The 56,805-nt window shown below is 60.1% G+C and carries 52 protein-coding genes; 19 read left to right on the plus strand and 33 right to left on the minus strand.

Annotated elements, in window-relative coordinates; all coding sequences use genetic code 11:
• Positions 1–125 precede the first annotated feature (125 nt).
• Positions 126–755, plus strand: a complete 630-nt coding sequence (locus AC1D2G_RS16625; protein WP_095091562.1) for an invasion associated locus B family protein — start codon at positions 126–128, stop codon at positions 753–755.
• Between the two features lie 73 nt (positions 756–828).
• Here AC1D2G_RS16625 and hspQ read toward each other — a convergent pair whose 3' ends face one another.
• Complete coding sequence (gene hspQ, locus AC1D2G_RS16630) at positions 829–1,152, minus strand: heat shock protein HspQ (RefSeq protein ID WP_167392389.1); 324 nt, start codon at positions 1,150–1,152, stop codon at positions 829–831.
• Between the two features lie 178 nt (positions 1,153–1,330).
• Positions 1,331–2,539 carry a UbiH/UbiF family hydroxylase gene (locus AC1D2G_RS16635; protein WP_477415367.1) on the minus strand — a complete coding sequence of 403 codons (1,209 nt, stop codon included), beginning with the start codon at positions 2,537–2,539 and terminating at the stop codon, positions 1,331–1,333.
• A 113-nt stretch (positions 2,540–2,652) separates the two neighbouring features.
• Here AC1D2G_RS16635 and AC1D2G_RS16640 point away from each other — a divergent pair, with 113 nt between their 5' ends.
• From AC1D2G_RS16640 to AC1D2G_RS16675, 8 genes are all read left to right on the plus strand, one after another.
• Complete coding sequence (locus AC1D2G_RS16640) at positions 2,653–3,549, plus strand: DUF2182 domain-containing protein (protein ID WP_477415369.1); 897 nt, start codon at positions 2,653–2,655, stop codon at positions 3,547–3,549.
• A gap of 14 nt (positions 3,550–3,563) precedes the next feature.
• Positions 3,564–4,178: a DUF1326 domain-containing protein gene (locus AC1D2G_RS16645; RefSeq protein WP_095091806.1), complete on the plus strand. Its 615-nt coding sequence runs from the start codon at positions 3,564–3,566 to the stop codon at positions 4,176–4,178.
• Positions 4,175–4,981: a phosphatidylcholine synthase gene (pcsA, locus tag AC1D2G_RS16650; RefSeq protein WP_477415371.1), complete on the plus strand. Its 807-nt coding sequence runs from the start codon at positions 4,175–4,177 to the stop codon at positions 4,979–4,981. The genes AC1D2G_RS16645 and pcsA overlap by 4 nt, the downstream gene beginning before the upstream one ends.
• A gap of 22 nt (positions 4,982–5,003) precedes the next feature.
• Complete coding sequence (locus tag AC1D2G_RS16655; RefSeq protein ID WP_477415373.1) at positions 5,004–5,984, plus strand: quinone oxidoreductase family protein; 981 nt, start codon at positions 5,004–5,006, stop codon at positions 5,982–5,984.
• 133 nt (positions 5,985–6,117) lie between these two features.
• The gene (locus AC1D2G_RS16660) at positions 6,118–7,695 is read left to right on the plus strand and encodes an ABC transporter ATP-binding protein (protein ID WP_477415374.1); all 1,578 of its coding nucleotides are present in this window, start codon (positions 6,118–6,120) and stop codon (positions 7,693–7,695) included.
• Entirely contained in the window at positions 7,692–8,822 is a 1,131-nt protein-coding gene (locus AC1D2G_RS16665; RefSeq protein WP_477415376.1) for an ABC transporter permease, read from the plus strand. Before AC1D2G_RS16660 ends, AC1D2G_RS16665 begins: the two co-directional genes overlap by 4 nt.
• Positions 8,822–9,742, plus strand: a complete 921-nt coding sequence (locus tag AC1D2G_RS16670; protein WP_477415378.1) for an ABC transporter permease — start codon at positions 8,822–8,824, stop codon at positions 9,740–9,742. Before AC1D2G_RS16665 ends, AC1D2G_RS16670 begins: the two co-directional genes overlap by 1 nt.
• A gap of 50 nt (positions 9,743–9,792) precedes the next feature.
• Positions 9,793–10,860, plus strand: coding sequence for a BMP family ABC transporter substrate-binding protein (locus AC1D2G_RS16675; RefSeq protein WP_457153392.1), 1,068 nt, complete (start codon positions 9,793–9,795; stop codon positions 10,858–10,860).
• 48 nt (positions 10,861–10,908) lie between these two features.
• Here the strand turns inward: AC1D2G_RS16675 and AC1D2G_RS16680 are convergent, their stop codons facing one another.
• From AC1D2G_RS16680 to AC1D2G_RS16710, 7 genes are all read right to left on the minus strand, one after another.
• Positions 10,909–12,015 (minus strand): acyltransferase family protein, encoded by a 1,107-nt coding sequence (locus tag AC1D2G_RS16680; protein WP_477415380.1) that lies wholly within the window; start codon positions 12,013–12,015, stop codon positions 10,909–10,911.
• Between the two features lie 99 nt (positions 12,016–12,114).
• Positions 12,115–13,428: a 30S ribosomal protein S12 methylthiotransferase RimO gene (gene rimO, locus AC1D2G_RS16685; RefSeq protein ID WP_477396660.1), complete on the minus strand. Its 1,314-nt coding sequence runs from the start codon at positions 13,426–13,428 to the stop codon at positions 12,115–12,117.
• 147 nt (positions 13,429–13,575) lie between these two features.
• Positions 13,576–14,235, minus strand: a complete 660-nt coding sequence (locus tag AC1D2G_RS16690) for a TerC family protein (RefSeq protein ID WP_095091573.1) — start codon at positions 14,233–14,235, stop codon at positions 13,576–13,578.
• A gap of 188 nt (positions 14,236–14,423) precedes the next feature.
• Complete coding sequence (locus AC1D2G_RS16695) at positions 14,424–14,831, minus strand: DUF930 domain-containing protein (RefSeq protein WP_477415382.1); 408 nt, start codon at positions 14,829–14,831, stop codon at positions 14,424–14,426.
• Between the two features lie 56 nt (positions 14,832–14,887).
• On the minus strand, positions 14,888–15,586 hold the full coding sequence (locus AC1D2G_RS16700; RefSeq protein ID WP_477415383.1) for a DUF2161 domain-containing phosphodiesterase: 699 nt from the start codon (positions 15,584–15,586) through the stop codon (positions 14,888–14,890).
• 361 nt (positions 15,587–15,947) lie between these two features.
• On the minus strand, positions 15,948–16,751 hold the full coding sequence (locus AC1D2G_RS16705) for a sterol desaturase family protein (RefSeq protein ID WP_477227201.1): 804 nt from the start codon (positions 16,749–16,751) through the stop codon (positions 15,948–15,950).
• A gap of 59 nt (positions 16,752–16,810) precedes the next feature.
• On the minus strand, positions 16,811–17,734 hold the full coding sequence (locus AC1D2G_RS16710; protein ID WP_477304016.1) for a class I SAM-dependent methyltransferase: 924 nt from the start codon (positions 17,732–17,734) through the stop codon (positions 16,811–16,813).
• 32 nt (positions 17,735–17,766) lie between these two features.
• Here AC1D2G_RS16710 and AC1D2G_RS16715 point away from each other — a divergent pair, with 32 nt between their 5' ends.
• Genes AC1D2G_RS16715 through AC1D2G_RS16725 form a run of 3 tightly spaced genes read left to right on the plus strand, consistent with a single transcriptional unit; the run spans position 17,767 to position 21,346 of the window.
• On the plus strand, positions 17,767–18,636 hold the full coding sequence (locus AC1D2G_RS16715; protein ID WP_477415385.1) for a TylF/MycF/NovP-related O-methyltransferase: 870 nt from the start codon (positions 17,767–17,769) through the stop codon (positions 18,634–18,636).
• A 14-nt stretch (positions 18,637–18,650) separates the two neighbouring features.
• Entirely contained in the window at positions 18,651–20,696 is a 2,046-nt protein-coding gene (locus AC1D2G_RS16720) for a glycosyltransferase (protein ID WP_477396668.1), read from the plus strand.
• Positions 20,696–21,346, plus strand: a complete 651-nt coding sequence (locus AC1D2G_RS16725; RefSeq protein WP_206073843.1) for a class I SAM-dependent methyltransferase — start codon at positions 20,696–20,698, stop codon at positions 21,344–21,346. Before AC1D2G_RS16720 ends, AC1D2G_RS16725 begins: the two co-directional genes overlap by 1 nt.
• A 99-nt stretch (positions 21,347–21,445) precedes the next feature.
• Here the strand turns inward: AC1D2G_RS16725 and AC1D2G_RS16730 are convergent, their stop codons facing one another.
• From AC1D2G_RS16730 to AC1D2G_RS16770, 9 genes are all read right to left on the minus strand, one after another.
• Complete coding sequence (locus AC1D2G_RS16730; protein WP_477415387.1) at positions 21,446–22,780, minus strand: HlyD family type I secretion periplasmic adaptor subunit; 1,335 nt, start codon at positions 22,778–22,780, stop codon at positions 21,446–21,448.
• Positions 22,781–22,809: 29 nt separating this feature from the next.
• Entirely contained in the window at positions 22,810–24,603 is a 1,794-nt protein-coding gene (locus AC1D2G_RS16735; RefSeq protein ID WP_477415389.1) for a type I secretion system permease/ATPase, read from the minus strand.
• Positions 24,604–24,620: 17 nt separating this feature from the next.
• Complete coding sequence (locus tag AC1D2G_RS16740) at positions 24,621–26,111, minus strand: beta strand repeat-containing protein (protein ID WP_477415391.1); 1,491 nt, start codon at positions 26,109–26,111, stop codon at positions 24,621–24,623.
• A 173-nt stretch (positions 26,112–26,284) separates the two neighbouring features.
• Positions 26,285–28,366 carry a CAP domain-containing protein gene (locus tag AC1D2G_RS16745; RefSeq protein WP_477415393.1) on the minus strand — a complete coding sequence of 694 codons (2,082 nt, stop codon included), beginning with the start codon at positions 28,364–28,366 and terminating at the stop codon, positions 26,285–26,287.
• A gap of 196 nt (positions 28,367–28,562) precedes the next feature.
• Positions 28,563–31,196, minus strand: coding sequence for a hypothetical protein (locus AC1D2G_RS16750; RefSeq protein ID WP_477415395.1), 2,634 nt, complete (start codon positions 31,194–31,196; stop codon positions 28,563–28,565).
• 181 nt (positions 31,197–31,377) lie between these two features.
• On the minus strand, positions 31,378–33,825 hold the full coding sequence (locus AC1D2G_RS16755; RefSeq protein ID WP_477415397.1) for a M10 family metallopeptidase C-terminal domain-containing protein: 2,448 nt from the start codon (positions 33,823–33,825) through the stop codon (positions 31,378–31,380).
• 85 nt (positions 33,826–33,910) lie between these two features.
• On the minus strand, positions 33,911–34,129 hold the full coding sequence (locus tag AC1D2G_RS16760) for a hypothetical protein (RefSeq protein WP_477415399.1): 219 nt from the start codon (positions 34,127–34,129) through the stop codon (positions 33,911–33,913).
• A 368-nt stretch (positions 34,130–34,497) separates the two neighbouring features.
• Positions 34,498–34,635 (minus strand): hypothetical protein, encoded by a 138-nt coding sequence (locus tag AC1D2G_RS16765; RefSeq protein ID WP_477415401.1) that lies wholly within the window; start codon positions 34,633–34,635, stop codon positions 34,498–34,500.
• 24 nt (positions 34,636–34,659) lie between these two features.
• The gene (locus AC1D2G_RS16770; RefSeq protein WP_477304004.1) at positions 34,660–35,229 is read right to left on the minus strand and encodes a hypothetical protein; all 570 of its coding nucleotides are present in this window, start codon (positions 35,227–35,229) and stop codon (positions 34,660–34,662) included.
• Between the two features lie 122 nt (positions 35,230–35,351).
• Here AC1D2G_RS16770 and AC1D2G_RS16775 point away from each other — a divergent pair, with 122 nt between their 5' ends.
• Positions 35,352–35,483 carry a hypothetical protein gene (locus tag AC1D2G_RS16775; RefSeq protein ID WP_477415403.1) on the plus strand — a complete coding sequence of 44 codons (132 nt, stop codon included), beginning with the start codon at positions 35,352–35,354 and terminating at the stop codon, positions 35,481–35,483.
• A gap of 509 nt (positions 35,484–35,992) precedes the next feature.
• Here the strand turns inward: AC1D2G_RS16775 and AC1D2G_RS16780 are convergent.
• The gene (locus AC1D2G_RS16780) at positions 35,993–36,283 is read right to left on the minus strand and encodes a DUF982 domain-containing protein (RefSeq protein ID WP_477415404.1); all 291 of its coding nucleotides are present in this window, start codon (positions 36,281–36,283) and stop codon (positions 35,993–35,995) included.
• Positions 36,284–36,892: 609 nt separating this feature from the next.
• Positions 36,893–37,330, minus strand: coding sequence for a response regulator (locus tag AC1D2G_RS16785; RefSeq protein WP_477415406.1), 438 nt, complete (start codon positions 37,328–37,330; stop codon positions 36,893–36,895).
• 391 nt (positions 37,331–37,721) lie between these two features.
• Between AC1D2G_RS16785 and AC1D2G_RS16790 the strand changes: the two genes are divergently transcribed.
• Positions 37,722–37,958: a hypothetical protein gene (locus tag AC1D2G_RS16790; RefSeq protein ID WP_477415408.1), complete on the plus strand. Its 237-nt coding sequence runs from the start codon at positions 37,722–37,724 to the stop codon at positions 37,956–37,958.
• 269 nt (positions 37,959–38,227) lie between these two features.
• On the opposite strand, the gene AC1D2G_RS16795 is transcribed toward AC1D2G_RS16790, so the two are convergent.
• The 5 genes from AC1D2G_RS16795 to AC1D2G_RS16815 all read right to left on the minus strand — a co-directional run bounded on the left by AC1D2G_RS16795 (position 38,228) and on the right by AC1D2G_RS16815 (position 49,470).
• Complete coding sequence (locus tag AC1D2G_RS16795) at positions 38,228–40,303, minus strand: response regulator (protein ID WP_477415410.1); 2,076 nt, start codon at positions 40,301–40,303, stop codon at positions 38,228–38,230.
• Positions 40,304–40,313: 10 nt separating this feature from the next.
• Positions 40,314–46,019, minus strand: coding sequence for a HAMP domain-containing protein (locus AC1D2G_RS16800; RefSeq protein ID WP_477415595.1), 5,706 nt, complete (start codon positions 46,017–46,019; stop codon positions 40,314–40,316).
• A 201-nt stretch (positions 46,020–46,220) separates the two neighbouring features.
• Positions 46,221–47,366: a YihY/virulence factor BrkB family protein gene (locus AC1D2G_RS16805; RefSeq protein WP_477415412.1), complete on the minus strand. Its 1,146-nt coding sequence runs from the start codon at positions 47,364–47,366 to the stop codon at positions 46,221–46,223.
• The gene (locus tag AC1D2G_RS16810) at positions 47,347–48,351 is read right to left on the minus strand and encodes a L,D-transpeptidase family protein (protein ID WP_477415414.1); all 1,005 of its coding nucleotides are present in this window, start codon (positions 48,349–48,351) and stop codon (positions 47,347–47,349) included. The genes AC1D2G_RS16805 and AC1D2G_RS16810 overlap by 20 nt, the downstream gene beginning before the upstream one ends.
• Positions 48,352–48,936: 585 nt before the next feature.
• Positions 48,937–49,470: an inorganic diphosphatase gene (locus AC1D2G_RS16815; protein ID WP_477415416.1), complete on the minus strand. Its 534-nt coding sequence runs from the start codon at positions 49,468–49,470 to the stop codon at positions 48,937–48,939.
• Positions 49,471–49,582: 112 nt separating this feature from the next.
• Between AC1D2G_RS16815 and AC1D2G_RS16820 the strand changes: the two genes are divergently transcribed.
• The gene (locus tag AC1D2G_RS16820) at positions 49,583–49,792 is read left to right on the plus strand and encodes a hypothetical protein (RefSeq protein WP_477415418.1); all 210 of its coding nucleotides are present in this window, start codon (positions 49,583–49,585) and stop codon (positions 49,790–49,792) included.
• A gap of 104 nt (positions 49,793–49,896) precedes the next feature.
• On the opposite strand, the gene AC1D2G_RS16825 is transcribed toward AC1D2G_RS16820, so the two are convergent.
• On the minus strand, positions 49,897–50,175 hold the full coding sequence (locus tag AC1D2G_RS16825; RefSeq protein WP_477308399.1) for a hypothetical protein: 279 nt from the start codon (positions 50,173–50,175) through the stop codon (positions 49,897–49,899).
• A gap of 352 nt (positions 50,176–50,527) precedes the next feature.
• Here AC1D2G_RS16825 and AC1D2G_RS16830 point away from each other — a divergent pair, with 352 nt between their 5' ends.
• Positions 50,528–50,719 carry a hypothetical protein gene (locus tag AC1D2G_RS16830; RefSeq protein ID WP_477415420.1) on the plus strand — a complete coding sequence of 64 codons (192 nt, stop codon included), beginning with the start codon at positions 50,528–50,530 and terminating at the stop codon, positions 50,717–50,719.
• 160 nt (positions 50,720–50,879) lie between these two features.
• Here AC1D2G_RS16830 and AC1D2G_RS16835 read toward each other — a convergent pair whose 3' ends face one another.
• Both AC1D2G_RS16835 and AC1D2G_RS16840 read right to left on the minus strand, forming a co-directional pair.
• Positions 50,880–51,131 carry a DUF1236 domain-containing protein gene (locus tag AC1D2G_RS16835; RefSeq protein WP_477415422.1) on the minus strand — a complete coding sequence of 84 codons (252 nt, stop codon included), beginning with the start codon at positions 51,129–51,131 and terminating at the stop codon, positions 50,880–50,882.
• A 24-nt stretch (positions 51,132–51,155) separates the two neighbouring features.
• The gene (locus tag AC1D2G_RS16840; protein WP_477415423.1) at positions 51,156–51,635 is read right to left on the minus strand and encodes a hypothetical protein; all 480 of its coding nucleotides are present in this window, start codon (positions 51,633–51,635) and stop codon (positions 51,156–51,158) included.
• A gap of 1,099 nt (positions 51,636–52,734) precedes the next feature.
• Between AC1D2G_RS16840 and AC1D2G_RS16845 the strand changes: the two genes are divergently transcribed.
• Positions 52,735–52,941: a hypothetical protein gene (locus AC1D2G_RS16845; protein WP_477226475.1), complete on the plus strand. Its 207-nt coding sequence runs from the start codon at positions 52,735–52,737 to the stop codon at positions 52,939–52,941.
• A 159-nt stretch (positions 52,942–53,100) separates the two neighbouring features.
• Here AC1D2G_RS16845 and AC1D2G_RS16850 read toward each other — a convergent pair whose 3' ends face one another.
• Positions 53,101–53,706: a cysteine hydrolase family protein gene (locus AC1D2G_RS16850; RefSeq protein WP_477415425.1), complete on the minus strand. Its 606-nt coding sequence runs from the start codon at positions 53,704–53,706 to the stop codon at positions 53,101–53,103.
• Between the two features lie 216 nt (positions 53,707–53,922).
• On the opposite strand from AC1D2G_RS16850, the gene AC1D2G_RS16855 reads away from it, so the two are divergent.
• Entirely contained in the window at positions 53,923–54,222 is a 300-nt protein-coding gene (locus AC1D2G_RS16855) for a DUF1236 domain-containing protein (RefSeq protein ID WP_477226474.1), read from the plus strand.
• 70 nt (positions 54,223–54,292) lie between these two features.
• Here AC1D2G_RS16855 and AC1D2G_RS16860 read toward each other — a convergent pair whose 3' ends face one another.
• The 4 genes from AC1D2G_RS16860 to AC1D2G_RS16875 all read right to left on the minus strand — a co-directional run bounded on the left by AC1D2G_RS16860 (position 54,293) and on the right by AC1D2G_RS16875 (position 56,142).
• Entirely contained in the window at positions 54,293–54,562 is a 270-nt protein-coding gene (locus tag AC1D2G_RS16860) for a hypothetical protein (RefSeq protein WP_477226473.1), read from the minus strand.
• 9 nt (positions 54,563–54,571) lie between these two features.
• Positions 54,572–54,814, minus strand: coding sequence for a hypothetical protein (locus AC1D2G_RS16865; protein ID WP_477415427.1), 243 nt, complete (start codon positions 54,812–54,814; stop codon positions 54,572–54,574).
• Between the two features lie 71 nt (positions 54,815–54,885).
• Entirely contained in the window at positions 54,886–55,107 is a 222-nt protein-coding gene (locus AC1D2G_RS16870) for a DUF768 domain-containing protein (RefSeq protein WP_477226471.1), read from the minus strand.
• Positions 55,108–55,281: 174 nt separating this feature from the next.
• Positions 55,282–56,142 carry an ATP-dependent DNA ligase gene (locus AC1D2G_RS16875; RefSeq protein ID WP_477308395.1) on the minus strand — a complete coding sequence of 287 codons (861 nt, stop codon included), beginning with the start codon at positions 56,140–56,142 and terminating at the stop codon, positions 55,282–55,284.
• Positions 56,143–56,590: 448 nt separating this feature from the next.
• On the opposite strand from AC1D2G_RS16875, the gene AC1D2G_RS16880 reads away from it, so the two are divergent.
• Positions 56,591–56,791, plus strand: coding sequence for a helix-turn-helix domain-containing protein (locus AC1D2G_RS16880; protein WP_477415596.1), 201 nt, complete (start codon positions 56,591–56,593; stop codon positions 56,789–56,791).
• Positions 56,792–56,805 lie beyond the last annotated feature (14 nt).

Consider the following 56,805-nt stretch of genomic DNA (forward strand, 5'->3'; position numbering starts at 1 on the left):
TCGACATCGCTTGCAGTGTAACACGCCCCCCGAAGTCATTCTGTTGCCTCATTTTGGCAACAGGTAGCTGGACCACACGGCACGAAGAAGCCGGTCCCGGGATCATTTGAGAGGAAGTGCACGACATGACGAGCCTGAACAGCAACGCGTACCGCCTGTCGGTCATGGCCGCTGGCGTGGTCGGCTTTCTGGGCGCAGGGCTTCCCGCTGCTTCCGCACAGCAGCAACAGCAGATTCCGCAAGGCTGGTTCAAGGCTTGCACCAAGCAGGAAGACGTCGACATCTGCAACGTCCAGAACATCACCACGGCCGGCAACGGCCAGCTGATCACCGGCGTCAGCCTGATCGAGCTGAAGGGCAAGGTGAACCGCAAGGTGTTCCAGGTGACGGTCCCGACCGGCCGCCTGGTGCCCCCCGGCATCGGCCTGCAGATCGACACCGGCAAGGCCGTGAAGCTTGATTACGTCATTTGCTTCCCGGATCGTTGCGTGGCCGAAGTTCCGCTCACCGACCAGCTCGTCGGTGCCTTCAAGAAGGGCCAGGCGATCACGCTGACCTCGGTAAATTTCCAGAACCAGCAGAACCCGATCAAGATCGCCCTGCAGGGTTTCAGCGGCGCCTATGACGGCCCGCCGCTGCAGCAGTCCGATATCGAAGACCGGCAGAAGAAGCTCCAGGACTTCGTCGCCAAGAACAACCAGGATTTCGCCAAGAAGCTCAAGGAAGAGCAGGACAAGGCGAAGACCGCCAACTGATCATCCGGTTTTTGCCGGCCTAACAAAGAAGCGGGGTCATGCCCCGCTTTTTTTGCGCCTGTCGTCTGGTCGGTTAATGCCTCGATTGCCGTTTCGGCTCGTAGCGCCCGTCCGGCCTCTTGTCGAACATCTCCTTGATCTGCGGATGCCGGACCGGCTCGCCCGACTGATCCTCGAGCAGGTTCTGCTCGGAGACATAGGCGATGTATTCGGTTTCCGAATTCTCGGCGAGCAGGTGATAGAAGGGTTGATCCTTGCGCGGCCGCACGTCGGCCGGGATGGCTTCGTACCATTCGTCGGTGTTGGCGAACTGCGGATCGACGTCGAAAATGATGCCCCTGAAGGGAAACAGCCGGTGGCGAACCACCTGTCCGATTGCGAATTTGGCTGTTTTCATCGTACTCACCACTGAATTCCTTGAACTTATTTGGCGCAGACTGGGCATCAATTCAATCCCGACGCGTTTTGGTCGCGCCTTGAAGCTACGCAGGACGCGGCGAAAAGGTTTTGCCGCAGGCCGCCGATGCCGACATTCGCCGAGAGCGCGGATTGACGGAATCTTGGGAAGATCGCTATCAGCGTGCCGGCTTTCGCAGGCCGCCGGCCAGCGCCGCAAAGCCGCTGCCTGGACGAAGCCCCTCGCGCATGAAAAAGGCGCGAAGCGGCGCGAAACCTCCGAGAACGCCGAGCCCGGCAACACGGGCCATCTGCGCCGGCAGCATGTCGGAAAGCAGCGACATGTTGAGCAGATTGACCGCACTGCTGCGCGCAAGAATATCCGGGCGGCGTTTGAAATCGTAGGCCGCAAGGGCCTTCGCAGCGCCGGGGTCGGCGCGATTTTCACCAGCAATACCAACGAGATCGTCGATATCCCTGATACCTAGATTGAGGCCTTGCGCGCCGATCGGCGGAAACACGTGGGCGGCTTCGCCGACAAGCGCCACACGCTCCCGCGCAAAACGCAGCGGCGTCACCGCCGAAAGCGGATAAATCTGCCGGCCCGGTTCGACCGTCACCCGGCCCAGCATCGACTGCATCTGCTGTTCGACCCGCACGGAAAGCGTCGCATCGTCCAACGCGGCGAGTTCCGTTGCTGTCTCGGGCTTCACCACCCAGACCAGGCTCGAGCGATTGCCGGGCAGCGGAACCTGCGTGAACGGACCGGTCTCGGTGTGGAATTCGGTCGAGGTGAAGGCATGATCGCCGCTGTGACGGAAATTGAGGACAAAAGCTGCCTGCGGGTAGGAGCGGGCCGAGGTCGAGATGCCGGCCGCCTGGCGGGCCGGTGACAGCCGTCCGTCGGCGGCGACCGCCAGGGATGCATCCAGCGTGCTGCCGTCGGTCAGCACGGCACGGGCATGTTCGGCGTCGAGATGCCAACTTGCCACCATCGACCTCCGCCAGTCGACGCCGGTATGCTTAGCAACCGTGCTGGCGAGTGCGGGATTGAGGACGCTGTTGGGCAGGTTCAACCCGAACTGGTCCTCGCCGATCTCGCTGGCGCGGAAGGTGACGACGGGGCTACGGATCAGCCGGCGGGTCGCATCGACGATGCGCATCACCTTCAAGGGCGCCGCCTTGGGCTTGATGTCTTCGAGCACACCAAGCCGCGCAAGCACCTGCAGAGCGGGGTTCATCAGGGCCGTCGTGCGGCCATCGGGGGCAGAAGTTTCGGGCCCGACAAGCGTCACCGGGAAACCGGCCTCGGCGAAAGCGAGCGCCGCGATCAACCCTGCCGGCCCCGTGCCAGCAACCAGTATCCGCGCAGTGTCTCGATGCTCCAAGATCGGCTTCCGGCTTGCAATGCGAGGCAGCCCACCCGACCTGCCAGTCGATCCAGCATATAGGTCAATTCATGCCGCTTGATCAACGCGGCGATTCGGCTCATTCGGATGTCATGACCGGCCAGCAAGACGACTTCAGCCATCTCGACCGCGCCGGCCGCGCCATGGCGAACATCGCGCGCAGTCCCCGTGTGACGGCAAACGTCGTTGTCGGCGCCTGCATCCTGCTTGCCTGGCTGTTGCTTGCCGCGATGGCAATCCGCAGCGCCGAAGGGCGGATTGCGGGCGTCAACGCCCCTGGCGACGCGCTTCTGCGCAACCTGCCGCGACTGCCGCTACCGGATTTCCTGGAACGGTTCTTTGCGCTCTGCCTGTCGCCGACGCCGCTCGACGGAAGCCTCGGCCTCAAGGCCAGCGCGCTCGTCTTGATGTGGTTCCTGATGGCGATCGCCACCATGCTGCCTTCGGCCGCACCGATGATCCGCACCTATTGCGAGATTGCCGACACGGCTCGCATCAAGGGCGAGCCGGTCGTCCATCCGCTGGTGCTGGTTGCTGGTTACCTCAGCGTCTGGCTCGCTGCCTCGATGATGTTCGCGGCGCTGACCTTGGCCATTCATGCATCCGCCTCGTCCAACGGGTTGCTCGACCCCGTCATCGGTATTGCCGGCGCGCTCGCTCTGCTGATTGCGGGCCTCTACCAATTCAGCGGTCTGAAGGAAGCCTGTCTGAAGAAATGCAGGAACCCGTTCTCGATCCTGTTTGCGAACTGGAGCGCGAGGCCCGTCCGCGTCTTCCGGCTTGGCGTCGCGCAAGGCCTGTGGTGCCTCGGCTGCTGCTGGGCGTTGATGCTGGTGATGTTCGCCGTCGGGGTGATGAACGTCTTCTGGATGGCGTTGATCGGGCTGTTCACCCTGATCGAAAAACAGACGGCGAGCAGGGTTCCAACCAGGCTGGCCGGTGCGATACTGCTTGTCTGGGCAGCAGCGCTGCTAGTAGTCTCGCGATGAGTGGGGGAAAGTCGATGTCAGACCAGAGCTGGGCGATGAAAGGAGAGCTCGTACTCTCCTGCAATTGCACGGTTTTTTGCCCCTGCGTGCTGTCGCTCGGCAGTCATCCGCCGACCGAAGGCTATTGCCAGACCTGGGCCGGCTTCCGTATCGACGCCGGCCATTTCGGCGAGGTCGACCTGTCGGGGCTCAATCTCGGATTGATCATGGAAATCCCCGGCTATATGAGCCGCGGGAACTGGACCGCCGGCCTGTTCATCGACAAGCGCGCATCGGTCTATGCGGTCAAGGCGCTGACCAAGATTTTCACCGGCAAGGCGGGCGGGACCACCTCGTTGCTTTCCATCCTTGTCGGCAAATTCCTCGGTGTCGAACAAGTGCCGATCACCTATGAGACGCGTGACAGGACACGCATCTTCCAGATACCGAAGATCATCGACGGGGCGGTAACGCCGATCCCCGGCAAGGACCGAGACAAGGATACGGTGATCAGCAATTCGGAATACTGGATCGCGCCTGAGATCATCGTTGCCAGGTCCGACAAGAGCAAGATGCGGGCTTTCGGCCGAAACTGGAATTTCGCCGGCCGGTCGGCCGAAATCTGCAAGCTGGATTGGCGGGGCCCGTGAGCAAGAACACAACGGCCAAGAAGATCAGGGACCGGATTCCGCGACCGAAGAAGAAAGTCACCTGGCCGCAGGCGAGGGCGTTCTCCGTCCATCTGCTGACCGCCTCGGGCTCGTTCCTGGCCTTCCTGTCGCTGGTGGCCGCGAGCGAACAGCGCTGGACCGCGATGTTCTGGTGGCTGGGGCTGGCCTTGTTTGTCGACGGCATCGACGGGCCGATCGCCAGAAAGCTCGAGGTCAAGGAGATCCTGCCGACCTGGTCGGGCGAAATGCTCGACAACATCATCGACTACGTGACCTATGTCCTGATCCCGGCCTTCGCGCTTTACCAGCGCGGCTTCATGGGCGAGGGATTGTCATTCCTGTCGGCGGCGATCATCGTCGTCTCCAGCGCCATCTACTATGCCGACACCGGCATGAAGACGAAGGAGAATTTCTTCAAGGGATTCCCCGTGGTCTGGAACATGGTGGTGTTCACGCTGTTCGTCATCGAGCCAGGACAATGGGTTTCGTTCGCGGTGGTGGTGGTGGCCGGCATTCTGACTTTCGTGCCGATCAATTTTATCCATCCGGTGCGGGTGGTGCGGCTGCGGCGCATCAACCTCGCGATGACGCTTTTGTGGTGCGCTTTCGGTGCACTGGCGCTGGCGCAGGCGGCACTCGCTGCCTTCTACGATCAGATCGGCGTGCTGGGCGAGCAGGTCAGCACCTTCACCAAGATCGGCATCTCAATTACCGGACTCTACCTTGCCTGCATCGGCGGCGTCATGCAGTTCTTTCCAAGTCTCGGTGCCAAAAAAGCCTGATCAGCCCAAGGAAGTTCAGCCCATGTCCAAAGCGATCCGCATCCACGCCAATGGTGGCCCGGAAGTCCTGACCTATGAGGACATCGATCCTGGCCGCCCGGGATCGGGGCAGATCCTGATCCGGCATACAGCGATCGGCCTCAATTTCATCGATGTCTATCATCGCACCGGCCTTTATCCGCCGCCTGGCGGATTTCCACTGGTTCCGGGCAGCGAGGCTGCGGGCGTGGTGCTGGAAGTCGGCCAGAACGTCGACTGGCTGAAGCCGGGCGACCGCATTGCCTATGCGACGAATGTCGGCGGCGCCTACGCCGAGCAACGCGTCATCGCGGCCGGCCAAGTGGTCAAGGTGCCGGACGGCATCAGCGACGAACAGGCGGCGGCGATGATGCTCAAAGGCATGACCGCCGAGTATCTGCTGCGGCGCACCTTCAAGGTGAAGGCAGGCGACACGATCCTGTTTCATGCCGCGGCCGGCGGCGTTGGGCTGATCCTCGGGCAGTGGGCCAGATATCTCGGCGCGACCGTCATCGGCACCGCCAGCTCTGCCGACAAGATCGAGCTCGCCAAGGCGCACGGCTTCGATCACGTCATCAACTACAAGGAGCAGGATTTCGTTGCCGGCGTCGCCGCCATCACCGGTGGCGGGAAATGCGACGTCGTCTACGATTCGGTCGGCAACGACACGTTTCCGGCGTCGCTCGATTGCCTCAAGCCGCTCGGCATGTTCGTCAGCTTCGGCCAGTCCTCGGGGTCGATCCCGCCGTTCAGCATGTCATTGCTGGCCCAGAAGGGCTCGCTGTTCGCCACAAGGCCGACCTTGTTCGTCTACAACGCAAAACGCGAGGACCTCGAGGCCTCCGCCGCCGCCCTGTTCGAGGTCGTGCTCAGTGGCGCCGTCGAGATCAAGATCAACCAGCGCTACGCGCTCAAGGACGCCGGCAAGGCGCATTCCGACCTCGAGGGCCGCAGGACAACAGGGACCACCATTCTCATCCCTTAGTCCCTTCTGCCTTGCTATCCCTTGAATTTCCGCTGAAATTCTTGAAGCTCTTTCAAGACGCGTGCCGCTTTCCGATGAGAGCCGGCCGCGCCTACCATGCTTGCGGGAACACAGAACATATCTGGCTAACCAGATGGGAGGCACTGTGAGTGCAAATCAGGACGGCACGAACCTGCTCGAGGTCCGTGGTCTTACCAAGATATTCGGCACCCTGACGGCGTGCGATCATATCGATCTCGACATCGCCAAGGGTGAAATCCACGCTTTGCTCGGCGAAAACGGCGCCGGAAAGTCGACGCTGGTCAAGATGCTGTTCGGTTCGCTGGAGCCCAATTCCGGCGAGATTTTCTGGAACGGCCAGGCGGTCGGGATTTCGAGCCCGGGCGCGGCAAAAAAGCTCGGCATCGGCATGGTGTTCCAGCACTTCTCGCTGTTCGAGGCGCTGACCGCCGCCGAGAACATCGCGCTGTCGCTCGATGACGGTTCGCCGATCAGCAGCATCGCGGCGAAGGCGAGGGCGCTTTCCTACAGCTACGGCCTGCCGCTCGATCCGGAATCGCTGGTCGGCGACCTGTCGGTCGGCGAACGCCAGCGCATCGAGATCATCCGCTGCCTTTTGCAGACGCCGCAGCTCATCATCCTGGACGAGCCGACCTCGGTGCTGACGCCGCAGGAGGCCGACAAGCTGTTCGAGACGCTGGAGCGTCTGCGCTCGGAAGGCAAATCCATCCTCTACATCTCGCACCGGCTTGAAGAGGTCAAACGCATCTGCGACCGCGCCACCGTGTTGCGGCATGGCAAGGTGGTCGGCCACTGCAATCCGCGCGAGGAAACTGCCTCGTCGCTGGCCCGCATGATGGTCGGCAACGAAGTGCAGGCCGTGGTGCGTGCGCCGGTCGAAGGGATCGACAAGGCGCAGCCGCTGCTCGAGATCCGCAACCTCACCCGCAAGCCGGCAACGCCGTTCTCGATACCGCTCAAGGGCATCAGCCTGAATGTCCGCGCCGGCGAGGTGATCGGCATTGCCGGTGTCGCCGGCAACGGCCAGGGCGAATTCTTCGAATCCGTCTCCGGCGAGGTGTTGCAGCAGGACGCCGCTTCCGTGCGCATCCGTGGCAAGGACGCGGGTGGCCTCACCATCACCGGACGTCGGTTGCTGGGCGCTGCCTTCGTGCCGGAAGAGCGCCTCGGCCACGGGGCCGCGCCGCGCATGAAGCTTTCCGAGAACCTGCTGCTGTCGCGCCACGCCACCGACGGCAAGGCGTTTGTCGGCGCCGGCGGAATGGTCAAGAGCGCTGCCATCTACACCGCCGCCCAACGCATCATCGTGGCGATGGACGTGCGCAAGAGCGCGCCGGATCCGGAAGCCGCGGCACTTTCGGGCGGCAATTTGCAGAAATTCATCGTCGGCCGTGAACTCGACCGCCGGCCGAGCGTCATGGTGGTCAACCAGCCGACTTGGGGTGTCGACGCGGGTGCCGCTGCCCACATCCGCCAGGCGTTGATCGAACTGTCGCGCAGCGGGTCGGCGGTGCTGGTGATCAGCCAGGATCTCGATGAGCTGTTCGAGATATCGGATGCGATCGCGGTCATGCACAATGGCGAACTGTCCAAACCGTTGCCGATCGCCGAGGCGACCTTCGAAAAGGTTGGCCTGCTGATGGGCGGCGCGGAGCCCGGCCACGCCGAACATACGCTGGAGACGGCATGATGCGCCTCGAACTCGTCAAACGCCCGCAGCGCTCCGCGCTGTTCTCGGCCCTGTCGCCATTCATCGCCTTTGCGCTGACGATCGTCGCCGGCGCCATCATGTTCGCATTGCTTGGCGTCAACCCGTTGATCGCTTTCCGGATCTATTTCATCGAGCCGGTCAGTCAGGTCTGGCAGCTGCATGAACTGGCGATCAAGGCGGCGCCGCTCATCCTGATCGCTGTCGGCCTGTCGGTCTGCTACAAGGCCAACATCTGGAACATCGGCGCCGAAGGCCAGTTCATCCTGGGCGGCATTGTCGGCTCGATCATTCCGGTGCTGTTTCCGCAGTTCGAAAGCCCGCTGGTGCTGCCGCTGATGCTACTGCTCGGCATGATCGGCGGTGCCGCCTATGCGGCGATCCCGGCTCTGCTCAAGACGCGCTTCGGCACCAACGAGATCCTGACCAGCCTGATGCTGGTCTATGTCGCCCAGCTCTTCCTCGACTGGCTGGTGCGCGGACCGTGGCGCGACCCGCAAGGCCATGGGTTCCCGCAAACCATTCAGTTCAACGACTCCGCCGTGCTGCCGGAGCTGATGCCGGATGCCGGACGGGCAAACTGGGGATTTGTCTTCGCCCTGGTCGCCGCGGTGCTGGTCTGGATCCTGATGAGCCGCATGCTGAAGGGTTTTGAAGTCCGCGTGCTGGGCTCAAGCCCGCGGGCAGGGCGCTTCGCCGGCTTCGGCCTCAACCGCATGGTGTTCTTCGCCTTCCTGCTGTCGGGTGCCCTGGCGGGCCTTGCCGGCATCTCGGAAGTCTCGGGCGCCATCGGCCAGCTGCAGCCTGTGATTTCGCCCGGCTACGGCTTCACCGCCATCATCGTGGCGTTTCTTGGCCGCCTCAATCCACTCGGCATCGTCGCCGCCGGCCTGGTGCTGGCGCTGACCTATCTCGGCGGTGAAGCCGTGCAAAGCGCGCTCGGCATCTCCGACAAGGTGGCGAGGGTGTTTCAGGGCATGCTGCTGTTCTTCGTGCTCGGCTGCGACACGCTCATTCACTACCGCATTCGCCTGATCGGCCTGGCGCTGACCAAACCGGAAAGCGCTGCGAAACTCGAAGCCGCGCCAAAGTTGAAGGAAGCCCGTTGATGGACATCACCATAAACATCCTTCTGACCATCGCCACGGCGGCAACGCCGCTGCTGATCGCCGCGATCGGCGAACTGGTGGTCGAGCGCTCCGGCGTGCTCAATCTCGGCGTCGAGGGCATGATGATCATGGGCGCCGTCGGCGGCTTCGGCGCCAGCTATCTCACCGGATCACCCTGGATCGGCCTCTTGGCGGCAATCGCCATGGGCGCGGTGTTCTCGCTGCTGTTTGCCGTCATGACGCTGTCGCTGGCCACCAACCAGGTGGCGACGGGCCTGTCGCTGACGCTGCTCGGCCTCGGCCTCTCCGGCATGATGGGGACGAGCTTTGTCGGCCAGCCCGGCGAACGGCTGCCCAACCTCGACATCCCCGGGCTGACCTCGATCCCCATCGTCGGCAGATTGCTGTTCGGGCAGGATCCGATCTTCTACATCTCGATCGCGCTGACCGCAGCCGTCATGTGGTTCCTGTTCAAGACCCGTACCGGACTGACGCTGCGCTCGATCGGCGACAGCCACACGTCAGCCCATGCCCTGGGGATTCAGGTCATCCGCTACCGTTATCTCGCGGTGATCTTCGGCGGCGCCTGTGCCGGTCTGGCCGGCGGCCATCTGTCGTTGGTCTATACGCCGCAATGGGTCGAGAACATGACAGCCGGCCGCGGCTGGATCGCGCTGGCGCTGGTGGTGTTCGCGTCGTGGCGGCCATGGCGGGTGCTGGCCGGCGCCTACATCTTCGGCGCGGTGTGGATCGGCCAGCTTCATGCACAGGCTTTTGGCATTCCAGTGCCGTCACAGTTTCTTTCTTCGCTACCCTATCTGGCAACCGTCGTGGTTCTCGTTCTAATCTCGCGCAACAAGCGTCTGACGATGATGAACACGCCGGCTTCCTTGGGGCAGCCATTCGTTCCGGATCGTTGACAATAATAACAAACGGGAAGCTCCAAGGCTTAACACAGAGAGGTAACACAATGAAAAAACTGCTTATTGCCCTGATGACCACGACAGCGGCAGTTTCGCTGGCGGCGTCCGCAGAGGCAGCCGACAAATTGAAGGCTTGCTGGGTCTACACCGGCCCGATCGGTGATTTCGGCTATTCCTACCAGCACGACCAGGGCCGTCTCGAGGTGGAGAAGGCGCTCGGCGACAAGGTCGAAACCGCTTATCTCGAAAACGTCTCCGAAGGCCCCGATGCCGACCGTGCGTTCGAGCGGCTGGCGCGCGAAGGCTGCAAGATCATCTTCGGCACCTCCTTCGGCTTCATGGACCCGGAAGTGAAGGTCGCCAAGAAATTCCCCAAGGTGATGTTCGAGCACGCAACCGGCTACAAGACCGGTGACAATCTCGGCATCTATAATGCGCGCTTCTATGAAGGCCGCTATGTGCTCGGCCAGATCGCCGCCAAGGAATCGAAGGCCGGCGTTGCCGGCTACATCGTTTCCTTCCCGATCCCCGAAGTGGTGATGGGCATCAATTCCTTCATGCTCGGCGCACAGTCGATCAACCCGAACTTCAAAGCCAAGATCGTCTGGGTGAACTCGTGGTTCGATCCGGGCAAGGAAGCCGACGCCGCCAAGGCGCTGTTCGACCAGGGCGCCGACATCGTCGTCCAGCACACCGATTCGACCGCTGCCCTGCAGGTGGCCGAGGAGCGCAAGCTGCACGGCTTCGGCCAGTCCTCCGACATGATCAAGTTCGCGCCGAACGCGCAGTTGACCTCGCTCACCGACGAATGGGGTCCGTACTACATCAGCCGGGTCCAGGCGGCTCTCGACGGCACCTGGAAGCCTGACAATGTCTGGCTCGGCATCAAGGACGGCGCGGTCAAGCTCGCCCCCTTCACCAACATGCCCGACGACGTAAAGGCGATGGCCGAAGCCACCGAGAAGAAAATCGCTGGCGGCTGGAACCCCTTCACCGGACCGATCGCCAAGCAGGACGGCACGCCGTGGCTGAAGGATGGCGAGGTCGCCGACGACGGCACGCTGCTCGGCATGAACTTCTATGTGAAGGGCGTTGACGACAAGCTGCCGCAGTAAGCGGCGCGAGATACCAAAAAGGAAAGGGGCGCCGCAGGGCGCCCTTTTTCATTCGGCTGGTTGCGTCGCGGCCTGGGTGCGACGAAACCTCGCCAAGCCGACATCGACCGCGCGCCACAGCCAAATCCTGAGCAGCCGCTGCGCCGGTCGCTCGCAGGTGCGCCAAATCGCCCAGGAAACAAGGAGCATGAGTGCGGTGCAGCCAAAGGCAGCACACCATTTGCCGACCAGGGGAACTGCGGCGTTGATGGCGAGATAACCGATGTTCTGGTGCAGGAGGTAGAGCGGATAGGTCAGCCCACCCAGCGCCAGGGTGAGCGCCGATGACCGCAGACGATGGCGCAACAGGACCGCGCCGATCAAGGCCGCGTGCATGACGATATTGGCAACGACGAGATTGGCCGACGAAACGGCGATGCCATAGTGATCCTGCATCCAGTGCTGGGTCACGGACAGTGTGCCGCATGAGATCAGGAACGATGCTGCAAGCAGCAGCAAGGCCGGCAGGGAACGGCCATGTGCGTGGAGGTGGTGGACCAGCACGCCGGCGACGAAGAATGGCGCGAACTCTGTAATAAACAACAGCCTGGCCGCGCCGCTGCCGAGGAAGAATTCGTTCAAGGCCGAGATCGCCAGCCAGATGAAGATCAATTCCAGCTTGTGTCTCTGGAACAGCCCGGTGAACAGGGCCAGCGTCACCCAACCGTAGAAAACCAGTTCAAGAACGATCGACCAGTAGACGCCATCCACGAAAGGTTGGCCGAAGGCTGGCGCGAACATCGTCAGATTGGCGCCATACTGGGCGAACGAGACCGGAAGCAGCGGTGTGCCGGCAAGCACGACAATCGCGAAAGTGATGGTCATGCAGAGCAGGAAACCCGGATAGAGGCGAACGAAACGTGCGATCGCGAACTGGTCCCAGCGACGGTTTTCCGCCGACCAGGCAATGACGAAACCGCTGATCAGAAAGAACAGATTGACGCCGAGATAGCCATGGATCGCGAACGGTGCTGCACGTGGATACCCCTCGCCAAGGAAGCCTTCGGCGGCCGCGCCGCGAAAGAAATAGTGGAAGAGCACAACGGCCAGCGCCGCCACCAGCCTGAGCAGGTCCAGCGTCGCGATGTAATCCTGCCTGGCAGGTCTGACGTCCATCCGAATTTCCGCATTTACGGTCTGGAAACCATACTGCGGATCGCGGCTGAACGGGTTAAGCGGGCAGAACTATCGCCAGGTTTAGTAAATACGGCTGCGTCAGACCGCCGAACCGTAGAGGTCATAGGCGTCGGCGCGGTCGATCTTGACGGTGACGATGTCGCCGGCACGCAGCGGACGGCGCGACTGGATATGCACCGAGCCGTCGATCTCGGGCGCGTCGTATTTGGTGCGGCCCTTTGCCGATGTGCCGTGCGCTTCGTCGATCAGCACCGGCAGGCGCTTGCCGACCTTCCTGGCCAGTTGCGTCGCCGAGATCTTCTGCTGACGCTGCATGAAGCGATGCCAGCGCGCTTCCTTGATCTCTTGCGGGACCTGTTCGAGACCGAGGTCGTTGGAGCGGGCGCCCCGGACCGGCTCGTATTTGAAGCAGCCGGCGCGGTCGATCTTGGCCTCGTCGAGCCAGTCGAGCAGCATTTCGAAATCTTCGTCCGTTTCGCCGGGAAAGCCGACGATGAAGGTCGAGCGGATGGCGAGATCCGGGCAGACCTCGCGCCAGCCGCGGATGCGCTCGAGCGTCTTCTCACCATGGGCGGGCCGGCGCATGTTCTTCAGCACCTGCGGCGAAGCATGCTGGAACGGGATGTCGAGATAGGGAAGGATCTTGCCGTCGGCCATCAGCGGGATGACATCGGCGACATGCGGGTAGGGGTAGACGTAGTGCATGCGCACCCAGATGCCGAGCTTGCCCAGCTCCTCGGAAAGATCGAGGAATTTCGCCCGCACTTCGCGGTCGCCGAACATGCTGGTCTGGTACTTGATGTCGATGCCGTAGGCGCTTGTGTCCTGCGAGATGACGAGGATCTCCTTGACGCCGGCCTTGGCCAGTTTCTCGGCCTCGCGCAGCACGTCGGCCGCGGGCCGCGAGACGAGGTCGCCACGCAGCGCCGGGATGATGCAGAAGGTGCAGCGGTTGTTGCAGCCTTCGGAAATCTTGAGATAGGCGTAGTGACGCGGGGTCAGCTTAACGCCTTGCGGCGGCAGCAGGTCGATATAGGGATCGTGCGAAGGTGGCGCGGCTTCGTGAACGGCGGCCATCACGCTTTCATAGGCCTGCGGCCCGGTGATCGCCAGCACATTGGGGTGCCTCTCGCGAATGACGTCCGGCTCCGCACCAAGGCAGCCGGTGACGATGACCCTGCCGTTTTCCGAAAGCGCGGAGCCAATGGCGTTCAGCGACTCGTCGCGGGCGGAATCGAGAAAGCCGCAGGTGTTGACCACGACAAGGTCGGCGCCGTCATGCTTGCGTGCGATCTCGTAGCCCTCGGCGCGCAGGCGCGTGATGATGCGTTCCGAATCAACAAGGGCTTTCGGGCATCCAAGACTGACAAAACTCACGCGAGGAGCGGACATATAGGGTTTCCGGGCTTTTCAGGATTGCCGGCGCAGTACCACACTTATTGCGGCATTGGTATGGGCACGCCTTCGATGCGGCAAAACGCACGGCGACTGCGCTTGCGACCATGCTCTTCCGGATCGAAGACGCAGCCGGCAGCCGCCTCAGCTGACCACGTTGTTTACATGCGGCCAGACTTCCACCGCACCACGGTAGACCATGTCCACGGCCACATAGAGAATGATCAGCAGGCCGATATAGGCGATCCAGCGGTGGCGATGCAGCAACTTGGCAATGAAAGTCGCGGCGAGCCCCATCAGCGCGATCGACAGCACGAGGCCGATCACCAACACCGGAAAATGATCGCGCGCGGCGCCCGCGACCGCCAGCACGTTGTCGAGCGACATCGACACGTCAGCGACGACGATCTGCAACGCTGCCTGGCCGAGCGTCTTGCGCTTGGTTTTGCCGGCCACCATCTTGTCGCTGTTGAGATCGGAGTTCGACAGCGCCTCGGTCGCTTCCAGCTCATCGGCATGCGATGTGCGCAGCTCGCGGTACATCTTCCAGCAGACCCACAGCAGCAGGATGCCGCCGGCCAGCAGCAGGCCGACGATCGCCAGCAGCTTGATGGTAACCGCGGCAAAGCCGATGCGCAGCACCGTTGCCGCCAGCACGCCGATGAGGATCGCCTTCTTGCGTTGTTCGGCCGGCAGGCCGGCAGCGGCAAGGCCGATGACGATCGCATTGTCGCCAGCAAGCACGAGGTCGATGGCGATGACCTGGAGCAAGGCGGTCAGGCTGGCAGCGCTGAAAATGTCCATCGACCGGAAGCCCTTGCTGATTTGCCGAGTGTTCGTCGATTATTCAGGACCGGCCCTAACTTGGTGGTCCCTTGGCGTCAAGGCATCACTCACGGCGACGTGATCAAACCATCTTTGCACTGAAGCCGCGTTGAGGGAGCGGCCGCGCGCGCCCGTAGCCGGGCAGAACCACCGCGGCCAACTGCCAATCAATCGTAGAGATTATACTTTGCCCACTCGGCTTCCGGAATCTCGTCGCCGATCCGATAGCGGAGCTGCAATACTTCCATATGGTCGGGCGCCGTCTGGCATTTGAATTTCAACCGGTACCATTGCCCCTTGCTACGAAATGCAGCACCCGGACTTCTGATTGCATCGGCGCCCATCTCGGGCGTCGCGAAGGCGTAGGCAACGACGCGATCCGCCTTGAACTTGCGATCGTCATGGGTGATCCGGTCGAGCACTTCGGCGTCACAACGCTGTTCAAGACGGGTTTGGGGATCGAGTTTCAACAGGCCGGCGCGCAAGGCATTGTCCATTGCGTTGGCCGGGAAACCCAGTGTCACGGACGCCAGGGCCATCATGCAGAGCTTCTTCATGGGTGGGACAAGCATCATATTTTACCGGAAAAATCAACCAAGGGGAGGGCCCCGAAGCCTGCAGGACCCTTCAATCAAATGGCCGGTTCGTTCAAAATTGCGTGTCGAGATTCATCATGCGATGGTTGCGGCCAACGGACCAACGAGGCACGGCCGGCATCCGTGAGATCGTAGAGGCCGCGGTCGACGCGCGCGAACCAACCATAGACATTGTGCCGCAGAATCTTCGGCGCGATCGGCGTCAGCGCCGTCAGATCGCGCGGGCGCTTGGGTCCGTCCGCCATGGCGGCGGCGCAGGCAAGCGCGCTTTGGCGATAGGCGGTCATGATCGGATTGCGCGATCCTCCTCCCGCAACGGGATCGCCGCGGCGGCGCTGGTGCTCGTCGACCAGGCGAGAGCGCCGCCGCGCATTCTTGCGCGGCGCCACGGCGATCGGGCTGAGAAGCACCTCGACCCGGTCGGTCGCGGTCACGCCAAGCAGGCCGAAGCCAAGCCGGCGGCAGAGATTGCGAAACCGCGCATCGCCTTCGCGTCCCTTGCCCCGGGCCGACATGCGCGCGGCCAGCCACACCTCGTCGCAGGCCGTCGCGCGGTCCACGCCCTGCAGTACCAGTTCAAGATTGAACTGCAGTTTCAGCTCGCAGATGACGACGATAGGCGGCTCTCCGTCGCGCAGCGCAACGATGTCGCAGCCACCGACCTCACCCTTCACGAGGAAGTCGAGGCCTTCGAGGAACCGCTTCACCGGCGCATAAAGTGAGGTCTCGTTCATACACAGGAGACTTAGCCGATTCGGCGCAAAAAGCCTTCCTGCCAGCTCACAGCAGGAGACAGTCTCCTTTGCCGAACAGCTCTCCGTTGAGGACATGGAAGCCAGCGAGCCCGGCATCGCGATGCCTATGATCATGAAAAAGTGGCGCCGCCGTCCGGAAAATTAGAAACGACTAATGCACTTGTGTCGCATCAGTGTCGCAATCGCGCGATAATTAACCAATGCGCGATTGATGAACGCAGCGTGACGCGCGTCCTCCCAAGATGACCCCTCTGGTCCCTGCCGGTGGGGTTTTCTTTTTTCAATGAACCGTACTGGCGCTCGCGAAGGGGAAGCAAACCTGTCGCGACGCCGCCTTACGTCAGCCTTCCGCTTTGGTGCTCGGTGCTGCTGGATTCGATCGCCGCCTGCGGGGCTGGATTGGATAGCCGATCTGGCCAAAGTAGGTCGAAGGGACCGGATCATCGACGCCGTACTTCTCCGGCACCTTGTTGCCGGTGGCATTATAGGTACCGAACATCACGTCGAGGAAGGGCAACTGCCCGGCGAAGTTCTTGTCATAGGCTTCCCGCTGATTGGCGTGATGCCAGCGATGGAACTGCGGGCTGGCGATCAGCCACTTCAAAGGGCCTAACGAAATCCGCATGTTCGAATGGACCAACATCGTGTGCCATAAGTAGATGACCGAAAAGATGGCGATCGAGACTTCCGAGAACCCGAGGAAAAAGACCGGCGTCAGCGATATTGCCTTCGTGACTATGATGTCGACCGGGTGAGAGTGGAAAGCACCGAGCCAGTCCAACTCCTTGATGCCGTGATGAATGGCATGGAACTTCCAAAGCGCAGGGATTTTATGAAAGGCGCGATGTGCCCAGTAGACGCCGAGATCGGTGATCAGGATGATTTCCGCAACCTGTAGCCAGACGGGCTGACTGCCAACGGCTTGCGTTATCGATTGCGGGACAAGCATGGCAGCGAGCCCGAGGACACCGGCGGCCATCAAAACGACGGCCGCCTTTACGATGAAGCTGTTGAACAGCAGGTAGATCACATCGACGGCAAAGCCCTCGCGGAGGATCTTTTGCGGCCGCTCGGCAAAAAGATGTTCGAACGGAATGAAGATCAGCGCGCAGATCAACAGCGCCTTGATACCAAAGATATCCATTCACCCGCCTCTATCGCCCTGGCTTCGTGTCACCCGCGGAAAGCCGGTGATTCGCTAGTCTAGCGCGCAAAGCCACGTTTGATGCAATCGACCACCGCCCTTACCGGGGCGGATGCACGCCAGGTCGTGCTGGAGGTTATGGCGTCCTGGCGAGCCTGTGCGTCCCGGCTTGCCTTTCGCGCATGTTCAATCTCCTCGACCAGCCGCGAATTGTCCGAGCGCAGGTGCTCCAGTTCGGCATCGTTTTGCCGCGAGTGCACGCTGGCTATGTGAGACCATAGCTGCCGTTGCCAGCGGTCCAGGGAAGTCTCCCGGTCCAAGGCATGAGGCTGGAGCTGATCCCGGACCGCGGATGCGAGCCTGCCGAGGCCCATGACGGCGACGGTGTCGGGAAGGAACGCCGTCTCATGCTCGATGCCGAGATGATCGAGAAAGCGCTCCGCATTGACAATGGCGTCCGCGATCAGGTTGGCGTCGTGGAAGGAAATGATGCAGTCCGGCTTCATAAGGCCGAGAACGCCGACAAAGTCCGAAAAGCAGGCCGTGTTGGTGTGCTCCGCGTCGATCAGCGCGAGCGTCGCCTTGGTCTCGATCGACTGGGGCGGCACATTGGAGACGTCGCTATCGATGGTGATCAGCTTGGCCATTGCGTCGGGCGGAAGCTTGTCCGACAGCAAGGCAACCATCCGGGCCGCCGTGTTGTCTGGGTAGTGAAAAACCTCGGCACGCTCGTCGGGCTGGGTCGCCGGCCGCAGATCGACCGATATCACCGCCTCGCAGGCCGGATCGATCAAATGCGGCAACAGGCTGCCGCCGATGTCTGAGCCAACCTCGAGATAGACGTATCGGCCGAGTGTCGATCGCGCGAAGTTCTGCACGCGCAGGAAACTTGTGCGGTCACTGAGCGTGCTTCCGGTATCGACCTGGAAAACAGCAATGTCGAGCGTCTCGATCATGCCCATCGCTTGATTGGCGGTTAGCATTCAGGGGCTCCCATTGGACAATTATTCGCCGCTTGCTTGCATGGCGCGACAGGTTGAATCGCGCAAATCCTGTTGCACTTCGGCTGGATATCCGCAACAGCGTATTTCGCCATGGAACTGTTGAGCGCCTTGAAAGGTCGACGATGAACCGCCTCTATACTGATCTCCTGATCAAGATCATCGCCAACACGATCTACGGCTCTGGTTCGCAGGTGATCGATCCCTCGAAAATCGGAGAGTCGACCCCCTTCAATCGCGAGGATCGCCTCGTGGGTCGCGATTGGCCGACGGTTGCTCACTCCATGGCAGGCGTCAAGCGCCTGACGAATGTCCGCGACCTCGTCCAGCGCGTCATCGACGAGAACGTGCCCGGGGATTTGATCGAGACCGGCGTCTGGCGCGGTGGTTGCTGTATCCTGATGAAAGGCGTTCTGGCCGCCAACGGGATCACGGACAGGAAGGTGTATGTCGCGGACTCGTTCGACGGTTTGCCACCGCCGGACCCCGAGAATTTTCCGGCCGACCTGGGTGACAGGCTGCACGAATACCGGCAGCTGGCGATCGATCAGGCACAGGTCGAATCCAACTTTGCCGCCTATGACCTGCTGGACGACCAGGTGGTCTTCGTCAAAGGCCTGTTCGGGGACACCTTGCCTGGCCTGAAAGCCGGTCCATTCGCCCTGATTCGACTGGACGGCGATATGTACGAGTCGACGATGGACAGCCTTGAAGCGATTTATCCAAGGCTGTCCCCCGGCGGGTTCGCGATCATCGACGACATGGCGTTTGGGCCATGCCGGCAAGCGGTCGACGACTACCGCGCGCGCAACGGCATCAAAGCCGAGATCCACGAGATAGACTGGACGGGCGGTTGGTGGCAGAAGCCATTGGCTGACAACTGAGCCACGGAATCGCGATGAAAACGAACACCCTGTCCGTCGTTGTTGTCGCCTACAACATTCCCCGAGAGCTGCCGCGAACCTTGCTTTCGCTCGCAACGCCCTACCAGCAAGACGTGACGACGGATGATTACGAGGTCATCGTCGTCGACAACGGATCGTCACCGGCCGTTGGTGAGGGCCTGGTTGCGGACTATGGGCCGAACTTTCGCCTGCTGCGCATCGATGATGCACTGCCTTCGCCCGCGGCTGCCGTCAATCGCGGGATAAGGGAGGCGAGGGGGGACAACATCGGCGTGATGATCGACGGCGCACGGATCGTGACGCCAGGGTTGGTGCATTTCGCTCGCATCGGCCTGGGCATGGCGCCGACAGCAGTCGTGGCCGCACCCGGCTGGTATCTTGGCAGCGACACCCAGGTGAATGCCCGCAGCAATGGCTATACGAAGGCCATCGAGGATTCGCTTTTGCAATCGATCCGATGGCCGGAAGATGGGTACCGTCTGTTCGAGATCGGGACGATGGATGAGTCCTCGGTCGATCCGTGGTTCACGCCGATATCCGAAGCCAATGCCCTGTTCATGAGCCGGGAGAGCTGGCAAGTGATCGGTGGCATGGATGAGCGCTTCACCTATCCGGGAGGCGGCCTCGTCAACATCGACACGCTCGAACGCGCGATGGAGATGCCGCGGGCAAAGCTCATCCTCACCCTGGGAGAGGCTACATTTCACCAGTTGCACGGGGGTGTCGCCACCAACGCGAGCGTCGAGCAGCCCAAGCACTGGCTCCTCTGGAAGGCCGAAAGGGACGCGTTGAGGGGTCGCGCGGACTTTAGCTTTCACGCCCCCTCGGCTTTCGTGGGATCGCTGCCTCCAGCGCTTGCGCCGCACCTTGCCCGCGCCTTGATCGTGTCTCCGCACGGCGCCGGGCCAGCCACTGCCGCGGGCTTCAGGGCGCAGTTGAAGCCGTCGGAAGAACCCGCGCCGACCAACCAGGCCGCCGCAGCACTGGTCGAGTTGGCGAAGGTCGAGCTCGAGCGCGGGAATTACAAGGCGGCGGCAGACGTCGCTCGCATGGCAAGCAGCCATGCACCCGCCGAGCTTGCAACGTCGCGCGTGCTTTTGTCCGCCGGCCTTCTTTCGCGGTACAATGAGCATCGGGATGCCGCCTATTTCACGGCGATCGGCGATGCGCACCGTGTCATCGGCGAGAACGAAGCCGCCGACATTCAATACCGCAACGCATTGGCGCTTGCCGCCGATAGCGTGGGTGCCCATGCCGGCCTGGCCAGCACGCGGATGTCGGGGCCTTCCTATTACGACTGGCTGGAGCGTTTTTACGCAGAGCTGAAGCCCGCCGTGGTGGTGGAGATAGGCGTCTTCGACGGCGTGTCGCTTTCCAAGGTGAAGGCACCAGCCCTTGCAATAGGCATCGATCCCAATCCACGCGCCACGGTGGCGCTCGGCGCGCAAACGCACATTTTTCCGGAGACGAGTGACGCCTTCTTCGATCGCGGTGGAGCGGACGCCCTGCTTGCCGGCCGCCCGATCGGTGTCGGGTTCATCGACGGTCTGCACACTTTCGACCAGGTGCTGCGCGATTTTGCGAACCTTGAACGCTACTGCGACGCCGGCTCGGTTCTGCTCGTGCACGACACCGCCGCCTTGGACGAGGCGACGCAAAAGGTTCCGCCGACGACGCAATTCCACACCGGCGACGTCTGGAAACTGGTTCCGGCGCTCAAGACGCTGCGCCCCGACCTCGACGTGTTCACCATTGCAACGCCCTGGACCGGGCTCACCGTCATATCCGGCTTCGGCAAGGGCAGATATGATCGTTCATGGATCGCCGACGCCGGCCAACGCTTTGCAAACATGGAGTTTGCCGAGATCGAGGCAAACCTTGGCGAAGCGCTTTACCTTGTCGCAAACGAATGGGAGCCGGTGCTTGCACGGATCAGGGCCAACCTCGTCGGCAAAGCTGTGGCAATTCACAATCAAGGCAGCCCGCACAACCAAGGCGGCTGGCGGCGGCAAATTGCCAAGCTGATGAAGAGGCTATGATGGGCGGGTTCCTGCATCAGTACTTTTTGAACAACAGCGGCAAGGAGATTTACAAGTGGCTGCATTATTTCGACGTCTACGAGCGCCACTTCGAACGGTTCAGAAACCGGAGGCCGGTCGTCGTTGAAATCGGCGTCTACAAGGGCGGATCGCTCGACATGTGGCGTGCTTATTTCGGCGAGGGCGCGCGAATCGTCGGAGTAGACATCGATCCTGCATGCAAGGCGCACGAGTCCGAAGGGGTCGAGGTCTTCATTGGAAGTCAGGACGACCCTCGACTGCTCGATCGGATCGTCGAGAAATATGGCCCCATCGACATCGTCATCGATGATGGCAGCCACATGATGGATCATGTCATCGCGACCTTCGAGCATCTCTACCATCATGTTCAGCCGAACGGCGTCTACTTCGTCGAGGACACGCATACGAGCTATTGGGATGACTATGGCGGTGGGCTGCGCAAGCCGGGATCGTTCATGGAATTCGCCAAGGGAAAGCTCGACGAGATCAACGCGCATCACGCGCGGGGCGCCTTGCCGCCGAACGCGTTCACCCATGCAACGGACTCGATCTGCGTCTATGACAGCATTGTCGTCTTTGAAAAACGGCCGCAGGGCAGACGTCAGTCGCTCTTGACCGGGCAGGGGTAAATCCATGCACCAGCCAGTCTGAAGTCGTTGGCTCTCGGTGCTTCGCGCTCAAAGGGCTGTCCGAGCTGAAGGCACCCGCGCCCGCGATCTTGAGGGCAATTATTCCCTGAAGGCCCGGGAGAGCTGATCGGTGATGGGTTTCATCAGATAAGACCAGACAGTACGGTCGCCGGTCTGGATGTGCAATTCGGCAGGCATGCCCGGAATGAGCCGGGTTGCCGTTTTCAGGCAGACCGCCTCGTCGGTAATGTTGATGCGGGCCTCGTAGTAGGCCGTCCGGTTGGCTGTGTCCTTGACCAGATCGGGGGAGATCCGATCGACCGTTCCATGACACTCCGGCGTGGTGTTGCGGTCGAAGGCAGAGAAGCGGATGACGACCGCCTGGCCAAGGCTGACATCGTCGATGCGCAAGGGCGGAACCTGGGCATCGATCACCAGATCGTCCGTCTGCGGCACGATCAGCATCATGGTCTCGCCAGATGCGACAACGCCGCCAACCGTGTGGATCGCAAGTTCCTGCACAACGCCTGATTGCGGAGCCTTTATCGTCATATGGTCCAGCTGGTCCAGGGCCACCTGCTTGCGCTCGACCAGTTCGGCCTCCTTGCCTTCGGCCTCGCGCAGGTCGGCGTTGGCGCTTTTGCGGAAGTCGTTGTCGAGCTGGATACTGGCAAGCGCATTCTCGCTGATGCGCCCTTCCACTTCGGCGATCGCGGCCAGGAGCCTTCCAGCCTCGCCCTTTTGCTGGATCGTCTGCGTTTTCAAAGCAGTCAGGCGATCCAGCGATGCGAACCTCTTGGCGTAGAGATCCTGGATGATGACGAGGTCGTTGGTCGCCAGGTCGAGAGCTTCCAGGGCCGCGGCGCGCTGGGCCTTGAGGCCTTCGATCTGTTCGCGATATTGATCGTTACGGGTTCCAAGCTGCGCCTTCTGGCTTTCCAGAAGCGTCATGTTGCTTCGATGCAGCGCGTTTTCACCCGCGATGAGGATCGCCATTGCGGAATCGCTGGCCCGGGCGGACAGATCGTCCGGGATGATCATCTCGTCGCGGCCAATGGTCTCTGCCTCCAGGCGGGTCATTTGCAGCCGCGCACGGTCGAGCTGTTGGCCAATGATGCCGAGGTTTGCGCGTGCCACCGTTTCGTCGAAGCGAACCAGGACCTGGCCGGCCGTAACCTTGTCACCATTTCGCACGAGGATTTCGTGGACGGTTCCGCCAGTCTGCTCCTGCACCTTCTTCACACTCGATTCCACCACCACCGTTCCGCTGGCGATGACCGCGCCGGCAAGGGAAGTGGTCCCGGCCCAGATGCCGATGCCGCCAACAAGTGCGGCGACAACGACGAGGCCGGATCCAATGGTCGATCGAACGCCATCGCCGCGCATCGACGGGCGTTGCAATGCCGGCGGGGTTGCTGCGCGCGATAGCCTCATGTCACTCGTTTGCATTGGCGCCAGGCTCATCATGGCCGCCTGTCATGCAAGGTGACGACAGTTGGTGCGCGCTCGCCGCCCGGGGCCTGTTCCGGCCGAACATTGGCTGGGCGCGTCATCTTCGCCAGCACTTCGTCCCGCGGTCCGATCGCCTGCACCGTTCCGCCGGCCATGACCAGCACGGTATCGATATTCGCCAGTGCCGCGGGCCGATGTGCGATGACGACGACGATGCCACCTCGATCGCGCACGCCCTTTATGGCGGCGCCCAGGGCGATGTCGCCTTCGCCGTCCAGATTGGAATTCGGCTCGTCGAGAACGACGAGGAACGGATCGCCATACAATGCCCGCGCCAGACCGACCATCTGGCGCTGGCCTCCGGAAAGGGCTGAGCCGCCTTCGCCGATACGCGTCTGGAAACCGTCGCTCAGCCGGAGGATCATCTGTTTGACCCCGGCAGCTTCGGCCGCCGCCACGACGCCGTCCGCGCTCGCGTTGGCGTTGAAGCGGTTGATGTTCTCGGCAACGGTACCCTCAAACAACTCGATGTCCTGCGGCAGGTAGCCGACGTCGCGTCCAAGCGCTTCTTCATCGAACTGATCGAGTGCGGCCGCATCAAGACGCACAGTGCCGCGAAGAGGGGTCCACGCACCGACAAGGGCGCGCGCCAGCGTGGACTTGCCTGACGCGCTGGCTCCGATGATGCCCAGCCCGGCTCCTGCCTGCAAGGAGAACGCCACATTCTGGATGATTGGTTTTTGCTGGCCCGGCGCACCGACCGAGACCGCCTCGACCGACAGCGTCTCCCGAGGCCGTGGAAGCGTAAGAGGCGCTTCTTGTGCATCGGCGTTGCGCAGCATCTGTTTGAGCCGGCCATAGCTCTGTCTGGTGGAAACCCAGGGGCGCCAATTGGCAATGACGAGATCGACGGGCGACAGTGCCCTGGCGAGCATGATCGACGTCGCGATCATGATGCCGGGCGATGCCTCGCCTTCGATCACCAGGTAAGCACCAAGTCCGAGCATCAGCGATTGCAGGATCATTCGCCACGTCCGCGAGACGGTGCCGGTCGCGCCGACGACGTCGGAAATGCGCAACTGATTGGCAAGATACGCTTCGCTCCGATCCTGCCAGAGACCGCTGATGCGACGTCCCATGCCAAGCGCGCGCACCACCTCGGCATTGCGACGCCCGGCATCGGAAAGCTGCTTGCGGGAAATGGACGATTCCATCGCCCGTTTGGCGGGTCCCCGGCTAAGCCCTTCGGCAACCAGTGTCAGCAAGACGCTCACGATCGCGCCGGCCGTCGCGAGCGCTCCAAGCAGCGGGTGGAGGAAAAAGATGCCGACCAGATAGAAGGGCAGCCAGGGCAGATCGAAGAAGGCTGTCGGGCCCGATCCCGAAATGAAGCTGCGTATCTGGTCGAGATCGCCGATCGGCTGAAGGCGTGTGCCTTCTTGACCGGACCTGAGAGGGAGCGAGACCGAGAGAGCGAAGACAGCCGGTTGCAGGCTGGTGTCGAAACGCCTGCCGATCCGCGCCAGCAGCCTGAGCCGCAGGAGATCAAGCAGACCATAGGCGATGTAAAGTCCCGCCATGGCGATCGAGAGCACAGTCAGGGTCGGAATGCTGTGCGAAGGCAGGACACGGTCATAGACCTGAAGCATGTAGAGCGAGCCGGTCAGACCAAGCAGATTGATCATTCCCGAGAAAACGGCAACGCAAACCAGTGCCGCGGCGCACGACCTGAGCGCACGGCTGGGCGCGGACAATCCCGCTGGGGCAGGCCGGGTGCCGCCGCGGTTCTGTATCTGAATTGCCACATGCCCCCGCTTAACGTTCAGGCTACGACGAAATCGGCGTTGGTCAGCGCCAGGTTTGCGGCAAGCGTGGCGAAATGGGTGGAACCACCCGCCGCACTGCCGTTGCTGTCATAGATGAGCCAGCCGGTATCCGTCTCATAGATGATATGATCGTTGCCGTCACCCGCAAGGCCGGTGGTGTTCTTAACGAACTGTTCCGCCGTCAGCGTACCGTTGCCGCCAAGCGCTGCAAAGATCGCATTGTCGACCTGGATTGTGTCGTCGACCACTGAGAAGTCGGTGATGCGGTCGACATTGGCAGAGGCGTTCAGCGCCGTGGTGAAGACGAAGGTGTCATGCCCGGTGCTGCCGGACAGCGTGTCGTTGCCGAGCAGGCCGTTGATGATGTTGTTGCCGGAATTGCCGGTGATGATGTTGGCAGTCGAGTTGCCTGTGCCATTGATGGAAGCCGCGCTACGCAGTGCCAGGTTCTCCAGCTCCTGGCCGGAAAGATTGAACGAGACATAGGCCTGCACATTGTCGGTGCCGCCGCCGTTGGCCTCGATGACATGGTCTCCGGCATTGTCGACATAGTAGGTGTCGTTGCCTTGAGCGCCACTCATCGTGTCGGCGCCGGCAAGGCCGTTGATGACGTTGTTGCCGCTGTTGCCGGTGATGATGTTGGCAGCGGAATTTCCGGTGCCGTTGATCGAGGCCGCGCCGCGCAGCGCCAGGTTCTCCAGTGCCTGTCCCGATAGGTTGAAGCTGACATAGGCCTGGACATTGTCGGTGCCCCCGCCATTGGCCTCGACGACATGGTCGCCGGCATTGTCGACATAATAGGTGTCGTTGCCTTGCGCGCCGCTCATGGTATCGGCACCGGCAAGGCCGTTAATGATGTTGCTGCCTGAATTGCCGGTGATGATGTTGGCAATGGAATTGCCGATGCCGTTGATGGAGGCCGCGCCGCGCAGCGTCAGGTTCTCCAGCTCCTGACCGGAGAGATTGAAGGAAATCGTGCTGTTGACTGTATCGGTGCCCTGGCCATTGGCCTCGAGGACAACGTCGCCGGCATTGTCGACCCAGTAGGTGTCGTTGCCGGTGCCACCGCTCATCGTGTCGGCGCCGGCGCCGCCATTGATGGTGTCGGCGCCGCCGAACCCATAGAGCACGTCATGCAGCGGCGTTCCGTTCAGCGTGTCATTGCCACTCAGCGCGAGATTGAGCAGACCCATCGTGTCATTGCTGAAGACGAAGCTCGCAACGTCGGTGGCTGCTACGTTCAGGCCCGTGATCTGCAGCACCGTGCTGCCAGCCACCACATATTGGACGGATGTCACGGTCCCACCCGTAGGGACGCCGGCGTTATAAGTGAATCCAGAGCCCTGAAAGAGTGTGTAATTCGACGCGTCGTCAAAAAACCTTGCATAGAGAGGCTGCGGGTCTTCGAAGTCGTAGTCGACCAGTGCTCCCACCTGCAGCGTATCGAAATTCAGTCCAAAAACCGTACCACCGCTGACAACAGCCATGACGTTCTCCCACCCAAGATTAACAACCCCAACCTATATTTACGAGGTTTCCTGAAACAGCACAACTGACCGTTCTTACTTGTAGTTAGCCAGCGAGGGTTCGGGATGGAATTGTTGCGATGGACTTTGGCGGTGGCGGCAAGGTCCGCTTCGGGCCGACCGGCATGACCTCCTTACACCACGACGAAATCGGCGTTAGTGAGTGCCAGGTTGGCGGCGAGGGTGGCGAAATGGGTGGAGCCGCCAGCGGCACTGCCGTTGCTGTCATAGGTGAGCCAGCCGGTGTCGGTCTCGTAGATGATGTGATCGTTGCCGCCGGCGGCGAGGCCAGTTGTGTTCTTGACGAACTGGTCCGCCGTCAGAGTGCCGTTGCCGCCAAGTGCGGCAAAGATCGCGTTGTCGACCTGGATCGTGTCGTCGGCGACCGAGAAGTCGGTGATGTGGTCGACATTGGTCGACGCGTTGAGCGCCGTGGTGAAGAGGAAACTGTCGTTGCCGGTGCCGCCGCTCAGCGTATCGTTGCCGAGGAGGCCGTTGATGACATTGGCGCCCGAATTGCCGGTGATGATGTTGGCGGTCGAGTTGATGTTCGCCGAGCTACGCAGCGCAAGGTTCTCCAACTCCTGTCCCGACAGATTGAAGGAGACATAGGCCTGGACATTGTCGGTGCCCTGGCCGTTGGCTTCGACGACATGGTCGCCGGCATTGTCGACATAGTAGGTGTCGTTGCCTTGCGCGCCGCTCATCGTGTCGGCACCGCCAAGTCCGTCGATGACGTTGTTGCCACTGTTACCAGTGATGGTGTTGGCGATCGAATTGCCGGTGCCATTGATGGAAGCCGAGCTGCGCAGCGCCAGGTTCTCCAACTCCTGTCCGGAAAGACTGAAGCTGACATAGGCCTGCACATTGTCGGTGCCCTGGCCGTTGAGCTCGACGACATGATCGCCGGCATTGTCGACATAGTAGGTGTCGTTGCCGATGCCGCCTTGCATGGTGTCGGCGCCTTCCTTGCCGTCCAACGTATCATTGCCGCCAAGACCGCTCAGCGTGTTGACGGCTGAATTACCATTCAGCGCATTGGCCAGGCTGTTGCCGGTGGCGTTGATCGAAGCTGCGCTGCGCAGTGCGACGTTCTCGATATTGCCCGTGAAGTGGTTGCCATCACTGAGGTTGATCGAGATATAGCCATTGACGATATCCGAGCCGTTGGCGCCGGCGGTGTTTTCACTGACGATATCGCCGGCATTGTCGACATAGTAGGTGTCGTTGCCGGCCCCGCCATACATGCTGTCGGCACCCGCTTTGCCATCCAGCGTGTCATTGCCGGCCTTGCCGTCCAAATGGTCGCCGCCCGAGGAACCAAATATGGCTTGGGTGCCGTCGGTGCCGATCAGCGTCAAGGCATTCGTGCCAAGCCCGACGATAGATGAAATGCCGTTCAGCGCTGTCACCGATACCGACGTGCGGATGGTCGACTGGCCCATCAAATCGATCTTGGCGTTGAAGCCGGCAGCGATCGTCGCGGTGAGAACCACCGGCGTCACCTGGTCGCCGCCGGCAAACGTGATGGTCTTGAGACCGGCCGTCACCTCTTCGGAATAGCCGCCGGCGCTGCCGCTGGCCGTGTTCGGTCCGCCGCTGACGGAAACCGTTATGTTGCCGCGCCCTTCGCCGATCGAATAGAACTGGTCGGCGGTCACGGTATCGTTGAAGGCGACACCGGTGAGAAACTGGTGATTGCCGCCTGGCCGGCCGAAATCTTCGGTCAGCATCGTCGCGTTGAGGCCCTGATAGATGCCTTGGGCCTGGCCGACACCGACCTCCTGATAGTCCGGATCCATCAAATTGACACGGTGGCCACGGCCAGGGTAGTTCGAATCGACAAACAGAAGTTGATGGAGTTGCAGAGACATCGCCGGTGTGAGCGTGCCGGAAGTAGCGCTGTAGGCGATGTTTTCGCCTGCCGTATTCCAGTCATAGCCAGCTGCCGTGATCCGCTCGAATGGATCGTGGCCGCTCAGATCAGTATGCGAAAAGTAGTCGTGGTCGATCATGTCCTGGCTATGAGCCCGCGCCACGCTGAGCAACGTGTCGTTCATCGCCAGCGGCTGCTTCATTGCGGTGGAGATGGTCTCGTTGGCCGGAACCCCCTCATTGAGGCTTATGCCATATCGAGCGGCTTCAGCGGCCGGATCGAGCCGCGCGCGATTGATCAGTTCCAGGATTGCCTGCTCGACAGCACTCTGATTGGCCATGACTTTCCCCACCCAGTATTGTGCGAGTATTATTTTAGGCAACATGCCGCCAAAACGCCAGCCGGCTGGAAGAAACCAGCTCAAAAGCCGTGCCATTCAACGCTTTGAACGGGCTGCACAGGAGATATGCCCACGCAATCGCAGACGCCGTAATCGGGCGCCTGCGATCGCGTGGGGAGTTCTATCTTCGAGCGGATCAGACCACGGCAAAATCGGCGTTGGTGAGCGCCAGATTGGCTGTCAGCGTGGCGAAATGGGTCGAGCCGCCAGCGGCGCTGCCGTCGCTGTCATAGTAAAGCCAGCCGGTGTCGCTCTCGTAGATGATGTGATCGTTGACGTCGCCGGCAAGGCCGGTGGTGTTCTTGATGAACTGGTCGGCTGTCAGCGTGCCGTTGCCGCCGAGCGCTGCGAAGATCGCATTGTCGAGCTGGATGGTGTCGTCGACCACCGAGAAATCGGTGATGCGGTCGACATTGGTCGAGGCGTTGAGCGCCGTGGTAAAGATGAAGGTATCCTGGCCAGTGCTGCCGGACAGCGTGTCGTTGCCGAGGAGGCCGTTGATCGCGTTCGCGCCACTGTTCCCGGTGATGACATTGGCAATGGAGTTGCCGGTGCCGTTGATGTTACCGGTGCTTGTCAGCGCCAGATTCTCCAGTTCCTGCCCGGAGAGGTTGAAGCTGACGTAGGCCTGCACATTGTCGATGCCCTGGCCGTTGAGCTCGATGACGTGGTCGCCGGCATTGTCGACAAAATAGGTGTCGTTGCCTTGTGCGCCGCTCATCGTGTCGCCGCCTGCAAGGCCGTCGATGATGTTGTCACCGGTGTTGCCGGTGATGATGTTGGCAGCGGAATTGCCGGTGCCGTTGATGGAGGCCGAGCTGCGCAGCGCCAGGTTCTCCAGCTCCTGCCCGGAGAGGCTGAAGGAGACGTAGGCCTGCACATTGTCGATGCCCTGGCCGTTGAGCTCGACAACGTGGTCGCCGGCATTGTCGACATAGTAGGTATCGTTGCCTTGCGCGCCGCTCATCGTGTCGGCGCCGGCAAGGCCGTCGATGATGTTGTTGCCGGTGTTGCCGGTGATGATGTTGGCAGCGGAATTGCCGGTGCCGTTGATCGAAGCCGAGCTGCGCAACGCCAGGTTCTCCAACTCCTGTCCCGACAGGTTGAAGGAGACATAGGCCTGGACATTGTCGGTGCCGCCGCCATTCGCCTCGATGACATGGTCGCCGGCATTGTCAACATAATAGGTGTCGTTGCCGGTGCTGCCGCTCATCGTGTCGGCACCGCCGAGCCCATTGATGACGTTGTTGCCGGAATTGCCGGTGATGATGTTGGCAATGGAATTGCCGGTGCCGTTGATCGAGGCCCCACTGCGCAGCGCCAGGTTCTCCARCTCCTGGCCGGARAGGYTGAASGAGACRTAGGCCTGSACRTTGTCGRTGCCCTGGCCGTTGAGCTCGATGACRTGGTCGCCGGCRTTGTCGACATAGTAGGTRTCGTTGCCGGTGCTGCCGCTCATCGTGTCGGCKCCGGCGAGCCCATCGATGACGTTGTTGCCGGAATTGCCKGTGATGATGTTGGCAGCGGAATTGCCRGTGCCATTGATCGAAGCCGCGCTGCGCAGCGCCAGGTTCTCCAGCGCCTGKCCSGASAGRTTGAAGCTGACATACGCCTGGACATTGTCGGTGCCCTGGCCATTGGCCTCGAGGACAAGGTCGCCGGCATTGTCGACATAGTAGGTGTCGTTGCCGATGCCGCCTTGCATGATGTCGGCGCCACCGCGGCCGTCGATGACATTGGCAACATTATTCCCGATGACGGTATCGGCATGTGCGCTGCCGATGACGTTCTCGATCGTTGTCGAGAATGCAAGGCCCAGATTTCGCTCCCATTCATAGGCCGGGGTGGTCGGATCAGTCAGGGTGTTTCGAATAAAGTCCCCAAAACCACCAAATTGCGCGGTGAGGTCAGCGATCTGATTCTCGACATTGTAGTAGTCGAGATCCGAATAGGCGCCGGGGCGCAAATCGACGGTAGAACCTCGGGAAAGCGCGGACAGGTCTAGAGTGTCCGTGCCGCCGGCATCGTAGATCGCCTGCCTGCCATTCAAGCCATTGTCGGTAAAGGCATAGACCGTATTGCCGGTGGCAGTGGTCGGATCTGCGCCGTAATGGGACTGAATCGCCATGATATCGAGCACCATTGGCGTAAAGGACGACGTTCCCTCGACGCTGTAAGCGATGCCCCCGCCGCCGCCGTCTGACCACGTGAAGAAATAGTCTTCCGAGGTGTAGCTCATCACCGTGTAGGTTCTGCTGTCGTATCCCGCCGGCACAGTCGGCGCCTCGAAGGGGTGTTTCAATCCCAGGGCATGCCCGGATTCGTGGATGAGAATCTGGAAATCAGAGGTATCCTGGGCGAAACTGGATGACTTAAAGGTCTCGTCGACCCAGATGTCGCCGTTGACGGCAATTGCCGTGTTGCCGGGCAGGGGCGGGCCATAGGCATAGGCGGCTATGCCTGAGCCCTCGCGCGCTGTGACGTCGGTGAATGCGACGCGGATTTTCCCGGGGATTGCGTCCGATACCTCAGTTATCGAAGGCGCGATCAACGCGTCCCAAAGGGACAAGGCGATCCGAAAGCTCGCCGCCTGGGTGCTGTTGAAAGGTCCGGATTGAGCGTCGAAAGGCTCTTCCGATCCATAATCTTTCTCCCAGAGTGAACCGGCGCCCGGAATTGAGTAAGTGATCGTCGAGCCGGACCACTTCGCACCGTCCACGTCAACAAGCCCATTCCGAGCCTGTGTCACGGTCACATTTGTCAAAGTCATCGCGCACCCCCCGCGGTTGTTGGACGATAATATTCGGCGACACTATGGATCATAGATAACGGTGTCCGCTACGCTCGGAGAAATTCCAGGAAAAGTGTGAAACAGTTTCCTGTCCGGAATTGTGTCAAACAAAGAGAAAGAGCGGTTTTGCGTTCAGTGAAACGATGAACCGCTCCTACCTTCACACCACGACGAAATCGGCGTTTGTCAGCGCGAGGTTAGCGGCCAGCGTGGCGAAATGGGTTGAGCCGCCAACCGCACTGCCGTCGCTGTCATAGTAGAGCCAGCCGGTGTCCGTCTCGTAGATGATGTGCTGGTTCGCAGTGGTGGCGGCGCCCGACGCGTTGGCGGCAAACTGGTCAGCCGTCAGCGTACCGTTGCCGCCAAGCGCTGCGAAGATGGCGTTGTCGACCTGGATGGTGTCCTCGGCGACCGAGAAGTCAGTGATGTGGTCCACATTGGTAACGTCATTGAGCGCCGTGGTGAAGACGAAACTGTCGTTGCCACTGCTGCCGCTCAGCGTGTCGTTGCCGAGGAGGCCGTTGATGACATTGGCTCCCGAATTGCCGGTAATGATGTTGTCGGTGGAGTTGCCGGTACCGTTGATGTTGCCGGTGCTTCTCAGCGCCAGATTCTCCAGTTCCTGCCCGGAAAGGTTGAACGAGACATAGGCCTGGACATTGTCGATGCCCTGGCCGTTGAGCTCGACGACATGGTCTCCGGCATTGTCGACATAATAGGTGTCGTTGCCTTGAGCACCGCTCATAGTGTCGGCACCGGCAAGGCCGTCGATGATGTTGTTGCCGCTGTTGCCGGTGATGATGTTTGCGATCGAATTGCCGGTGCCGTTGATATTGCCTGCGCCGGTCAGCGTCAGCTTCTCCAGTTCCTGTCCCGACAGGTTGAAAGAGACGGAACTGAAGACGCCGTCGGTGCCCTGGCCGTTCAGCTCGACGACATGATCGCCGGCATTGTCGACGTAGTAGGTGTCGTTGCCGGTGCTGCCACTCATCGTGTCGGCGCCGCCGAGCCCATYGATGATGTTGTTGCCSGAATTGCCGGTGATGATGTTGGCAGCGGAATTGCCRGTGCCRTTGATCGARGCCGCGCYRCGCAGCGCCAGGTTCTCCAGCKCCTGGCCGGARAGRTTGAASSWGACATAGGCCTGSACATTGTCGGTGCCCTGGCCATTGGCCTCGATGACATGGTCGCCGGCATTGTCGACATAGTAGGTGTCGTTGCCGACGCCGCCACGCATCGTGTCGGCGCCGCCCTTGCCGTCCAGCAAATTGTTGCCGGAATTGCCGATCAGCGTGTCGATGCCTGAACCGCCAACGGCGTTCTCGATTGTCGCGCCGAAGGCAATTGAAACATTGCGGTGGCCGCCGCCGATGTCGGAGAAACTGCCTGCGGTCAGATTGATGATTTGGGCTTGGCCGAACCCGGACGCATTCAGCGTATCGACACCACCAGCGTCCCAAATGCAGATTGCCGGCGAGGGGTTCAGGGCGAAGTTGTAGACGTTGCCCGCATTGGAACCAAAACCGTAGACGGTATTGCCCGTACGCGTCGTCATATTGGCGCCGTAGAGCTGCTGAACAGCCAGAATGTCATACAACATCAGCGTGTCGGGATAGTCATTGTAGTCGGATGCGCCGGTGTTGGTCTCGTCGAAATAGCTCATCACGCTGTATTGGTTGCTGTCCTGGATGAACTGGGCATCGTTGCCGTAGGTCGGATTGGTATCGGCATTGTATTCGCCCGGATGTGAAAGGCCGAGCGCGTGGCCTGTTTCGTGCAGAATGGTCTGGTAGTCGTAAGAGCCGATGGGCAGATTTCCCGTGTTAACGGCGTCAGTGTTCAAATGCACGTCCCCGGAAATGTCGCCTGGCGCCGTCGTTCCCGGGTAAATTGCGTAGGCTCCTGCAGGGTCCGCCGTCGATGTGTAGTTTCCAAACAGCATCGTCGCGTTGTCGCTGGTGCCAGCGGGGTTGACTTGCGTGAAAGTCAGGCCGCAGACCGACGAATACATGGCAAGCACGGACTTGACGGCAGCGATTTCCGCGGAACTCAACGGGCTGAACGGGGCAGCAAACCCTTGCGAGTCCGTACAATTGACGTCCGTCATTCGCACAGCCCATGTCACGTTCACCGGCTGCCCGGGCGCTGTGCTCCAGCTGCTTCCGGGCCTCAGGATCGCGCCGGCCCCCATCAATTCGTCGTAGCTGGCCCGGGTTCCGCTGACTACGGAAACACCATATTGCCCCACGTAGTCATCGTTATATGCGCCGGCATTGATGAAGTAATCGCCGGTGGTCGAGGCCGTGTAGGTGATCGTCGAATAGCGGTACTGGCCCGGGATGACGTCATCGTTGGACGCAACCAATGTTCCGGATGCGTTCATGAGGGCCATGAACGTATCCTCGACATTGTCGCCGACGGTCGGACTGACACGCGCACCTTCACCGACTTCCGCGAATGTGTAGGTCTGGCCCGCCACCAGATGCACCCGGTACCAATCATGGTCGCCGGCCGAAGACAAATGGCCAGTCGCTGTCTGGCCGACTGCCAGGGTGTAGCTGGTGGCGATGGATGACGCCGCATCCGTTGTTTCGGTGACGTTCGGCATTGCTTCCCCCTCTGCGTTTCCTGCGGCAGCGCCGCTTATTATCGATAATGGAGCTTGAGGCTCATAACCCGCATGTCCTGCTGGCCTATTTGCCGTCGTTCACTTTGTCCTTGCCGCATAGCCGTTCTGCCACTTCGAGTGCCCTTCGAAGGACTTCCCGATTTTCCGCTGCCGAAATGATCGGGCTTCCAAGGCGTGCTTCGTGCAGACGCGCCAGCGCCTGCTCGCAGGTTTTGGCATTCATCGGGCGCTGCGGATTTCGAGGGTAGGATTGTACCGGCTGAGGTCCGATAATGGATGCCACCACGATAGCTCCTACGCATAGGAGGTTCCGAGGCATAAGCCTTTTCCTTGACCGGTCTGTCTTTGACCAGGCGGCCGTCCAATTTTCGGCTTGGTGACAGCCACACATGCCTGTCGCCATCATGATCGGCCACAACCACTTTCCAAAAGATACAATTGCATTCCGCGGCTTCGCGCCGACAGGTCAGTTGCGGAACATTTGTTTCCGAAATCCTATGCCCACGCCCCTAGATTGATACTCTATGTCAGGGTCACGACTGTATTCAACGCTGTTCTTGAGGAGCAGCTAAAATTCCTGCTTGAATTCCGTATGTACCGCGTTGCTTTGTTGGCATGGGTGCATCTCTCCTGGCATCGGGCTGGACTGCTTTAGGCGCAGCCAGGCGACAAGGTACGGATCGCAGGCGCGGAAATATCGGTGTTGCCGCCGGCCAGTGCGAGTTCCGCCGCCCTGGTTTGCATGGTGGTGCTGAGTTCCTTCTGTTTCAGGCGCAGGTCCTCGTCCATGACATTCCTCCGTTAGCTGGAGGTCTAGCGTATCGACGAAGGGGAAGTTGCCCCCACGCGTCTAATAGGCTGTCTTTCGCCGTTTAGGTCCTTAGTTTTCACAAGGACCTTCCTTGGCTTCCCGAAAAGCGCGTGTAGCTTGTCCGCGACCTCCATAATCGCAGGGAAGGCGGCATAGAAAATCGACATAGTGTCGCCTGCAAGGCCGTTACGAGAAGCGTAGTCCTCCAAGGCTTCTCGCGAAACGGTCAAGGTGAACGTGCCGGCATCTTGGTCCCAGACCAGAACCTCTACACCGCCGGCATTTATGTAGGGTTCATTCTTACGCCGATGATCCAGCAGGGTAGCCCCATGTTGCGCCCACAGCTGCTCGCAGTCGTTTGCCCTCAGGCTTGGCGTACCCGGTTTGCCATAGAATACCATCGCTGCCCGCACGTCATATCCAAGCACCTCTGCATTGGCAACGAACTGGATGGCGTCCCCGAGGCGAGTGGTGCCGAGCTTGACCTCCGTCTTGCTCGCGAGGTCGATCACACCAATGATTTCGGCTTCGTTATTCCTGGCAGCCAATACCGCACATACAGTCGCGAGCATGTGAGCCTCCGCTAATAATCTTAACCTCCAGGAGCCGGCTTGTTCCCCGCCGCGACTAGCCGACCTGCAAACCAACACGGACAGCCAGCCCAACCGGCCACTGATGCCGTCGAGGAGCGAGAATGCCCGCACTTGTTAAAAAAATACCAAAAAGCCTGAAAGGCCCTGGTCCAGGTCGGCCCAAAGGGATGCCGAACAAGACCACGGCGCTGCTCAAGGACGCTATTCTGAAAGCAGCGGCGGAATACGCCTGACTTGCGGGGCTTCACAGCCGGGGCGATGAGGGGCAAAACGCCGCCCCGACTGCCGAGAGAGTTGCGTCTTTCAATAGCCCCTGTGGGCGCTACTTCTTTCGCGCAGCCAGGTCGGCATATATTTACTCTCGATCACCCTGATGCTTTTTCACCAGGGCAAGAGCCTGCTCACGATCGAGAAGCCCGAGCTTCATGATGAACGTCAATTCATGCTTGGGCACAGCCGTGTAAGGCAGCTGAGCCCGTACACCGAGCTCTCGCCTGCCACCGAAGGTTTGTTCCTCTGACATGAGCTATGGACTCGCACCCTGTGAGGTCAACGCTGACCTCCATCTCAAGACCCCATGGTTGGCATTTGCCGGGAGACGATAAGCTTCATCGCGCGGCAGTCCGATCAAGGTTCGACCCGCGAAATCGGCCGGCAGACCGAAAATCCCATCGAACACCGCCCACGTCCCCGACGGTTCCTGTACAACCGAGAACCTCATCCAGCGCTCCCCACAATCGGCTCAGTGCTGGACCGTCGGATCATAGTCGCTAGTTTCATACGGGACAGTATTATCTCCTTCGAATAGGATGTCTTTCCTGCGAGCGAAGGCGATAAGCACCCCACGAGCTGTCTCGGCGTCGACGTCACCGGTCAGCGCTGCCTTACAGGCGCGTATCGCGGCCCTTTGCTCAGGACTGTTTCCGCACCATTCCGTGACGAACTGATATGCATCGGCCACGGTGTTGAGTTGACGAGGGAAGCCAAGACCGACCCATACGCGGACGGGCTTTTCAAAAGGCTTCGCAAGCATAGTGACCTCCTTAGCTCTTGGCCGGCAACCCGGCTCCAGTTTGATGAATGGCCGCAATGCGGCGTGAAAAGAATTTGTGAAGCGCTGGCATTTTTTCAAGGGGCTACGCGCCACGATTCGAAGCGGTTACCAGCGGGCGTTTCCAACCGCTAATTCCTCATGGGGAGTCGAGTTCCTTGGCCGCCAGATACATGACGGCTGCGGCTGCTTGTCTTCGCTCCCAACCGGCCGCTTCGACCTCCAGAGGCGCGCCGGGCATCATCCAAAAGGTTGTATTCCGACAACTCTAGCGAGAGCGCTATGCTCACTTCTCGGCGCCGCTTCCCTCAAAGCGCCGCCGGTAAAGGCTCGGCGCCCTCTGGTTTGTTCAGTGTCAAAAGAGGGGCGCCGGGTCGCTCCGACTGACGTCCTAGGCCACGCTTCTTTCGGTCAAGGCCCGCCGCCCACTTGCGAGCGACGGGCCCCACCCACCCGACCTACAGCAGGTGATGGAGGGCATCATCTGCCGCATCGAATAAACAATTAGAAGTATCTAATGTTCCAATGTGGCATATGATACATGCCGCAGTGCTGGGCCGGCCAGTCCGGTCCCCGCTGCCCTGATGTGTTTCAGCCACTCCGAACTCCGCCGCGAGCCTTGCTCGAACTGACCAAGGCTTGGCTGTCGTCGACATCGCCTGCCAATGTGAGCGCGGACCGGACGGCCTCGATCAGATCAGATGGCAGACAGGGCTTTGCAACCCACTCGCCCTTGAGGAATATCGGGTGATGGAAGCCAGAGTTGGCAACGCTTGCCGAATGGACGACAAACGGAACGTTGCGACTGTAGAGCAACTGGGCGATTTCTATGCAATCGCCATCCTGCAGCTCGATGTCCATGACCACCACATCTGGTGAATGAGCACGAAACCAGCCGAGCGCGGCCCTGTTAGATGAAAAAGTGGCTGCGACCTGGAAGCCTGCGTCGCGCAAATGGTCTTCGAGATCCACCGCAACCAGCGCTTCGTCCTCCAAGATGACAACCGCTGCAGCCGTCCGGCCGTCCATGGCTTGGCCCTCCGTGGATTTGCCAGGAACATTTTAACATTTCTTGGAGGGTTCGCTACTTTTTTGCGGAATCGTACGCTCGGGTTGGACCTGCGCATGTTAATCACGTGGCGGTCTGGGTTGAGGTTGCCCCCTTCGAGCGGTGCTCCTTCTCCACGTCGAAATTTAAGTGTCGGGCTGGCATGAGAGGTGGCCCGCTGCCAGGGCACGGCAACGGGCCTTTGACACAAGCCGGACAAGGATTTCTGAGACGGGCATCCGACCGGCATTTTCAACGAGGGATGCGAAATTTTGTTCCCGCGCCGCACGCGCTTGACTAAGCCTTGGACATGGTCGGGGGATTGCATTGGAGATTTGGTGGCTGTGACAGCCACCGTGCGAAGGCGAGTCAATGACGACCACCGTCAGCGTCTCGATTCCGTCCTACGATTTTCCGCACTCGATCCGAGATTCATCCAAGGTCAAACGCGGCCAGCAGCTAGAGTTGACTGGTGAGGTCATGCGCATCGATGACAAGACCGTGACGATCGCCCTGGGGCCGCTGGTGACAGTCGCCATCGACAAGGTGCGGCTGGTAGAGAAATACCGGTCGCCGACCCGCAAGTCGCTGCGAGGCATGGTCGACTAAGGTAAAACCCGAGCCCCGATTTACCAACCATTGCCGGGCCGGATTGCAGCTCTACCTCACCGGGCGCAGGATCGTCCCGCGGGGAGAGGCAAAATGTCTGTTATTTGGGTTGGTGGAACAGCCATTGTCGTCTTGGCGTTCGTCGCGGTCGTGGCCGTGGACTACATGAGCAACAGACCGAAGCCACACTGAAGCGCTAGCGCTTCTTAGGGTTTCGGCATGATCTCCTCGATCCGCACCTTGTCGCCAATCTCCCTTACTGGGCTCCTCTACCCTGCGTTGATCGCCTTGGAGCTGGCATGGGCGATAACGTGGAAGATGCTCTCAATGAGATCCTTTTCGCGGAATGGCTTGCTTAGCAGCGGGACGTCCGACGGACGATCGGCAATCGCGCTCGCATCAGCGTATCCGGTTATGATTACCGCTGGCCAATCCGAGCGGAGATTGCGCGCAAACCGAATGACCTCCACTCCGGATACCAGGGGCATAGCGAAGTCTGTGACGATTACGTCGAAATCATGTGGCGTCCGTTCAATAGCCGCCAGCGCCTCGGCGCCCCCTGCTGCACAGGTCACGGAGAAACCCCGCTGCCGCAACGATTCAGCCGTCAGATGCCGAAGTGCGCTGCTGTCGTCAATCAGAAGGATCGAAGGGCGTTCGTTGCCCGCATAGACCAGAATTGGCTCTTTCGCGGATTCAACCACATCGCGGGCAGGCTGCTCGACCGAACGTGGCAACCACAGCTCCATGGCAGTTCCGCGTCCAACAACACTGTCTATGCGCAGCGAACCGCCGGACTGCTTCATGAAACCGTAAACCGTGCTGAGCCCTAAGCCCGTGCCTTTGCCGACTGGCTTTGTGGTGAAGAATGGTTCGACCACCTTGGTCAAAATATCCGGCGCGATGCCGGCACCGGTGTCCCTGACAGCGATAACCACATAGTTACCAGGCGCCAGGTCTTCTGATGCCGTCGTAATCGTCCGATTTTGCGCGTGCACGCTAATTGTTCCACCCGATGGCATGGCGTCGCGTGCGTTGAAAACCAAATTCATCAAGGCGAGTTCAAGCTGCCCGGCATCGACATGAACCGGCCAAACCGCATCATCGATCCGCCAGTCGAAGCGGATTAGCCCTCCCAGGACCGGGGCGACCAACCCGTTCATGGTGTCGCCAAGCGCTGCAAGCCGCACGGCTTCCGGCTTCAGGGTTTGACGCCGCGAGAAGGCGAGCATTCGCGTAACAAGGTCAGCACCTTGTTTTGCAGAACGCCGCATCAGGTCGAGAACCTGTTGTGACTGATCATCCAACGTCCCTTGACGTTCTAGCAGTCCCAATCCGCTGAGAATTGCGGCGAGCAGATTGTTGAAATCATGAGCCAAGCCGCCCGTTAGCTTGCCGATTGCGTCAAGACGCTGTGATTGTAGCAGCTGATTTTCAAGGCCGCGCCGCTCGGTAAGATCAAGCAACGTGCCCCGTATCTCCGGGTCGCGGCCATCAGAGCCGTTCGACATCACACCTTGGTCAAGAAAGATGCGATACTCACCATTGGCGCATTGCCAGCGGAATTCGCACGTATAGGAGCCGGTGATTTTTGCCTCGCGAAGTGCCTGTTTCAATCTTGGTAGATCGTCGGGGTGGACCCGGCTGAGGCCGAAGGCCGGATCGGCGGTTAGATCTTCGGCCGAAAACCCGGTCAGGCGCTCGACACCATTGGTCACAAAGCGCGTCGCGAAGGGTGGCTCGGCTGCACGCGCATGGAAGCAGACAGGCAGCGAACTCAAGATAGTATCCTGCCGTTCCTCCGCGCTGCGCAGAGCCCGCTCGGCCTGGAGCTTTTCCTTCTGCGACTGCAGCGCCTGCGCAAGCAGCCCTTGTTCGACCGCCGCCTTTCGCTGGATCTCCAGTGTCTTTTCGTGAAGCTCGACGAAAACCGCGACTTTCGAACGCAGCATTATCGGATCGAATGGCTTGAACACGTAGTCGACCGCGCCGGCATCGTAGCCGCGCAGCATATGGGCGTCCTCTTTGTTGATAGCGGTGAGGAAGATGATTGGCGTGCGCTTGGATTGCTCGCGCTTGCGGATAAGCGCGGCCGTTTCATAGCCGTCTATTCCCGGCATAAGCACATCCAGCAGGATGACGGCGAAGTCCTCCTTCAGCAGAAAGCGCAGGGCCTCTTCGCCGGATTGGGCGCAGATGACGTCCCCGGTTGTAGCGAGAACTTCGCTGATCGCCAGCAGATTGCGTTCATCGTCGTCCACGGCAAGGATGCGTGCTTTTGCGGGCCGTTCGGCCAGTTGCCACGCCTCAAGTTTTCTGACCCTGTTTCTGGGAAGCTTTTGCATGGACCGGCCGTCAGTTCGCTGCCATGAGCATTTTTTCCGGAGTCTCGGTGCGTGACCGAGAACGACCGATCCAGACGCGAAGCAATGCCAGCAGCAGATCAAGATCGACCGGCTTGGCGATATAATCGGAAGCACCGGCGTCCAAGCATTTTTGCCGATCGCCCTTCATCGCCTTGGCGGTAACCGAAATGAGCGGGATGTGGGCAATCGAGGGCGTGCCTCGTATGCGCCGCATTGTCTCGTAGCCGTCCATCTCCGGCATCATGATATCGATCAATGCCGCGTCGACGTCGGGGGTCTGTTCCAGAAGCGCGATGCCGTCACGGCCCCGCTCAGCGTGCATAACCTGTATGTCGTAGGTCTCCAGGACGCTGGTGAGCGAGTAGATGTTGCGGATATCGTCGTCGACGATGAGAACCTTCGCCCCCGCCAGATCGGACTTGCCGTTCTGTTCGGTTGCGCCCTCTTCGCGCCCTTCTCCCGGCAGTGTTGCCGACATATGAAGCGAGAGCTGAGCAAAATTTTCGGCCCGGGGCGCATTCGCAAAAGCCGGGTTCAATGCCAGCACCTGTTCAAGCGCATCCGGATGAGGGGCAAAGAACAACAACTGCGGCAGGCCCTCGCCGAATTGGCCAGTAACCTCGTCCAGCGTTTGTGCGTTGTCCTTGGCAGAGCGCCCAAAGCCAAGCACGATAGCGTCATACGAGGCCACGCCAACGTCGTCCGCATTTGCCGCGAGACGACCGACCGCAGTGACGGAGGTCACGCCGTCGCGGATCGCTTCGACAAGCGATAACCGGCGATCCGGATCGGCATCTGCGACCAGCACGCGGCGCTGGATACGAAGCTTCTTGGAATGGATGTCCTGGAACACCTTGATTAGTTCATCAGAGGACACCGGCTTGGTTGAAATGCTGGACGCTCCCTTGCGCGCAAGACTTTCGATGTCTTCCGCACCTGAAATGACGTGGACGGGAATTCCCTTGGTCTTCTGGTCATGACGCAACAGATCGAAAAGCACCCAACCGTCGATGTCCGAAAGCCCGAGATCAAGCGTAATTGCGTCGGGAACGAGCTTACGGGCCAATGCAAGAGTGCCGGAACCCGCGTTCGACAAGACGCCTTTCAACCCGGCCGCGCGTGCGAGACCAAGCAGTAACCCTCCAAAGGTCGGATCGTCTTCGACGATCAGCACAACCCGGTCGGTCGGAGAGATGGAATCGCGGTCGTCAATCAGCTCTGCTGAAGGCGGACTGCCAAGCGATGCCGATGCAGCTACGGCGTCCGTCGGAGGAAGCAGGGCCGTTTGCGCCGCCGCCACCCGGGGACCGGCGAATGGGATGACGAGAGTAAACGTCGACCCTTTGCCCGGTGTGCTTTCGACCCTCAGTTCGCCGCCAAGTAAGCGGGCGATCTCCCTGCTGATCGAGAGCCCGAGCCCGGTGCCGCCATATTTGCGGCTGGTGGTGCCGTCGGCTTGCTGGAAGGCTTCGAAAATTAGCTTCTGCTTGTCTTCCGGAATACCGATGCCGGTATCGGTCACAGCGATCGCGAGCGCCTTCGCCGGGTGCGCGGCGCTGTTGCGCCGCCCGGTCTTCTCGACCCGGAAATTCAGGCTGACCTCGCCCTCCGAGGTGAACTTGAATGCGTTCGAAAGCAGATTGAGGACAATCTGCTGCAGGCGCTTCTCGTCCGTGCGAACCGTATCGGGAAGTGCCGGGTCCACCTTGATGGTGAAGCCGAGGCCTTTGTCGGCCGCAAGCTGACGAAACGTGCGTTCCATATGCTGGCGCAGATGCGACACCGGCATATCGTTGATATCGATGGAGACCGTACCAGACTCGATCTTCGACAGATCGAGGATATCGTTGATGAGGCTGAGAAGGTCGGTTCCGGCAGAGTTGATAGTGCGCGCGAACTCGACCTGCTTTTCGTTGAGATTGCCCTGCTGGTTGGTCGCAAGCAGGTTTGAGAGAATAAGCAGCGAGTTGAGCGGTGTGCGCAATTCATGGCTCATGTTGGCCAGGAACTCGGATTTGTACTTGGACGTAAGCGCCAACTGCTCGGCCTTCTCCTCCAATGCGCGTCGTGCCATCTCGATTTCGAGATTCTTGTTTTCCACCTGCTTCTTTTCGTTTTCGAGCAGCTGCGCCTTTTCCTGCAGCTCCTCGTTCGTCGCATGCAACTCTTCCTGCTTCTTGGTCAGTTCGGTCTGACGCGCTTGCAATTCTGAGGTCAGCAGCTGCGACTGCTTGAGCAGGCCCTCGGTGCGCATCGTCGCGGCAATGGTGTTGAGAACGATGCCAACGGACTCCATCAGCTGGTTAAGGAACGACTGATGCGTGTCGCGGAATTCGCCGAACGAGGCAAGTTCGATGACGGCTTTCACCTCGTCCTCGAACAAAGCGGGCAGGATGATGACATTGGCCGGCGAAGCGCTGCCGAGACCAGAGGTGACGCGCAGGAATTCAGGCGGCACATTGTCGAGCATGATGGCACGCTTGTCGGCTGCACTTTGCCCGACCAGGCCCTCGCGCAGATCGAGGCGCTGCTTGATGGACGCCTTGCTTTCAGCACCATACGACGCCGCCAGCTCGAGATAGGATTCCTCCTCGTCTCGATTGGTTACATAGAACACCCCATATTGCGCGTTCACCAGAGGAGCAAGCTCGGACATGATCAGCCGCGAAACGGTCGCAAGGTCGCGCTCGCCTTGCAGCATTCGCGAAAACCGGGCGAGATTGGTCTTCAACCAATCCTGCTCGGCATTTTTCAGCGTCTGATCCTTCAGGTTGCGGATCATTTCGTTGATGTTGTCTTTGAGGGCGGCGACTTCGCCAGACGCTTCGACGCTAATCGAGCGGGTCAGATCGCCCTTCGTGACGGCCGTTGAAACCTCAGCGATGGCGCGCACTTGGGTGGTCAGATTTGCGGCGAGCTGGTTGACGTTGTCGGTCAGATCGCGCCAGAGGCCGGCCGCTCCCGGCACGCGCGCCTGTCCGCCGAGCTTGCCCTCGATACCCACCTCACGAGCCACGTTGGTCACCTGGTCGGCAAAGGTGGCCAGCGTTTCGATCATGCCGTTGATGGTGTCGGCCAGAGAGGCGATTTCACCTTTGGCGTCCACTGTCAGCTTGCGCTTGAGATTGCCCTGCGCCACCGCCGTCACGACGTCGGCGATGCCACGCACCTGATTGGTCAGGTTCGTCGCCATCAGATTGACGTTGTCGGTCAGGTCTTTCCAAGTGCCGGCGACACCTTCGACACGAGCCTGACCGCCAAGCTTGCCTTCGGTGCCTACCTCACGCGCGACGCGGGTCACCTCGCCGGCGAAGGAGTTGAGCTGGTCCACCATGGTGTTGATGGTCGACTTCAGCTCAAGGATTTCGCCCTTCACGTCGACCGTGATCTTCTTCGACAGATCACCGCGTGCGACGGCGGTCGTCACTTCGGCGATGTTGCGCACCTGACCAGTCAGATTCTCGGCCATGGAGTTCACATTGTCGGTAAGGTCCTTCCACGTCCCGGCAACGCCGCGCACCTGCGCCTGACCGCCGAGCTTGCCTTCGGTCCCAACCTCACGCGCCACGCGCGTCACTTCGCCCGCGAAAGAGTTGAGCTGGTCGACCATGGTGTTGATGGTCGATTTCAGCTCGAGGATTTCGCCCTTCACGTCGACCGTGATCTTCTTCGACAGATCGCCTAGCGCCACCGCGGTCGTGACCTCGGCGATGTTACGCACCTGGCCGGTCAGATTGGCGGCCATGGCATTGACGTTGTCAGTCAGGTCCTTCCAGGTGCCGGCAACCCCGCGCACCTGTGCCTGACCGCCCAGCTTGCCGTCGGACCCGACCTCGCGGGCGACGCGTGTCACTTCCGACGCGAAAGAATTCAACTGGTCGACCATCGTGTTGATGACGTCCTTGATCTGCAAAATCTCGCCCAAGGCATCAACAGTGATCTTCTGTGTCAGGTCGCCCGTCGCGATGGCTGTCGCCACCTTCGACACGTCGCGCAATTGTACGGTCAGATTGCCGGCCATCGCATTGACGTTGTCGGTCAAGTCCTTCCAGGTGCCGCCAACGCCTTCGACATGAGCCTGTCCACCAAGCTTGCCTTCCGACCCCACTTCGCGGGCGACGCGCGTGACTTCCGAGGCGAAGGAATTCAACTGATCGACCATCGTGTTGACAGTGTCTTTGAGCTCCAGGATCTCGCCTTTGACGTCGACGGTGATCTTCTTTGACAGGTCTCCACGAGCGACCGCCGTCGTCACCTCGGCGATGTTGCGCACCTGCCCGGTCAGGTTCGCGGCCATCAGATTGACGTTGTCGGTCAGATCCTTCCACGTGCCGCCGACGCCCCTCACCTCGGCTTGGCCGCCGAGCTTGCCTTCGGTGCCGACCTCGCGCGCCACGCGGGTGACCTCCGAGGCAAACGAGTTCAGCTGATCGACCATCGTGTTGATGGTGTCCTTAAGCTCAAGGATTTCGCCTTGTACCGCCACGGTGATCTTCTTCGACAGATCGCCCGAAGCGACCGCCGTCGTCACCTCGGCAATGTTGCGCACCTGACCGGTCAGATTCTCAGCCATGGAGTTGACGTTGTCGGTGAGGTCCTTCCACGTGCCAGCGACGCCGCGCACTTGTGCCTGACCGCCGAGCTTACCCTCGGTCCCAACCTCACGCGCCACGCGGGTCACTTCGCCAGCGAACGAGTTGAGCTGGTCAACCATGGTGTTGATGGTCGATTTCAGCTCAAGGATTTCGCCCTTCACATCGACCGTGATCTTCTTCGAGAGATCGCCCAGCGCCACCGCGGTCGTGACCTCGGCGATGTTACGCACCTGGCCCGTCAAGTTTTCGGCCATAGAATTCACATTGTCGGTCAGATCCTTCCATGTCCCGCCGACGCCCTCGACGCGCGCCTGGCCACCGAGCTTGCCTTCTGTGCCGACCTCGCGAGCCACGCGCGTCACTTCCGACGCGAAGGAATTGAGCTGGTCCACCATCGTGTTGATGGTGTTCTTCAACTCGAGGATCTCGCCCTTAACGTCGACGGTAATCTTCTTCGAGAGATCGCCCGAGGCCACCGCGGTGGTGACCTCTGCGATGTTGCGAACCTGTCCGGTCAGGTTGGTCGCCATTGCGTTGACGTTGTCCGTAAGATCTTTCCACGTCCCGGCAACGCCTTTCACGCGCGCCTGGCCGCCAAGCTTGCCTTCGGTGCCGACCTCGCGTGCGACGCGTGTCACTTCCGAGGCGAAGGAGGCCAGCTGGCCGACCATGGTGTTGACGATCTTGCCGATGCGCAGGAATTCACCGCGCAGCGGTCGGCCGTCGATTTCGACCATCATTGTTTGGGAAAGGTCCCCCTTAGCGACCGCGCCGATGACGCGGGCAACCTCGGCTGTCGGCTGAACCATGTCCTCGATCAGCTCGTTGACCGACCTGACGCTGGACTCCCAACTCCCAGTGGCGTTTCGAACGCGACCGCGCTCGCCTATCCGCCCATCCTTGCCGACGACCCTGCTGAGCCGCTCGAACTCACGCGTCACCTGATCGTTGAGATCAACAATTTCATTGAAAGTCTCTGCGATCTCGGAATCCAGACCTTCGTAAACGTTGTCCATGCGAATTGAGAAGTCGCCGCGCCGAAAGGCTTTCAGAGAATTCAATATGCTTCGACGGTCCAACTGCTTTTTGGATGCCTGCACGGTCACAGCGCCACTCCCAGCCTTGGTGGATTCTATGTTGGATGAAAATGCCCCCGCGGCGAGATGGTGCACCCCACCGCAACGCGAAAAACGTACCAGTCTGGATATGGTTCCATGGTGGTTGTCAGGCTTCTTCGAGCTTTCGCTGCTGAGCCGTCAGCAGCCTGCGCTGTCCCGACGTGAGCCATCGGCTTCATCACGTCACGGACGGCCAAGGACAAGCAAAAGCGCGGTCATCGTTGCGCTGGCGCACGCAACCGCTATCAGCGCTACAACGCCACCGGAGTTGGATTTTCGCTTCGCGCGAAAGGGAACCTCTGTTGTGGGCGAAGCACTGTGAACCAGAGCGTCCAGATCGGACCGGCTGCCGTGTCGAACGGAATAGGCGCGAGTGAATTCGGCTCCGAGAAGAAAGATCTCCGATGAGTAGTAAACCCAGAGGAGGATGACGAGCAGTCCACCGGCGGCACCATATGAGGATGCGATCGCACTGGTGCCGATATACCAGCCGATAAGTGACTTTCCGAGCGTGAACAAAGCAGCGGTCACAACAGCACCAATGGCTACATCGCGCCATTCTAGGGTCCGATCGGGTAACACTTTGTAAATTGCGGCGAACAACGCCGAGATCAGGAAAAACGAAACGATGGCGTTAATCACGCCGAGTACGATGGTTCCAAACGGCAGATAGGCATTGATAAAATTGCCCAGAGCCGAAATGGCGGCACTTGCAATAAGAGAAACCAGCAACAGGAAGCCGAGCGCGGCCACCAAGCCCAGACTGGCGGCGCGGGCCCGCATCAGACGCGACAAGGAAGTGCCTTGCGGCTCGACCTTCCAAATTGTGTTCAGCGATTGCTGCATTTCGCCAAAGACGCCAGACGCGGCCACCAACAAGGTGACTAGCCCGATTACTGTAGCCCAGGTGCCGTACAGCTTGCTCGATGCACTCTCCAGCGCGGTCTGAAGGAGATCGGCGCTTTCTGGCCCCATCAGTCCTGAGATTTGGGCAGACAAGGCCACTTGTGCGGCATCATGACCGAAAGCGAGACCCGCGATAGCGACCACAATCAGCAGGATCGGCGCCAGCGACGTGGCGGCATAAAAAGCCATCGCAGCACCATGACTAAGAGCATTGTCGTTGATGAAGCCGATTACGCTTTCTCGCATCAAATCCCATGAATTTGTGATCGAGGGCTTCACTTTAAGTCCGTAGCCAGTGAGTTCAAATAGCGTCATTAGAATGCGCCAGAACTGCCGATGTTCCGAACGGGTCGCGCCATTGGGTGCGACCGCTAAAATGCGCAAAGCCAGGAGGTGCTCTGGCTTAATCGGCTGGCTTTTCAACAGTATCCTGCATGTCGCCCTTGAAGTTAACTTTCGTGCGTTTCTGCACCATAGACGCGAGGTCTTCGGCATCCCAATTGGTCAGCCGAATGCACCCATGCGAAAAAGTTTTGCCGATCTTGCCTGGTTCGGGTGTGCCGTGAATACCGTAGCTCTCGATTGAGAGGTCGATCCAGATCGATCCCACGGGATTATTCGGCCCGGCAGCGATGGTAAAAGGTCGCTTGGTCTTGACCCCCTTGAAAGCGAAGTCCGGATCATAGTGATAGGTAGGGTTGTGCACCACGCGTTTGACCTCCGCCGTGCCGCTCGGCGCCGGCTTCTCGCTGCTTCCGATTGATGCTGGGTAAACGGCTATCAATTTGCCGGCTGGATCGAGCACGCGCACCAGGCGAGCGTCCTTGTCCACCTCAACGCTGATAACGGCGACAGGAGGATCGCCCCGCCCGACATCGGGTACCGTCAAGATCACGCCGGCCCTTCCGAAGCCGGCGCGGGGATTGAGCCTCCTCAGCAATTGTTCGCTAATATGGAAGCGTTCCGCCAGCTTCTCTACCGCGCTGCGATAGCCCAGCCGCGGCAGACCGGCCATCCGCTCCATGCGGGCCGGAATCCGCTTGGTAAAGGGGCCGCGTACATCCTTGGGTGTCAATTCGTAGGTCATCAGGACAGGGTTGGCGGAGGTTGCCACCAGCTTGTCCCAAGTCTCCAGGGTGAGCTTGCCATCAGAGGGAAATCCGTTCGCGGCCTGAAAGGCGCCAACCGCCTTGGCGAAGTTCTCTGAAAGCCTGCCGTCGATCTGGCCCGGCGAGAAGCGCGAGCGATCCAAAAGAATCTGCGCCTTCAGCACGGTAGGATCAATGCCCCTCGGTTCACCGGTGCCGAAGTGGGCTTGATTGACGACGGTCGGGGTCAGTTTGGCCGCCTCTGTTTGGCCGCATGCCATAGTGAGTGCGGCGGCGACGACGAAAAGGAAGCGGTTCATTCTGATCCGGTTATTTGTCATAAGTTGGCCAAGGCGAAGACAGCGAACAGCGCGGTGACCGCTGCGCAAATAGGCACAGCTAGAAGCAATCCCGCCTCTAGCAACGGGGTCTTCTTGTCGCTGAACATTAGGGTTTGCCTCATACCGCTTCGTCGAAGATAGAGGGCTCGCAGGCTTCAACAGAGGAAGCGAGCGAACCCTATCGGCGCAGGAAGGGACACAGCTGCGACGATCTAGAAATTTAACCAAGAAATGTTCCGATCGCGAGATAGGTGACGGCGGCCGCGAATACCGGAGCGAGCAACCAACGCGCTTGAGCAACACTTCTATCCACCTGATTTCTCCGAACTTTTCCGGAGAAACAACATCCCTGAAGGCAGGCTGTTCCACGCAACGTCATGGGTAAGACCATTGCGGTTTTTGGTGGGACTTTAGCCCCATGCTCGGCGTGCAAGCAAAGCGATTGGCGATGGCCTTTCGTTCGGCTCATCGTCAGCGAGAGATCGAGATGGATCCGCAACCTCAGTCCGGCGCAGCGATGAGTCGAAACTCCTGCCGAGACGCTCAAGGTCGCGCCATGACACCTCAATGACTCGCTGCGAAAGCACTCATTCCTTTTTTGATTGCCCTCCGAGCTTCTGCACCGTTCTGCCACCCCTTAAACTTTATGGTCTTGCCGGTTCCAACCACGGACGAGTGAAAGAACAGCTCGATCTCGCGCCGCAAGTCATCGGGGACATGATCCGCCGACACCGGCTCGTCGGGAGCATCTTCTTTGTGGGGACACAAGACATAGCGGTCGTTGCGCAGGACCTTCCCGCCCTCGTCTTTTTGCTTGACACGCAAGGCGCCCAGCAGATCGCATTTGATCACAACGCCAGGCGCGGTCGATGCCTGATGGATCACAAGCCCATCCAGAGGGTCACCGTCTTCGCCCAAGGTAGATGGAATGAAACCCCAGTCATAGGGATATGTCATTCCGACCGGCAGGGGCCGGACGTAGCCAAACACCTGCGTTCCCGGATCGAACGCAAGCTTCGCCGCGGCGCCGCGTGGGGTTTCGATCACTACGCGAATGAGGCCTTTGGTGGTCGTCGGCAGCTTCAGGTAGTTGGGCATCGAGACGCCTCTCTTTCGGGTTGACTATCTGTCCGTCACCAATCGCTCGGGCACGCGATGGAACTTCAGAGCGCACGGAATGTTCCGAAGAGCCACTAAGGAGAGGTCCGATATGACAAAAGCTTCTTTGCACATGCTGAAGGGAGTGGGTTATCTCATCTCGACGACGAGCGTCATCATGCTCGCTATCGTAAGCTGGTCGAGCGCTTCGAAAAGCGATGTGCTCACAGCCTGCCTGGTTGGCGGCGCAGTCTTATCGATCCTTGGCATGTTCTGCCGTTGGATAACATATGAGGTTGAGAAGCGCCGAGAGAACAACTAGCCGGCGGATGGGAGGCTGGCGCGTTCTGGATGATAGCGATGGCGCTTGCCTGCAGTCACTCGAAGGCGGGCTCGGTGCGCCCGCCTTCGACCTTCAACCTAAATTCAGCCGCCCATCTTCTTTGCCATAGCGCAGAAATCTGCGTGCGACTTGTTGAGTGTGGTGTCGCCGCAGTCCTTCAACACCGCCTTCTGTTCGTCGGGTTTCATCGCCATCCATGCGGTCTTGAAATCCCCTTCCGTCCTCAAGGTTTTCATGCCGGCATCGGTGAAGAACGGCGACATCTTTGCCGGGTCGTCAAGTGCGGATGTGCTGCCGGCAAGAGCCGAACCAGACATCATTGCAAGCGCCATCGCGCCCATTGTGAGCATCTTGATGTTCATTGTTTCCTCCGTCGTTAGGTCATTCGTCTTGACCTTTCGGAAAAACGTCATCTGCTGAACTCGGTTCCCAGTGCATGCATCTTATGTTCACCGCACGGCGCAACCTCCCGCCGGGGATCGTCCAAAAGGTTGTATTCCGACAACTCTGGCGAGAACGCTATGCTCGCTTCTCGGCGTCGTTTCCCTCAAAGCGCCGCCGGTAGGCTCGGCGGCCTCTGGTTTGTTCAGTGTCAAAGTAGGCGCCGGGCTGGCCCGCACAGGTCGGCCCTTTGCAACAACATTTGATGTTGAAATTCGTCTCGGATGAGCTTTATAAAAATGGACGTTCCCCATTGCTTTCTAGGAGGCTGCGATGGATAGCGTGACGACGAACGGCAAGGTTGGCGCTTGCGTTGAAGTGGTCGAAGCCTGCGGAGAATGGTTCGTCCGCGTGGTCGATGGCGACGAAGAACTTACCCGATCATTCGAGCTGGAATCTTTCGCTCTCGCCTATGCAGAGGGCCAGCGGCTACGCTTAGGGCTTGCCGCATTCAAACGGATCTAGGCAGCTGCGGGTTCGAGCCGGGGGCTTTTTGCCGCGCCGGAATCTGCTTTCATGACGCGGAAAGCCATTCTCCGTTCGCCCAGTTGATTCATCGGTAGATTTTCATGGAAACGCCCGCCACCTGGATGTGGCGGGCGATTGGAGCGTTGGCCATAAGTAGTCAGGTCAGGATAAGCACGATCTTCAACGTGTCTGGATCGACTATGATGATCCGACCGTCGGCCAATACGAAATACTCGTAGCTTTCATAGGCGGGTACGATCTTGACGATCCGCGCGGGCAGACGATGCAGCCGGATCTTGTGCCGGGGAACCTCGACGCCGACCGAGATGTCGAAATCGACATTGGACACCGGCTCGACGCGGGTCTCCTTGATGACCTGGGTGATCTGGGTTTTCTGTTCTACCGTCACATTGCTGATGGAAGCAGTTGACCCCTAATCAGTCTGTGTCGAGGTCTTGCCCTGGGCCTGCTCGTCGGTCTGGGCCTTGGCCTTCCCTTGAGCCTGCTGGTCTGTCTGGATCTTGGTCTTGCCCTGGGCCTGCTGATCGGTGGTCGCGCTTGCCTTGCCCTGGGCTTGCTGGTCCGTCTGGACCTTGGCCTTTCCCTGAGCCTGCTGGTCGGTCTGGATCTTGGTCTTGCCCTGGGCCTGCTGATCGGTCGCACCTGCCTTGCCCTGGGACTGTTCGTCGGTCTTGAGCTTAGGCTTGCCTTGAGCCTGCTCATCCGTCTGGACCTTCGCCTTGCCTTGGGCCTGGTCGCCCATCTTCATCTTCGAGCCCTTTTGACAGTCTGCTGCGCCGGCCGCGCAATTGGCGTCGCCGCCCGACTGAGTTTCAGCCGGCTGTGTCTGAGCAACTGCGACACCGCATCCGATGCTGAGCGCGAGCATGCTGGTAATCAGAATATGCTTCATTGGAGGTCTCCTCGAAAGCATCAGTCCCTTCGCGGGGGTAAACCTCGACGAAAAAACTTAGTTCCAGGCGAAGGCAAAAGCCACAGGCAGAGACTTCTCGGAACAAGCTGAATGGAGTGCAGGCTGACCTTAGAGGACCGCTGCCGACAATAGCAGAACGAGGCCGATCCCCATCATCAGCAGGCCAGGCCAGTTTTGCGACGGGCCAAGGAATCCGAGACCGCGCCGACGCGGCTCAAGTGTCGGACCTGGGGTTGCGAGACTTGGCTTTGGGCGATCAGGCCTAGCAGCAGAAGGCACGGGATCGCTTAGTCGTCCGCGCCATAAGACCGCGCCGGCCATGTACACAATGCCAGCGACAGTAAGCAACGCTCCAACGATGATAACGGCCATTTCGAGAGAACGGTTGAAGATCCCCAGCGGTTCCACCAAAAAGCCAGGCCCAACAGGCGCCGGCCATCTTCGACGCGAGCGCCTTTTTCTTGTCTTTGGTGGCAAGCGCGGTGCGGCAATGCGGTTTCTCGAAAATGCTGACGAGATAGGTCGCGAGAGGCTTGTCAGACATCGCCCGGCGCGCTCACCTCAGCATCCACCAAACGATTGCGGAACACAGCAAAACCACGAGCGCGGCACACGTGATCAATATACCGCTTCGCGTTTGCCACCTTGGCGGCTTAGCCGGCACAAGCCTGAACTGCTGCGCATGCTCCGTAGCGATTTTCAGCAGGGATAAAGCAGTTTCGTGCGGCGTCCACCCCTGCGCTTCCGAGGCCGTCACCAGCGCTGCGAATGCGGCTTCCAAGGCGACTTCACAGTTGGCCTTCCGGTCTGGGCTATCCTTTGGCAGTATAGGCGGTTCGACGGCTCGGGACATGCAGACAAATCGGCTCGCCGATGAAAGGTTCCCGCGTTTAAGGCCTTCACTTTCGAAAGCCGGCTTCCAGTCGCGATTGCGCTTCCTCTGGCGGACCTGATTTTCCGCTTGGCCGGCGCCTTTCAGGCAACCTCCCCTATGGCGTCGGCCTTCTTCCTCCTAGCTTGCCTTCGCGCACAGGTTGCGCGATGCTGCCCTCGGGGAGTAAAGAGATGGGGCAATCCAATGGCAGCCGAGATCAAGAGCGAGAAGCAAGCAATTACCATCGACAAGTGGGAGGTAGCCATGAGTGAAGCAGTCGGAGGCGTCGTTCTACTACTGTTCCCGACCGATGGTGATGTTGTCCCGATCATACTTAGGCCTGCTCAGGCAACAAAATTGGGCCACGATTTACAATCGCCCAAGTTCGTACCGAAGCCGACAGTCCAATGATCTAGCGGCTACTGGCAGCCGCCAATGCGGCTCAAACACGCTCACCACGTAGGCCCTTGCGGGATACCTGTCATCGCCAGGTCTATGCGCTCTAGGCGCGTAACGTGGCCGGTCCGGGTTCGGTGGACCCTCGTGATAGCGCCGCATTCAACTTTGACATCACCAGCCTGAGAGAACCGTCTCCATCTCGACGGTCTCGACCTGCTGCGCGAAGCGCTGGTGATAGACTGTGAGGAGCGCATCATGTGTCGCGTCAGAAGAGCTGCACAGAGCGTCGGTGACGACAACCACCCGATAGCCGAAATCGATCCCGCCGAGTACCGTGGCCAGAACACACACGTCGGTTTCGCCGCCTGTGATGACCAGCGTGTCGACGTTCTGGCCTATCAGATGGGCTCTTAGGGGGCCTTCGAACCAAGGCGAATAGATATGCTTGTCGATCGTCGTTGCCGGCGGACAGTACTCCGCGAGTGTCGGCAACAGTTCGACCATTTCGGGGCCCATGTTTTCGATCGTCATCGAGGCCCAACGTTCATAATAGCGCTTCCATGTTCCGGTGCCTTGCCCGGATTTGCGAGCAGGAAGGAAGCGCGTGAAAACCGTCTGCGGCGCGCGCCTTGCGACAAGCCGCTCTATCTGGGGGAGGACGCGGCTGATCCAGGGTGTCGCCCATGGTGACGGTTCGGCAAACAGGCGCTGCATATCCACACAGATGTGAATACATCGATCGCCTAGTGGGCCATATACTAGTCCATGCATCGACATGCAGATAGAACCTCGGCAGGCTGCGAATGTTCCAATGCTTCGGCGCCGCGCAGGAAGAGAAGCTGCGCCCGCGGCGGTCTGTGTTTTGCGACAAGACTTCGGTCCCATGTCCCGTCCGACCGAAGCCCAACCCTGGAACGTTTGCACTTGTCCAAGGTTCGGGTGACTTGGCGACTGACGATGTGGTCAACGCCTAGTGTCACGAAGGAGGAAATCATGAGAATGCATCTTACGGGCGCCGCTGCGGCGTTGTTGCTCTTCGCTGGTGTCGGCGCGGTCGCTGCTCAGGACGTCGTCATCACGCCTGAGCAGGATACGGTCATCCATGAGTATGTGAAGAAGCAGCCCTTGGCATCCGTGAAGATTCCCGGCGTCGAACTCAATATCGGCACAGCTCTGCCCGACACGGTCGAGCTTCATGAAGTGCCCAACGTCAAATACCGTTATGTCGTTGTCGACAACCGGACGGTTCTTGTGGATCCCGGCACGCGCAAGATTGTCAAAGTCTACAACTGACGAATCTAACTGTTGAAGCCCGTCGCCCAAATTGGCGGCGGGCTTACCCGATCATTCGAGTCAGAGGCGCTTAGTCTAAGCGCCGCTGCCCTGCTGTCCTCGGATGGCTGGTGAACGAGATGTTTCGGTCAGGGCGCCCCGCGTGCCGGCAGGGCTGGCAAAAGAGCACCTTGATCAAGTCCCAATGCAGGCAGCCGTAGTCCGCGCCGAGACGGTCAACCAGCGCCTGGATATCGATGTCCACATGGCGGCGGCATGTCATGCAGTCGACCGAAAGCCCCGACCCGATCTGCAGCTTCTTGCCGAGCGTGTCCTCGACAAACGGATATTTCATGGTCATGGGATTGCGCTACCCATCCTTGGGAGGCCGCACCGGTCCTGTCCCTAACCATTGAATGAAGGGCGCATCCTTGCCGGTGATGTCCTTCACCGTCTTCAATAGCGCTTCGTGGGCACGCTGGAGTGCCCGGTAATGCTCGCTGCTGGGTGATAGCAACGGCTGGACGATGCTTTTATGAAGTCGTTCCGCCGCCGTCAGGAAGCGCTCGATCTCAGCCTCTGAAAGCTGCTTGGAAAGCTTGGTTCTGGCCATAGGCGAACTCCGTTAAAGGGGATCGCCGCAACGGGAGGATTCTATTCCTCATCTGGATTGGCCGGCAAGGCCTATTCGGGCAAGCCCGATTCGTAATGCACAATCGCGTCGAGGATCGTTCGATAGAGGCTGTCGACTTCCTCGTCGATCTCGTCCCGCTTGATCCCGATCGACTTGGCGTCAGCGATCAGCTTGTGGGTGAGTTCGTCGACCGAAATGACATCGGCTTTCGTCGTCTCCGGCACGTTGTTGGCCAGCCATCGATCTAGGAAGTTGATGCCGCGTGTGCTCATTTAAAGATCCACCACCCAGCCAGCGCGCAAATGGCGACCACCAATGTTGCAGCCAAGATCAATATCCCCTTGCGGTTCTGCCACTTCGACGGAGGGCTCGGCACCAGTTTTTCGGGGTTCGATCGGTCGTCCATAGTTGAATGAATTTGCGTGCGGATATTAGGTTCCGCTAACTCATTTTTCCCAAAAGTCCTGAAGCGAGGCGTGACGCAGTTGCTCCTCGCCTTTCAGAAACTTGACGCGGCCCACAAGGCCAGGCTTGAGCCACTCGGCGTTTTTCTTCGCCAAGGCTACCGGCGCTGGAGCGCCCACCTTGCCTTCGACGCGATCCCAAAGCCCCTGGCGCTTGTCGTGCTTGAAGATGACAACGGCCCCGCCGACGTAGCGACCTTGGTCCGCCATCAGCACCATCGCCGGCTTGCCGCTTTCGCGCTGCACCCCGATGATGTCCATCTCCTTTTCGTCGTAGCACTTGATCTTGCGCCAGTTCATCGTCGGCCCGCTGCGATAGACGCTGTCCCTCCGCTTCGAAACCATGCCCTCCAGGCCAGCGTGATCCACAAGCCGATAGACAGCGTCACCTGTGCCCGGCATGGCTTCGCTGAATTGAATGCGGCTGGCGGCCGGGATCATCTCCTGCAGAATGTCGCGGCGGTCCCTCACCGGCATGTCGCGCAGATCGTGGCCGTTGATGTACAGAAGATCGAACGCCACCAGGTAGAGATCCTGTGAAGGCCGGCGCTTGGTGACGGCCGATTGCAGAGCATGGAAATCGGACAGGCCCGCCTCATTTGTCACGATGGTTTCACCATCGAGGATGAAGTTTTCAGCGTCGATCGAGGCCGCTTCCTTGGCAAGGTGTCGGTATCGGGACGTCCAGTCGTAGCCGTTCTTGGTGAACAGGCGGATGCCATCGGCATCCTTGATGATTTGGGTGCGGTAACCATCAACCTTGATTTCATGGATCCAGTCGTCGCCTTCGGGCGGCCAGTCGACCAACTCCGGCTCCATCGGCTTAATGAATTTCAGACGCATGCACTGACCCGCTAGTCGCGCTTCAATTAGCATACGCTAAAATATCTATGGAAACATTTTAGGCAAATTGAATGTTTGAAGGTGATGACAAAGCTATCCGACCTTGGACCGCCCATTCCTGGTAAGCGTCACGCGGGCGACCATTCCGACGAACAGGACAATTTCTATACCTGTCCAATCTGCGGCCAGATGGTCGACATGTGCGATCTGCGATAGGTCATTTGGCACGAACGGCCGAAGCACAAGCCGTTTATCGTGCTCGTTGATTAGACGCGGCGCTTCAGGAAAATTGCCCTTTCCGTTCCATTAGCGGCCAGTGAAATGTTGGTCGGAACCTTCTGCCCGGTCCACTGTTCTGCAAAAAAGTCCGTGGAGTGGAGATGTCACTTTGCGAAACCTGACGGCAGAGCAATCGCGAGCAGCGCGCGCGCTATTAAACTGGTCCTGCGTGAGGCTTGGCGCCAAGTCCAACCTGAGCGAAGACACGATCCGTGAGTTTGAGAACGGCCACAGAATGCCGGGTCCGGGCAACCTCACGCGCATCCGACAGGCATTGGAAGCAGCCGGTGTTGTCTTTACCTCTGGAGAGCCGTCGCTAACCAATCTCTCTGAGGGTGAGGCCGGCGTAATCGGATCTAATGAGATGTAGTCCTCATGGCTAGC

This window comes from Mesorhizobium sp. P2_C7 (genome assembly GCF_056404515.1).

What these genes read in the sequence shown, in the direction of transcription:
- AC1D2G_RS16625 (WP_095091562.1), top strand. Translation starts at nt 126, where the DNA reads ATGACGAGCCTGAACAGCAACGCGTACCGCCTGTCGGTCATGGCCGCT.
- hspQ (WP_167392389.1), bottom strand. Translation starts at nt 1,152, where the DNA reads ATGAAAACAGCCAAATTCGCAATCGGACAGGTGGTTCGCCACCGGCTG.
- AC1D2G_RS16640 (WP_477415369.1), top strand. Translation starts at nt 2,653, where the DNA reads ATGACCGGCCAGCAAGACGACTTCAGCCATCTCGACCGCGCCGGCCGC.
- AC1D2G_RS16645 (WP_095091806.1), top strand. Translation starts at nt 3,564, where the DNA reads ATGTCAGACCAGAGCTGGGCGATGAAAGGAGAGCTCGTACTCTCCTGC.
- AC1D2G_RS16655 (WP_477415373.1), top strand. Translation starts at nt 5,004, where the DNA reads ATGTCCAAAGCGATCCGCATCCACGCCAATGGTGGCCCGGAAGTCCTG.
- AC1D2G_RS16660 (WP_477415374.1), top strand. Translation starts at nt 6,118, where the DNA reads ATGGGAGGCACTGTGAGTGCAAATCAGGACGGCACGAACCTGCTCGAG.
- AC1D2G_RS16665 (WP_477415376.1), top strand. Translation starts at nt 7,692, where the DNA reads ATGATGCGCCTCGAACTCGTCAAACGCCCGCAGCGCTCCGCGCTGTTC.
- AC1D2G_RS16670 (WP_477415378.1), top strand. Translation starts at nt 8,822, where the DNA reads ATGGACATCACCATAAACATCCTTCTGACCATCGCCACGGCGGCAACG.
- AC1D2G_RS16675 (WP_457153392.1), top strand. Translation starts at nt 9,793, where the DNA reads ATGAAAAAACTGCTTATTGCCCTGATGACCACGACAGCGGCAGTTTCG.
- AC1D2G_RS16680 (WP_477415380.1), bottom strand. Translation starts at nt 12,015, where the DNA reads ATGGACGTCAGACCTGCCAGGCAGGATTACATCGCGACGCTGGACCTG.
- rimO (WP_477396660.1), bottom strand. Translation starts at nt 13,428, where the DNA reads ATGTCCGCTCCTCGCGTGAGTTTTGTCAGTCTTGGATGCCCGAAAGCC.
- AC1D2G_RS16690 (WP_095091573.1), bottom strand. Translation starts at nt 14,235, where the DNA reads ATGGACATTTTCAGCGCTGCCAGCCTGACCGCCTTGCTCCAGGTCATC.
- AC1D2G_RS16695 (WP_477415382.1), bottom strand. Translation starts at nt 14,831, where the DNA reads ATGATGCTTGTCCCACCCATGAAGAAGCTCTGCATGATGGCCCTGGCG.
- AC1D2G_RS16700 (WP_477415383.1), bottom strand. Translation starts at nt 15,586, where the DNA reads ATGAACGAGACCTCACTTTATGCGCCGGTGAAGCGGTTCCTCGAAGGC.
- AC1D2G_RS16705 (WP_477227201.1), bottom strand. Translation starts at nt 16,751, where the DNA reads ATGGATATCTTTGGTATCAAGGCGCTGTTGATCTGCGCGCTGATCTTC.
- AC1D2G_RS16710 (WP_477304016.1), bottom strand. Translation starts at nt 17,734, where the DNA reads ATGCTAACCGCCAATCAAGCGATGGGCATGATCGAGACGCTCGACATT.
- AC1D2G_RS16720 (WP_477396668.1), top strand. Translation starts at nt 18,651, where the DNA reads ATGAAAACGAACACCCTGTCCGTCGTTGTTGTCGCCTACAACATTCCC.
- AC1D2G_RS16725 (WP_206073843.1), top strand. Translation starts at nt 20,696, where the DNA reads ATGGGCGGGTTCCTGCATCAGTACTTTTTGAACAACAGCGGCAAGGAG.
- AC1D2G_RS16730 (WP_477415387.1), bottom strand. Translation starts at nt 22,780, where the DNA reads ATGAGGCTATCGCGCGCAGCAACCCCGCCGGCATTGCAACGCCCGTCG.
- AC1D2G_RS16740 (WP_477415391.1), bottom strand. Translation starts at nt 26,111, where the DNA reads ATGGCTGTTGTCAGCGGTGGTACGGTTTTTGGACTGAATTTCGATACG.
- AC1D2G_RS16745 (WP_477415393.1), bottom strand. Translation starts at nt 28,366, where the DNA reads ATGGCCAATCAGAGTGCTGTCGAGCAGGCAATCCTGGAACTGATCAAT.
- AC1D2G_RS16765 (WP_477415401.1), bottom strand. Translation starts at nt 34,635, where the DNA reads ATGGACGAGGACCTGCGCCTGAAACAGAAGGAACTCAGCACCACCATG.
- AC1D2G_RS16770 (WP_477304004.1), bottom strand. Translation starts at nt 35,229, where the DNA reads ATGCTCGCGACTGTATGTGCGGTATTGGCTGCCAGGAATAACGAAGCC.
- AC1D2G_RS16775 (WP_477415403.1), top strand. Translation starts at nt 35,352, where the DNA reads ATGCCCGCACTTGTTAAAAAAATACCAAAAAGCCTGAAAGGCCCTGGT.
- AC1D2G_RS16780 (WP_477415404.1), bottom strand. Translation starts at nt 36,283, where the DNA reads ATGCTTGCGAAGCCTTTTGAAAAGCCCGTCCGCGTATGGGTCGGTCTT.
- AC1D2G_RS16785 (WP_477415406.1), bottom strand. Translation starts at nt 37,330, where the DNA reads ATGGACGGCCGGACGGCTGCAGCGGTTGTCATCTTGGAGGACGAAGCG.
- AC1D2G_RS16790 (WP_477415408.1), top strand. Translation starts at nt 37,722, where the DNA reads ATGACGACCACCGTCAGCGTCTCGATTCCGTCCTACGATTTTCCGCAC.
- AC1D2G_RS16795 (WP_477415410.1), bottom strand. Translation starts at nt 40,303, where the DNA reads ATGCAAAAGCTTCCCAGAAACAGGGTCAGAAAACTTGAGGCGTGGCAA.
- AC1D2G_RS16810 (WP_477415414.1), bottom strand. Translation starts at nt 48,351, where the DNA reads ATGAACCGCTTCCTTTTCGTCGTCGCCGCCGCACTCACTATGGCATGC.
- AC1D2G_RS16815 (WP_477415416.1), bottom strand. Translation starts at nt 49,470, where the DNA reads ATGCCCAACTACCTGAAGCTGCCGACGACCACCAAAGGCCTCATTCGC.
- AC1D2G_RS16820 (WP_477415418.1), top strand. Translation starts at nt 49,583, where the DNA reads ATGACAAAAGCTTCTTTGCACATGCTGAAGGGAGTGGGTTATCTCATC.
- AC1D2G_RS16825 (WP_477308399.1), bottom strand. Translation starts at nt 50,175, where the DNA reads ATGAACATCAAGATGCTCACAATGGGCGCGATGGCGCTTGCAATGATG.
- AC1D2G_RS16830 (WP_477415420.1), top strand. Translation starts at nt 50,528, where the DNA reads ATGGATAGCGTGACGACGAACGGCAAGGTTGGCGCTTGCGTTGAAGTG.
- AC1D2G_RS16840 (WP_477415423.1), bottom strand. Translation starts at nt 51,635, where the DNA reads ATGAAGCATATTCTGATTACCAGCATGCTCGCGCTCAGCATCGGATGC.
- AC1D2G_RS16845 (WP_477226475.1), top strand. Translation starts at nt 52,735, where the DNA reads ATGGCAGCCGAGATCAAGAGCGAGAAGCAAGCAATTACCATCGACAAG.
- AC1D2G_RS16850 (WP_477415425.1), bottom strand. Translation starts at nt 53,706, where the DNA reads ATGTCGATGCATGGACTAGTATATGGCCCACTAGGCGATCGATGTATT.
- AC1D2G_RS16855 (WP_477226474.1), top strand. Translation starts at nt 53,923, where the DNA reads ATGAGAATGCATCTTACGGGCGCCGCTGCGGCGTTGTTGCTCTTCGCT.
- AC1D2G_RS16860 (WP_477226473.1), bottom strand. Translation starts at nt 54,562, where the DNA reads ATGACCATGAAATATCCGTTTGTCGAGGACACGCTCGGCAAGAAGCTG.
- AC1D2G_RS16865 (WP_477415427.1), bottom strand. Translation starts at nt 54,814, where the DNA reads ATGGCCAGAACCAAGCTTTCCAAGCAGCTTTCAGAGGCTGAGATCGAG.
- AC1D2G_RS16870 (WP_477226471.1), bottom strand. Translation starts at nt 55,107, where the DNA reads ATGAGCACACGCGGCATCAACTTCCTAGATCGATGGCTGGCCAACAAC.
- AC1D2G_RS16875 (WP_477308395.1), bottom strand. Translation starts at nt 56,142, where the DNA reads ATGCGTCTGAAATTCATTAAGCCGATGGAGCCGGAGTTGGTCGACTGG.